Raw genomic sequence first — 57671 nt, 5'->3', positions numbered from 1 at the left:
CTAACTGCTATCGGTTTTGCCTGCCTTTTCGCACTTACGGGAGCGGCCTGCGCACCGACGGCGGATCTGGACGGCACATCCGGGCGCCTGGTGCGGACATCCAACATCACGCTGGTGCAAATCGCTGAAGATCATGTCGGCGGCATTACCGGTGAAACCCAATACGGCCAGAAAGCCATTGAGGCAGCCCTGCCCGGCTTCACCACCGAAGGCATTCAAACCGCCAACGAAAACTCCACCGAGTGGGCACTTGCAGCTTTCAACAGTGACGGCTTTCAGGTGTTGCAGGTGTTCAAGGGTCAGAACGGCAAGGTCCGCACCGTCCACGGTGTGACACACCACCTGCAGGGCCCGAACGGCGAACGGATCGGCATGACCTTTTCGGAAATCGGCTCCTCACGTGCCGACTGCCGCGTCGGCCAAAACCTGTGGCGTGGCATGGCGATCTGCCATTCCGATGGCCATCCGAATGTGGAACTGGTCTACGCGATCCCGGGTTACGACGGCCCGTTCGACCGCCTTCCGGCTGAAAACGACCTGTTCGATGCACAGCTCCAGCGGATCCTCTGGACGCCGAAGAGCTGACGGTTACACGGCCGGCCAGCTTCATTCCGACAGATCACCCCCAATTTCCCCTCATCCTGAGGAAGCGCGAAAGCGCTGTCTCGAACGATGGGCGGCACACACTTGAGCAAGTGGCCCATCCTTCGAGACGGACCTGATGGTCCTCCTCAGGATGAGGTTGGATGGGAACAATTGACTATCGGATCTTTGAAACGAAGAAATCAGAAGACACCTCAGCCCTCACACGTGCGGCTGCGAGCGCACCATGACTTCGCCCACCTTGCGCCACACGTTGCGCTGCTTCAGCGTCTTTTCAGCCACATCCGCAAGATCCATCAGAACCGGCATGCCGCGATCCTTCAAACCCGGCATGGATTTGAGGTCGCCGCCGGTCCACGGCAGGAACGGATTGCGGCGCATGTGCCAGTGGATTTCCGAACGGACTGTCGGTTTGTCGGACGGCGTGCGGCCGTGAAAGGCAAAGGTATCGGCCACGATCAACGTGTTTTCCGGCACCGCCATCTTCTTGGGCTGCGGCAGGCCAAGGGAGGCAAGCTCATCCGCCTTGATCCGGAAAGACCCGCTGGCATGGTGGGACCTCAGGTCCTTGGCTGCGCTCAGGGAGCATTCATACTCCCATTCCAGCCGCTCCTTCGTGAGCTTGTGTGAGCCCGGCACGAAGAAGAAGGGCCCGTCGTCCTCGCCGACGTCCTGCAGGAACAGCCAGGCCTTGGACGTCGCGTGAAACGTATCGGCGTGAGCATCGGACTGCGGATCTTTTTTCTTCACCTTCAACGGTTCTACCAGGACCGTCTGAATGAAGTTGAGTGGCTGTCCGCCCTGCGAGGCGGCATATCGGATCATGTTGATCGCACGCGGATCACGCACCGCCTGAGCCAACGCAGCGTTTTTGCGCAACACCTCCGGCGGCAGCAAGGTCATCCGTGTCACCGCCTGGCCCTGGCGCATCTCCCGCGATTCGAACGGTTGGTTGAACACTTCTTCCTTGAGCTGGCGGAAAGTTTCTTCCGGCAGGAAGTTCTTCACCAGGAAATAGCCGTTCTCATCGAAGAAAGCCTGCTGGTCCCGATCAACCAGATGGGCCAGCTTCGCGCGTCTGCGGGCTGCAAGATCGGCCGCAAGCTGCACTCTTTTCTTGTGCAGGCCCCAGGTATTCAGCCTCTCGCTTCCCAGAAGCGGATTCTTGCGCGGAGACTTGTCGGTTCCGGCGAGACCCAGAACCCAGAACGGGGCTTTCAGATAGGACAAGGGTGTCATGCAGCACCAAAAATGAATTTCATCGAAGTGGCGTGTATCTAACACGTTTTTGCCTGCGGGTTTCAATGTTTCCATCCGTTTCGGCGCTGTTTTGCGCCGTCAGAACGCGTCGCGAATGCGTCTTCACCCTTTGGCGGCAGTGACCTTTGCCGAATCCTGCGCTAACACCTTGAGGCATGATGACAACGGCACGAAATCTCGACCCCGCGAAGCTGGCGGACGGTCTGAAAGCCGGACAGCGCGCTGCGCTTGCCCGCGCCATCACGCTTGTGGAATCGCGCAAGCGCGAGCATCGCCGTCTTGCCCAGCACCTGATCCAGGAACTGCTGCCTCTCACAGGAAAGGCTCTCAGGGTCGGCATCACCGGCGTGCCAGGTGTCGGCAAGTCCACGACCATCGACACGCTGGGGTCCAACCTGACTGCCGCCGGGCACAAGGTCGCCGTTCTGGCAGTCGATCCGTCATCCACCCGTACCGGTGGGTCGATTCTGGGTGACAAGACACGAATGGCGCAGCTTGCGGTGGATCCGAACGCCTTCATCCGCCCTTCGCCTTCCGCCGGCACACTTGGCGGGGTCGCCGCGAAGACGCGCGAGACCATGCTGTTGTGCGAGGCCGCCGGGTATGACGTGATCCTGGTTGAAACCGTCGGTATCGGGCAATCGGAAACCACGGTTGCCGACATGGTCGACTTCTTCCTGGTCCTGATGCTGCCTGGCGCCGGTGACGAGCTTCAGGGCATCAAGAAGGGCGTTCTTGAGATCGCCGACATGATCGCCGTCAACAAGGCCGACGGCGACGGCGCTACCCGTGCCCGTACCGCTGCCTCGGACTATCGCGCAGCGCTGCATATTCTTGCTCCCAAGTCACCCACATGGACACCGCCTGTCATCACGGTATCTGGCCTCGCCAACGAAGGGCTGGACCACCTGTGGGAGCAGATTACGGTGTTTCGCGAGCGCATGCAGGCCAGCGGTGAATGGCATCAAAAACGCAGCGGCCAACAAGTCGCCTGGATGTGGGATATGCTTCAACAGCGCATGATGGAAGCCCTGACATCGAACACGCGTACCGCCGACCGTCTCAAATCCCTGGAGGAGGAAGTGCGCGGCGGCAAGACCGCTGTCTCGCTCGCGGTGGACGAATTAGCGACCTTGATGGGGCTTGGCGAATGAACACTTCAGGACGCAAGACCGTTCTGGTGACCGGTTTTTCGCCGTTCCCGGGGGCACCCGTCAATCCGACGGAGCGCCTCATGAGACGGCTCGCCAAACGCATTGGGGCGCATCAGTCAGGTGTCGACTTCGTCTTCCATGTCCTGCCGACAACCTGGGCAGGGCGTGAGGATGTCACAGACCGGCTCCGCACCACCCTTTCGCCAGACGCCATTGTGCACTTCGGCGTCGACGGGACGCGGAGAACGATCAATATTGAAACAAGGGCCGTCAACAAAGCCGTACGCGTGCGTCCGGATGCGTTGGGCAGAGCACCGGTCAGGCCGGAACTGGCAATCTCTCAAGAGCGCGCGCGGAGCTCAACCCTGCCTGCCAGGGCACTGCGCGATGCTGCGCTTGCCGCAGGTGCGCCCGCACAGCTTTCCACCAACGCCGGAACCTATCTCTGCAATGCCACTTTATGGGATTCCATCGGCTCGGGCATTGCCAGCATCTTCGTTCACGTTCCGGCTTTGCCGAAAGGTCCGCGCGATACGAGACCCGCCTACCCTGTCATCGAGGAAGCCGCGGTCCGTATTCTGCGCGAACTGGCAAGGCGCCTGCGATAGGGGGAAGCTCGGGACACTCTCCTGAAGAACTTTCCCCTCATCCCATCTCCCTCATCCTGAGGAAGGCTGAAAGCCCGTCTCGAAGGATGGACCGCTTGCTCCGGAATGTGTCGTCCATCCTTCGAGACAGCACTTCGTGCTCTCTCAGGATGAGGTGGTATTGGGTTATCTGAAATTCAGTATTTCGCGGCTTAAAAGTCCCCGAGCTTCAATATAGCACTTGCTCCAGCTCCTGCCCCTGCCTCAATGCATACGGCCAAGCAATCTCTCGACCTGGCGGATGCAGTCGGCCGCCATGTCGGCGGACAATCCCGCCCTGCCGAGAACCCGCAAGCCGAAATAGGCTGTCAGTACGCCGCGCGCGGTGCCGCGAGCTTCCGTTCCCTCAAGCCCATCGTCCTGAAGCGCGCGGTAAAAACCGTTTTCCAGACGCCTTGTCATGGCCTGTAGCCTTGCCTCTGCTTCTGCACCCCCCGCCTTGTCGACCAGGGCATTGCACAGAAAGCAGCCAAGCCTGTCGCCATCTTTCTGGGCGAGGTCGGCAATGCGGCCGAACAAGGCAAGTATCCGGTCCCGTCCAGCCCCTTCCGAAGGATCACCGAGAAAAGCGACCGTGTTGCTGACAACCTGATCGTTGTACCTGTCGAGTGCCGCCAGATAGACCGACTGTTTGTCCTGGAACGCCTTGTAGAAAGAACCCTTGGTAATGGCCATGGCATCGAGCAGTTCGGACAGCGAGGCTTCGTCATAGCCAACGTCCCAGAACAGCTCCATGGCTTTTTCCAATGCCTCATCGGCGTCGAATTCCCGAGGTCTTGCCATGCGATCTCCCGTCAAACCACTTCACAAAAAACTCAACCGTGTGTCACGCGCTTGTGTTTTGTACCATTCGGTTCCTAACTCTATTTAGGAACCACCGGCAGGGTTGGTCAAGTGCGACCGATTAGGAACCAATCGGTTCCTATTTCAAGATCGCTTGAACACGCTTTTGCCGGACCAATTCAACCCCTTGGGAGTGTCTCCAGATGTTTGCAAACCTCATTCGCGGCTCAGTTGCCGCCCTGGTCGTCGTCACCGGGCTTGTCTCCAGCGCTTTCGGTGCCGGTTTTGATGTCAACGCCACCATCACCGGCCTGGCCCTGCGCGGTGTCGATCCGGTTTCCTATTTCGTCAATGGCGCCCCGCAGGACGGCGACATTGCCATTACCGAAGTTCACAACGGCGCCACCTACCGTTTCGCCTCTGAAGAAAACCGCAATCTCTTCAAGCAGAACCCGGAAAAATATCTTCCGCAATACGGCGGTTTCTGCGCCTTCGGTGCTGCCATGGGCGTGAAGGTCGATGGTGACCCGGACCTGTGGAAGATCGTCGACAACAAGCTTTACCTGAACCTCGCACCGTCGATCCAGGAACGTTGGAACAAGGACGTACCGGGCTTCATTTCCAAGGCTGACGAAAACTGGGTTGGTCTGGAAAGCGTTGACCCGAGCAGCCTCTAATCGCCTCTGACCGGTCTCTTCTGCCCCTGTAGACCGGTTACCTGACCAGCCAGGCCATCTGCCTGGCCGGTCTCTTTTTTTCCGCCGGTTACAGCGTGCGGTCTCGAAAATGCCAATCCGGCACGGCTCTTGCCATTTCAGCCACAGACACTTGAGGCGCATCCCAATCCGGGACGTCGGAAAGCAATTGGCCGGATCGATGACACGTAATCTTTCAAAACTGAACCGACGCGCGTTTCTTGCCGGGACAGCATTGTGTCTTTCCGGGACAGTCGCCACGGCCCAGATGAAGGTTGCAGACCTGCGCGGTTCTATCGACTCAGAGGATCTTGGTCTTCTACCCAACGCGGCAGATGACCAGACCGCTCAATTCCAGAATGCCGTCAATCGTGCCGTTGAGCGTGGCCGCGCGCTGTTCCTGCCTGCCGGCACCTATCCGGTCGCCAATCTGCGTCTTCCCTCTGGCACATTGATTGTCGGGGTTCCCGGCAGAACACGGCTCGTCTACCAGGGCGGCGGCGGTCAGTTGATCCGTGCCGAGGATGTTGCCAATGTCGGCCTGACCGGGATTACCTTCGATGGCGCCAATCGATCGATCGGCGATTTCACCGAGGGACTGCTGCATTTCATCAACGTCAAGAACGTCACGCTGGACAATTGCGAGATCACCGGTTCTTCCAAGATGGGACTGTTGCTGGACCGCTGTTCAGGCCGGGTCGAAAATTGTCGGATCTCCGGTGCCGCGGAAGCGGGACTGCGTTCGAACGAGGCCAACGGCCTTGCCATCACCGGCAACACGGTAACCGACTGCGCCAACGGCGGCATCTGGGTGCACCGCTGGCGCGAAGGCGAGGACGGAACCATCGTTTCCGGCAACCGGGTGGAACGTATCGGCGCCCGCTACGGCGGCACCGGTCAGTTCGGCAACGGCATCAATGTTTTCCGCGCTCATGGCGTCATGGTGTCCAACAACCGCGTGGCGGATTGCGCCTTCTCCGCAATCCGCTCCAATGCAGGTTCCAACGTCCAGATCATCGGTAATTCCTGCCTGCGCTCCGGAGAAACGGCGATCTATTCCGAGTTCGGTTTCCAGGGAGCAGTCATTGCCAACAATATCGTTGATGGTGGCACGATCGGCATATCCATCGCCAACTTCATGGATGGCGGCCGTATGGCGGTCTGCTCCGGCAACCTGATCCGCAACATCAAGAAGGAAGGCCCCTACCCGCCGGAAGTGGCCGGCTTCGGCATCGGCATCGCCGTTGAAGCGGATACGACATTGACCGGCAATGTGGTGGAGGGCGCACCGAAATTCGGCCTGATGCTCGGCTGGGGCCCCTATATGCGCAACATCGCAGCCTCCCAGAACGTTGTTCGGGACTGCGGCACGGGCATTGCTGTCACCGTGGTTGATGGCGCGGGCGCTGCCGTCATCACCAACAACATCGTTCAAGGTTCGCAACAGGGCGCGATCAACGGCTACCGCTGGCTCGAAAAAGCGACCGGTGAACTGAACAATGTTTCGGAATTCGACAATCTCACCGTTCACGGCAACCAGATAGCCGCCTGACTAACCCGACCGCCCGGCACAAACGCGCTCATCCTCTGAGACATCCTGTAGACCGCTCTCTCCACAACTCAGGTTAAAACCTTACGAGCGGAAACGGAATGGATGCCATGGTCATGCCATGGCATGACGAGAGAGATGCACACGCCGAGGGACAAGATCCAGCCAGCGCAAGACGCTTCTCAAACCAAAAGACTGACCACTTCCCAATCCCCGTCATTGCAGGGCTTGACCCTGCAATCCATGCCGTAACAGTGCCTGAAACAAAGGTCGTTCAAGCAGAAACGGAACGGCGTGGATGCCATGGTCAAGCCATGGCATGACGAGAGAGATGCGCACGCTGAGGGACAAGATCCAGCCAGCGCAAGACGCTTCTCAAACCAAAAGACTGACCACTTCCCAATCCCCGTCATTGCAGGGCTTGACCCTGCAATCCATGCCGTGGCAGCGCCTCAAACAAAGGTCGTTCAAGCGGAAACGGAACGGCGTGGATGCCATGGTCAAGCCATGGCATGACGAGAGAGATGCACACGCCGAGGGACAAGATCCAGCCAGCGCAAGACGCTTCTCAAACCAAAAGACTGACCACTTCCCAATCCCCGTCATTGCAGGGCTTGACCCTGCAATCCATGCCGTAACAGTGCCTCAAACGAGGACCGTTCAAGCAGAAACGGAACGGCGTGGTTTCCATGGCGAGCCATGGCATGATCAAGGAGTTCGAAAACCTGATGCTTCTCGGCAAACTCATCCCGAGAACACACTTTCACGCATTCCCAGGATCGAGACGAACAGGTTTAAGAACTGCAAAGCTCCAGAGAGATCAGTCCAGCGCAAACCGCAGCGACAGGCATGACAGGCCACCATCGACCTTGCGGGCTTCGTGGGTCGGCAGGACGACGGTCGTGAAACCGGCCGCCTCGATGGCTGCCAATGTCTTCGGGTAGCCTTCCGGCACCATCACGACATCATTCACACGGATGACGTTGGCGGCGTAGTCTTCCCCTTCCGGAACGACCACGATTTCGCGGTCACCGAAAAAGCCGCTGTCTGCCATGACCTTGGTCGCCAGGATGACGCCGTCGCCAAGGGTGGAACAGGCTGTCTTGAAATGCAGCACGCCATCCGGCGTTTCGCAGACTTCGGCCTTGTAGCCCCACTCGCCCAGCAATCCGGCAAAGGCATCGGCGCCCTCCCGGTCGGTGCGGGCGGACAGGCCGATCAGGATGACGTCATCCAGCATCAGGACATCGCCGCCGTCGACATGACCGTTCCCCGGCAGGTCGACAACCTTGCCGAACCGGCTTTCCAGCGCCGCACGGATCTCCGCGCCTTCGCCTTCCCGGCTGGCCGTGCCCGGCCGAAGCTGGATGGCGCCTTCAGGCAGGCAGAAGGCAGGATCCTCGACAAAACAACTGTCCGGGTAGGTCTCAAGCTGCGGCAGAACGTCAACCGTCAAGCCGGCTTCTTGCAAGGCAGAGACATAACGCTCATGTTCTGCCCTGAATTTTTCGCCACTCGGGTTGCCCGTGTCCACCGCACGGATGCCGTCGGCCACGCTGTCGGCGGGCGTGCGCGTGATCGCGTGGGTGAAACGGAAAGACAAATCGGGACGATGTGCCATGAGACAACTCCTGTGACAGAACCAAGCGCTCAACCAGCCATCCGCATGGCCAAATTGCAAGACGTCCCGGCCCTGAAAACATGCATCGACAGGGCCTATGCACCGGTAAAATCAACCTTGCCGGACCTGCCGGACGTCTCTTCCGGCCTGAAGGAAGACATCGAGCAAAACCAGGTCTTCGTCGCCGAAACGGATGGCCGCATTGTCGGTTGCGCGATCCTGGGTCTGTACGGTCCAAACGCTCATCTCATGAACATAGCCGTCGATCCGGATATCAGGGGAATGGGCATCGGGCGTCTGTTGATGGAAGCCATCGAGGACCTCGCCAGTGAGAGCGGAGCCACCGAGATACATCTGGCAACCCATGTCGCCATGCCTGAGAACGTTGCTCTTTACGCACACCTTGGTTGGAGTGAAATGGAAAGAAACGGCAACGAGGTGCTGATGAAAAAAGACCTTTGATCCAGTCCATAAGCGCTCGTCACACGCCTCTGCCTCAAGAGCCGAAAAAGCGGCATCTGAAACCAGACGGAAACAGGTGAGAGCCAGGAGTGAAGCCTGAGAGTGCGCCGGCTTGTTAAGGCAGCGCTGCTTTCAACTCGGTCAGGAACTCTTCGCGCGGCTTGATGTGTCCGGCCTGGATACCGACCCGGGTCAGGATCGGCGGGTTCACCAGTCCGTCAAGCAGAGCTGCCTCATCATCATTGAGCTCCAGCATCGCTTCCAGAACGGTTGCCATCATCACTTCGGACGCCCGGGTTGCACCGTCGTCGCATTTCAGCGCGACACCGAAACCAAGCTCGGGAATGGAAGCACAGAAGACACCTTCGGCTCCGGTCTTGACGAACACTCGGCCACGGAAAGCTTCCATCACCCTGGTGCAAAAACGGCCTGTCCCGGCAACCATGTAAGGTTCGTTGATGCACGCATCAAACAGCCGTTCGGCAGCCTCTGCCCGAAGCGGCTCCAGCCCCTCACCAGTTCCAAAGGCGGCAAAGGCGCGCGCGAAGCTGCGCAAAGGTGAAGCGTAGGTCGGGATTGAACAGCCGTCTGTTCCGCAGACATCCTCGGACAGAGTGTCGCCGGTCATCTGTTCCATCACATTGCGAACTTCACGTTGCACAGGGTGTTCCGCGTTTACATAGCCGCGTGTCTCGACACCCATAACCTTGGCCAGGCCAAGGAAACCGGCATGTTTGCCGGAGCAGTTGTTGTGCAGGCCGCAGGGCGATTCATCAGCCAGGATAAGTTTGGCTGCGTCTTCCATGCGCTGGGGCCATTGCGGGCCGCACTCGAGATTGTCTTCGGCAAGGCCTGCCTTCATCAGCATGACCCTTGCCGAATTGGCGTGAACTTCCTCGCCGTTGTGAGACGCACAGGCAAGTGCCAGTTCGGCATCTGAATAGTCGAGCGCTTCCGCCGCTCCCGATTCAACCAGGGGCAATGCCTGAAGTGCCTTGATGGCGGAGCGCGGAAACACTCGGGCTTCCACGTTGCCGATACCGAAAACCAGCTTTCCGGCGCTATCGACGATCGCAATGCTGCCCCGATGCAGGCTTTCGATCACGGTGCCGCGGGTGACGTCGACCAGAGCCGGATTGTCCATGAAGTTTCTCATTTCCAAGGTTTCACACTATCAGGCTAAGCGGATTCGGCCCGGGCCGCAGTCAAAAATACGGAAAGACGGGCGAGCGCTTCGTCGATCACGGCATCCTGCTTGCAGAAGCAGAAGCGAATGTAGCCCTCGGGCGCGTCCGATCCATAAAAGGCAGACACGGGAACTGCCGCAACACCGGCGGCCGTGACCAGGGTTTCACACGCCTCGACGTCGGTCCGTCCAAGCCCCAGCCCTTCGAACCCGCAAGTCAGGAAGTAGGTTGCATTGCAAGGCAGAACGGAAAATCCGAGGGCGGCAAGGCCTGCCGCCATGCGGTCGCGCTTTGCGGCAAGGTCTTGCGACAGGCCATCGTAGTAGCTGTCGTCCTTGCGCAGACCATAGGCAACAGCCTTTTGCAGATGTGGCGGTGTCGTGAAGGTCACCCACTGGTGCGCCTTGGCAATCGGGTCCATCAGCGCGGCAGGCCCGGTGACATAGCCAACCTTCCACCCGGTGAGCGAGAAGGTCTTGCCCGCAGAGCCGATCCGCACCGTGCGCTCGCGCATGCCGTCCAGCGTCATCAGCGGTGTGTGCCGGTGACCGTCAAAGACGAGGTGCTCGTAGACTTCGTCACAGATCGCATAGGCATCATACTGGCGGCAGAGAGAGGCGACCAACTCAAGCTCTTCGTCTGAAAACACCTTGGCCGTCGGGTTCATCGGGTTGTTGATGAGAACTGCCTTGGTCTTGTCGGAGAAGGCTGCCTTGAGAGCTTCAGCATCCAGCGACCAGTTGGGCGGGGTCACCCGGACGCGCACGGGAATGCCGCCGGCCTGCTTCACCAGCGGCAGGTAGCAATCGTAGAGCGGTTCGATCAGCACGACCTCGTCACCCGGGGATACCAGCGCGAAAATGCAATCCGCCAACGCCTCGGTCGCACCGGAAGTCACCATCACTTCCGTTTGCGGATCGACCTCGAGACCGTAGAAACGGCGATTGGCCTCGGCAACAGCCTGGCGAAGGTCCGGTATTCCCAGCATGGGCGGATATTGGTTCGGCCCCTGCAATATCGCATCAGCCGCCGCCTGCCGGATATCCACCGGCCCGTCGACATCTGGAAACCCTTGTCCGAGGTTCACGGCCCCATGCGCCATAGCCAAGCGCGACATGGTCTCGAACACGGTGGTGGCAATGCCGGTGAAGACCGGATTGGTCGGCTTCATGGTTCCTCCCGAGCGTCTTTTCGCCGGTTCTAATCCTACCCGCGTTTGCCGTCGAGCTTTTTCATTTGAACGAGGCCCAGGCGCAGTTCGACCACCACGTGTCATATGAGTGTCGTTGACTCAGTCCATCACCCGCAGTCAGATAGGTTCCGCATCGGAACCTTGGCGGAGGAAACGTGATGCTCGGCGTTATTATTGGAATTGTGGCGATCCTTCTGGGAGCCAGCATCATTCTTCGACGAGCCGGAGTTCCCGCCGGCGGTCACAGGCTGGTTCAAATTTTTTCGAGCCGGTTCATGGGCATCATTCTGGTGCTGATAGGCGGCTTCATGCTCCTGTCCTCTTCCTTCATCTTGGTGGACGCCAACAGTGTTGGTCACCTGAAGAGGATCTATGCGTTTGAGGAGTTGCCTGAGGGCCGCATCCTTGCCCTGGACGGCGAAAAAGGCCCGCAAGCCCAGATCCTCGGGCCCGGCTTTCATTTCATTCCGCTTGTCCGGGTGCTCTACGATTTCGAGGAATGGGACGTCGTCACCATTCCCGAAGGCTATTATGGCCAGTTGACCGCACTCGACGGCGACGCCATGCCCTCCGGCATGTTCATGGCACCGGCAATTGCAGATGCAGATGTCGGCGACATGCTGAAGGCCGACAGCTTCCTGACAAAGGGCGGTTTGCGCGGACCGCAGGAAACGGTGCTGAAACCCGGGCAATACCGTCTGAACCGGTATCTCTTCGACATTCGCCTCGATGAGAATACCAACGCGACGATTATCCCCGCCGGGCATGTGGGTGTGGTCAAGTCCAATGTCAGTCAGCCCGGCATCAATTGCATCGAGGAAGAAGTCTCTGCCTCCTCTGTTTCCCGCGAGGCGCTTACCGTTCCCCTGGTACCCAGGGGCTGCGTCGGCATCTGGAAGGATCCGCTCTTCCCAGGGGCCTATTACCTCAACCGGCAGGCCTATGAAGTGACGCTGGTCGATACCCGCGTCCAGACCTGGGAATACAAGGGCGGCTACGTAAAACGCATCATCGATCTCTCGGTCGATCAACAGGGCAATATCCAGCAGAACGAACGCTCCGTGCAGGAACAGATCCCCAGCGACGCTGCCGACCGGGCGGTCTACGTGAAGGTGGAAGGCTGGGACATTCCCCTGGAACTGCGCGCCCTCGTCCAGGTCGACCCTGACAATGCTCCCGTGGTCGTCGGCTCCGTCGGTGGACTGGAGGAGATTGAAAACCGCATCCTGACACCGGCCATCCGTTCGATCGTGAGGAACGTCGCCGGTGCCTCGATCCGCGTGCAGGACAAGAATGCCGACGGGACGCCGGTGCAGCCCGCGACCTACACCGTGCGCCCGACAAAGGTTCTCGATCTCATCGAAAACCGCGATGCCCTGGAACAGACCATCGAGCAGCAGATCAAGATCGAAGGCAACAAGGCCGGCGTCGACATTCGCGAGATCCGTCTGGGCGAACCGGCCATCCCGCCGGAACTGCTGGTTTCCCGCCTGCGCGTGCAATTGGCCGATCAGCTATCCACCGCCTACGAACGCGAAACGGATGCGCAGCAAAAACGCATCGAAACGGAACAGGCACGTTCCACGGCGGACGAACAGCCCCGCCTCGTGGAGGCCCAGATAGCTGTGCAGGTGGCCAATCAGCGCGAACAGGAACGCGCTGCCCTTGGCCGCGCCGAGCGCCAGTATCTGGAGGAACTTGCCCGAGGCCAGAGAGCGCAGGTCGACGTTCTCGGCCAGGACCGCGTAGCTCTGCTGCAGGCGCTGGAGAAACTGCTGACCTCGCTGGAACGCAAACCGGAGCTGGTCGGCCTCGTCGGCAAGCTTGTTCCCAATACAGTTGTCGGTGGAGACAGCGGCTTTGCCGGTGCGGCCGCCCTTCTCGGTGCTAGCCTGGGACAGGCCCAGCAACCGGCAGCTAACCGGACATCCGGCGGGCAGTAATCCGGATCAGCGGATTGGCCCGCCTAGCTCGGGCCATCCCCGGTATCCTTGTCCTCGTCACTCAGGACGGCGCGCAAAGCCTCCTCCACCCGAGGCACCAGATCCCGGTGCCGCTCGTGAAGGTAATGATAGAAGGCATATTCCTTGCGGCTGGACGGGAGAGAAAAAGCATCCTCAAGACCGAACCTCTCTATCATCTCCTTCGCCCTCAACTCGCGGACGAAAACCAGATCGAGCCGCTTCTGTTTCAGCATGAGAAACAGCTGCTCCGGTTCTTCAGCCGACCAGACCTCTGCAAACCCGCTGGCAGCCATTTCGCCAAAGACAGCCCCGCGCACATGCCCTGCCCGCAGGGATTTAAGATCCTCCAGTGATTTGTCCTTCAGGTCTGCGCGGTTGGTGTAGCCATAGGCCACAACAGAAAGCAGCGGCACATCCACCCTGACGAGGGTGGGATAACGGTCCCCCACAGAGCCGATCCGGATCACTTCGCCATCGGTTTTGCCGGAGGTGGATTCCACCAGTGCCCGGCTTGGCGTGTTTTCGACAATCTCCAGTTCGATCCCAAGGCTCGAATAGGCTTTTTGCAGATATCCGACCGCCACCGGGGTCAAACCGGGAGCCTCAAACCCGGACAGCACAATTCTCTCGCCCGCGGAAGCGGCAGTAGCCAGAAGGAACCCGGCCAGCAGACAGATGAGCCTCTTCGTGCGCATAGTGTTCCTCGCAGCGTCTCGTCGGCCGTGCAGCCCGCGTAAAACCTTCAGCTCAAGCCGGTCTTGTGCAGAACGTGTCCATCTTTCTCCGGCGTCGTCTCACCGACACCGTCGGTTTCCTCACCCACTGGTACCGCCAGCATTCTTTTCAGAACGGCCTCGATCCTGGGCACCAGATCCGCATGTTTTTCATGCAGATAGTGATAGAATGCGACCTCCTGCAAAGACGGTCGCAACGGGAAGACACCCACCAGCTTGCGGTCGCGGATAATGCGCCGCCCCGTGCTCTCCCCGGCTATGACAAGGTCGATCCGGTCTCGCTGGAGCATCTCGAACAATTGTTCGGGCGTATCTGCGGTCCATACCTCTGCAAACCCATCTGCCAGTTCAGCGGCGAACCGTGCGCCCGCCACATGGCCGACCCGCAAATGCCGGAGCTGCTTGAAGGACTTGCCGCGAAGCTGAGGCTTGTTCGCATAGGCGAAGGTTCGAGCCAGGATAATCGGAACATCGACACGCAACAGGCTGCTGTGATCGGCTTCGATGGTCCTGATCCGCACCAGTTCACCGTCGGTCTTGCCGGAAGCTGAATCCAGCAGTGCCCTGCGAGGGCTGGTGATAACCTTCTGGATGCGGATGCCCAACTCCCCATAGGCCTGACTTAGAATACTCTCGGCAACGGGGGTCAGGTTTGGGGCTTCAAAACCGGACAGCTTGAGAACGTCCTGTGCCCGGGCGCTGGACATCAGAAGAAGAACGCTCAGCATGGCGCAAAACATGAGCCGATGCATTCCGCCCTCCTTAAGCTGCCTGCACGACAATTTCGTTCAAAACAAGCCGTTTGACTGCGGTCACGTCCTCCGCAGTCCCGTATCTAGAGCAATAACCCTACGGGACAATTTGCAGACTTTCCAAGCTGATTGCAATGCGGTTGTACAATCTATTATGAATAACCAATAACGTGCGCTTGCATGTCTCTCCTTCTGCCAGTCAGGAAAAGACTTCAAGGATCAGAGGATTTGGCAACGTCAGGAGTGCGTGCCGTAATAGTCCTCTGCAATCTTGTCGATGAAGCCTTCGTCGACAAGCTCCTTGATGACACGGTTCAGTTCATCGAGCTTTGCCGCCCAACCCGATTTCTTGGAAACACCGAGATACAGATCGACCGAGTTTCCCGGATTATACGGCGCCTTTTCAATCTTGTCGGCGAACCCCTGGCGTTTGATCAGGTAATCCACCTGGCAATCCGTACCGATCATGATACCGAAACGCCTCTTCATCAGCATGTCGATCAGGATCTGCTCCTGCGCGACGCCGACCTTGTCCAAAGACCTGTCCTTGTCGAACCTTTCGAAGTAGGCCGAATGCAACACGTAGCCGACCTGGTATGGCGCCAGGTCTTCGTAGCTCCGGATTTTGTCGGCCTGTCCCTTGATGGTGTAGAAGGCGGTCGTGCATCTGAAATAAGGCGTATCGGTATAGGCGATATATTCTGCCCGGTCCGGACGGAAAGCCAGCCCGGTCATGACATCGACGCCGCCCCCTTGCATTTCGGTGAGCGCCCGCCCCCAGGGCAGTTTGGCAATCCGGAGTTCGGCTTCTGTGCGCCTGGCAACTTCGTCCATCAGGTCCAGATCCAGCCCGATGAAGGTATCTCCCTCCGAAATCCGGAAGGGCGGCCAGTCATCGGTGGCCATGATCATCTCGTCCGCGCGTGCGGCGCCTGCTGACACGGCAAGCAAAAAGGAAAAAGCAACGCAACAGATACGAGAAATTGACACAACAACAACCCCAAATAATCAGAGAATTAAAGTTGTTACCCAATTTCATCAAATATTATCGCTCGTATTATTGCAACATCGTAAATTGTATCCAGTAAGAACTAATTCCTCTTCCTTAACGGAAAACTCCTGTCTTACACGCGTTTTACTGGCTCAACAGGCAACCATCGAACCTTTATCAAGGAAGAGCCCCGGTCAACGCATGGCTGCTCCTGCCTGGCCCGCCTTGCTGCGTTGCAAAAAATCGATTAGAAGGTGGCAACTTGATCCAGGTCAAAAGTGGAAATCCGGGCAGGGATTGGCGCTGACCTAAAAAACCACACCAAATATCCGGAGCAGCCCGTGTCAGCACGCGCGGAGGCCGTTGCGCCTGAACAACCGTTGAAAATGGATGCGTCCCGCATCAAAACCGAACTTCTGGCCGGGCTTACAGTTGCCCTGGCGCTCGTTCCCGAAGCCGTGGCCTTTGCCTTTGTTGCCGGCGTAAATCCGCTGGTAGGTCTCTATGCGGCGTTCTTTGTCGGTCTGATTACGGCCTGTATCGGTGGTCGTCCCGGCATGATTTCCGGCGCGACCGGCGCACTGGCCGTGGTGATGGTCTCGCTCGTCAGCCAGCACGGGGTGGAATACCTTTTCGCTACCGTCGTGCTGATGGGCCTGATCCAGATCGTGGTGGGCTTGCTGAAGTGGGGCAAATTCATCCGTATGGTGCCCCATCCGGTCATGCTTGGTTTTGTCAACGGCCTTGCGATCGTGATCTTCCTTGCACAGCTCGGCCAGTTCAAGGTTCCAGATGGCGCTGGCGGACTGACATGGATGGAAGGCTCCCAGCTGTATCTGATGCTCGGCCTGATAGCGCTCACCATGGCTGTTATCTGGTTCCTGCCCAAGATCACATCGTCTTTCCCTGCGCCGCTTGCAGGCATTCTGGTTGTCTCCGCGCTCGTGCTCGGCTTCAACCTCGACACCCGCTCGGTTGGCGATCTCGCCTCGATCGCCGGCGGCCTGCCGGATTTCCACATTCCCATGGTGCCGCTGACGCTCGACACATTGCAGATCATCCTGCCTTATGCCGTGATCCTGGCAGCCATCGGCCTCATTGAATCCCTGCTGACGTTGAACCTCGTGGCTGACCTGACGGGCACCAAGGGCGGCGCGTCCAAGGAATGCCTTGCACAGGGCACGGCAAACGTCGTGACCGGCTTTTTCGGTGGCATGGGTGGCTGCGCCATGATCGGCCAGTCCATGATCAACGTGAAATCCGGTGCACGTACCCGGATTTCCGGCATTGCCGCAGCTCTTTTCCTGCTGTCCTTCATCGTCATCGCCTCGCCCTTGATCGAACGGATCCCGGTCGCGGCCCTGGTCGGCGTAATGTTCATGGTGGTCATCGGCACCTTCGCGTGGACCAGCCTGAAGATCATGCACAAGATCCCGCCGATCGACGCGCTTGTGATGGTCATTGTCACCTGCGTCACCGTTTATTCGGATCTCGCGGTCGCTGTTGTCGTCGGTGTGATCATTTCCGCGCTTGCTTACGCCTGGAATGCAGCCAGCCGGATCCGTGCCCGTATCGGCACCAGCAAGGAAGGCTGGAAGGTCTATCGTCTGACCGGCCCGCTGTTCTTCGGCTCCACCACCGGCTTTGCCGACCTCTTCGATCCATTGAACGATCCCGAGGACGTCGTCGTCGACTTCATCGACAGCCGCGTGGTCGATCATTCCGGCCTGGAAGCAATTGACGCCCTCGCCTCGAAATACCTCGCTGCTGGCAAGCGTCTGCACCTGCGCCACCTGTCGCCGGACTGCAAGAAGCTGCTGGCCAAGGCTGGCGACCTTGTCGAAGTCTCGGTCCTTGAAGATCCGGATTACGAGATTGCCGTGGACTACGGTCACACGTTCGACCGGGCAGAAAAGACCACCTGACGCAAGCTTTTTCAGAGACGATAAGACAAGACCCGCACGGTTTCGCCGTGCGGGTCTTTTTGTATCTGAAACAGGTTTCAAGCTTCCTGTGCTGTTCCCCGATTGCTACGTGCGGCGTAATTTGAAAGAGATATCGGCTTACGACAACACAGTTCACAATCGGGACGTCACGGTGCCAGCACGCAGGAAACTCTTCATCACACCGACCCTTGCCTCCGTCATCGGCAGCTTCGTGCTGGTGACCGCGGCTGCGATCCTCTTCATCCAAGCCGTCACTTCTTCGGAAGTCGTCAGGAGAATGGGCGGTGAATTGGTCGATATCGGCATGGATGCGGCCGAAACGGCGTTTGTTGAACAGCTTCATGCCATCACCGAAACCGCCGAATTCACCCGGCTGACCTATGAGCGCAAGGAACTGCCGGTCGATGATCCCGATCTCATCCTGTCTTACCTTTACGGCGCGCTCGCCCCGATGGAGCAGGTCTCCTTTCTGGTTCTGGTAGACGAAAATGGCGAAGGCGTTGATGTCGACAGGGGCGATGCGGACGGCAAGCTAATGGGCGGCAACGTCAATCTGGCGAAGGATATTCCGATCCTGGCTCCGCTGGCGGAACGCGCGAAAAAGCAGTCTGGTGCTTTCTGGAGCGAGCCGTTCTACATGCCGAACCGCGAGCACACCTATTACGTCTTTGTGCGCCCGCTGCATGAGGGCAAGACCTACCGTGGCAGCCTGATGATCGGCATGTCGCTCGACAGAATGTCCGAAATCACCTGGCACGTTTCGACAGACGACATAACCGTCTTTCTCATGAAGGAGGGATCAGACGAAATCGTCGCCCATCCCGACCTTCACAAATCCTTCGATGACCTGACAGAAGAAATGCCTCTTCTGAATGTCGATCGTTTGCCCGATGCCTTTCTGGCTGGCTTCAAGGACATGCCGAGGGTCAAGAATGAGTCCTTCGACATTTCCGAGAAACTGGCTGTCTATTCCGGCACTGCCCCTGACGGTGCCGAACGGTTCGTGATCCTTGAACAGAAGAACGAAAACCTTTTGGGGCTTCCGGTCAGGATCGGTGTTCACTTTCCTGCCGAGTACCTTTCCCAGCCGCTGAAACAATTGCTGATGGCGCTACTTGTTGGTGGCGGACTGCTCGTGCTGTCCCTGCTTGGCGCGGTTTTGCTGGCGAGACGGATTGCAAGACCGGTGCAACGTGCTTCGGTCGCGGCAAGAGAAGTGGCGGACCTGAACCTTTCGACCGTAGCCCCACTGCCTTCCAGCATCATCCGGGAACTGGACGACCTGTCCAAGGGCTTCAATGCCATGTTAGGCGGCTTGAAAGCCTTCAATCGCTACGTTCCGGGCACACTTGTCAGGAAACTTCTGAGCGAAGGCCGGGCGGATGCCCCGCCGGAAGAAAGGGAGGTTGCGGTGCTGTTTACCGACATCGCCGGCTTCACCTCTGCCTCCGAAGGCATGACGGCAACCGAAACCGCTGCCTTCGTCAATCATCACCTGTCCCTGCTCGGCGCCGAGATCACAAAGGAAGGCGGCACCATCGACAAATACATCGGCGACAGTGTCATGGCATTCTGGGGCGCTCCGGAACGGCTGGAAAATCCGGCAGAACCTGCCGCTCGTGCGGCAATCGGCATGGCCCGTGCCATCCGGGAGGACAACACGGCACGCGTCGCCCGCGGTGAAGCGCCTGTGCGTATTCGCATCGGCCTTCACATGGGACCGCTTGTCGTCGGTGACATCGGCGCACCGGAGCGGGTCAACTACACGGTCATAGGCGACACGGTAAACGCCGCTTCCCGGCTGGAGAGCCTCGGCAAGGAGATCGACGGCGACGCCGATGTTGTGATTCTCGTCTCCAGCGAGATCGCCAAGCGTCTCGACAGCAGCATCGAGCAGGAGGCCATCGGACTGCACAAGGTCAAGGGTAAATCGGCAGCGGTCGAGGTCGTTCGGCTGCGTGGCTAGCTCCGAGCCGATCATCCATTGCAATCCTCACGGTTTCATCCGGTCTCCCGCGCTTTGCCTCGCCACGTTATCAGGGTATGGGTATTGCGTCGAAATTCAGTACGCAGGCCAAGCACTTGCCCTTTAACAGGCGCCTTCACATCACGCCGACGCTCACGACGGTCATCGGTGGTTTTGTCTTCATCACCGCAGCGCTTGTCCTGATCGTTCAGGCGGCCACGTCCGAAAAGGTCGTGCGCAACCTGGGTGGCTCACTGATCAACTCGGGCATGCACTCCCTGGAGCAGGCCTTTTCCGCCCAGATAGAAGCCGTCGAGGAAGCAAGCTCCTTTACCGCGGCAGCGCTTTCCACCGGCAGCATCCTGTTGCGCCGTCCTCAGGAAGTCGCCGACTACATGTTCGGTGCGCTATCGGCCATGGAGCATGTCTCCTTTGTCATCGTCGCCGACAGGAACGGCAATTTCATCCAGGTCGACCGGGGCCGTGCTGACGGAATTCTGGTACCGCAATTCGTGCCGAAGACTGACGAAACGCATGCCCTTGCGGGTTTGATCTCGTCTTCAAGGGACAAGACAGCCCCCTTCTGGTCTGGCCCGGCCTTTTATCCTCAGCGTCAGCACACCTATATCGCTCACGTTCAACCGATCCTGTCCGACGGCCCTGACGGCAGTGATTACGAAGGCCTCGTCCTGATGGCCATGTCCATGGAGCGCTTGTCGGAAGTCACAAGCGACATCTCCACCGGCCTGGTTCAGGTGTTCATGATCAACCCGCAGACCTACGGTCTGATTGCTCATCCTGCGTTGTCGGAGGTCTTCAATCTTCTGTCGCCGACAAGCCCGCTGATTGAACTCGAGAACGTCCCGGACACTTTTTTGCAAACCCTCAAATCGACCGAAACAGTCGATGCATCAGGCTACGGGATACGCCCGGGACACGAAATGCGTGCCGGCTATGACGCCCTTGGCAACAAGCGGTTTGTCGTCCTCCAAAGCCCGGATCTCGGCCCGACAGGGTTGCCGATTTCAATCGGCGCCCATTTTCCGGCGGAGGTTCTTGAGCAGCCGCTTGAGCAATTGAGCGATGCGATACTGATCGGCATCGCCCTTCTCGGACTGTCGCTGATCGGCGCCGGCTTTCTTGCCCACCGCATCGGCCAGCCGATCCGTCGGGCAGCGCTTGGGGCAAGGGCCGTCGCGGATCTTGAACTGGACTCTGCCGAGCACCTGCCAGGCAGCTTCGTGCGCGAATTGGACGACCTGGCCAACGGGTTCAATTCCATGGTCAGCGGCCTGACCGCTTTCAGCCGGTACGTCCCCAAAACACTGGTCAGGAAACTCCTGCGTGAAGGCCGAGCATATGCGCCGCCGGAAGAACGTGAAGTCGCGGTTATGTTCACCGACATTGCCGGCTTCACCTCGGCCTCCGAAGGCATGACGGCAACCGAAACCGCTGCCTTCGTCAATCATCACCTCTCCCTGCTCGGCGCCGAAATCACAAAGGAAGGTGGCACCATCGACAAATACATCGGCGACAGTGTCATGGCATTCTGGGGTGCTCCGGAACGGCTGGAAAATCCGGCAGAACCTGCCGCCCGTGCGGCAATCGGCATGGCCCGTGCCATCCGGGCGGACAACATTGCACGCGTTGCCCGCGGTGAAGCGCCTGTGCGAATTCGCATCGGCCTTCACATGGGCCCGCTCGTGGTCGGCGACATCGGTGCACCGGAGCGGGTCAACTACACGGTCATCGGCGACACGGTGAACGCCGCTTCCCGGCTGGAGAGCCTCGGCAAGGAGATCGACGGCAGCTCCGATGTGGTGATTCTCGTCTCCAGCGAGATCGCCAAGCGACTTGGCAACACCGTTGAGTACCGGTCCATCGGCCAGCATCAGGTAAAAGGCAGAGTTGAGCCCCTGGAGGTGGTGCGGCTGATCGATTGACGCTGGCCACTGGAGGAAGCGGCCAGCGCTACCGAGCACTGGCTGTTCGGTTCAGAGGATCCGGTAGAGTGTCCGGTCACGCCTCAGAACGTGGTGGAACAGTACCGCGCCAATGTGAAGGGCAAACAGTGCCAGCAAAGCCCATGCGCTCCAGGAATGAATGGCCGACAGTGTCCCCGCAATGTCTGGCGACTTGCCGATCGGGCTCCAGACCGGAACCAGTCCGAACCAGCTCAGCGGAAATCCGTGGGCGTTTGTTGCCAGAAACCCGCTGACCGGCATGACGATCAGGAACAGATAGAGAAGCCCGTGAACGACGCTGGCCGCCAGTCGTTCCAGTGCCGGGCCCTCTTCCGCCGGCTTTCGGGCAACAAGCTTGTTGCCGACACGAACCAGCATCAGCCAGAGCACCAGAAAGCCGAAACTTTCGTGCAGCAGGTAGAAATCCAGGGACACATCGCTTTTCACGAACTTGATCACGTAACCCAGTGGCCATGTCGCCAGAACCAAAGCGGCAATCATCCAGTGCAGGATCCTGGTGGTCCCCGCATGACGGCTTTCCGGTCCAAGGGGATGCGCATCGGTTTGCGAAGTCGTTTCCATGGAATTCAGCACTGTCATTGTCCTTTTTATGCCTCAACAGCCCGGGTTCGTTTTGCGCCCGGTTCCTTCACGGTCGGCTGCCCGTCAGGTTCGGGTAGATGGCAACCGTTGTCACCAGCGTTTGAACCCGACACGAGCCCTGTCACCGTCTCTTGTTAGCTCATCCCCTTCCCGGCCTCCTGTGACCAGCGACACTGCCCGAACAGCAGGCGCAAACGGTCTTGACATGAAACCGGGGGAAACAATGCAATGCGGCCCGGGTCCGGCAAGATCAGCGACAACGGATCCAGTATAAATCTGTCAGGCATTCCGGATGGCAAGAGCTTCGCAGGTCAGCGAAGACGGAAGAAGCAGAACCGCTCGACCAGCCGCAAAAGGTCTTTCTGCGAGCGGCAGTTGGCCTTGGCCATTGTATTCTTCAGGTGTTTTCTTGCGGTGTCGAGTGAGATGCCGCGCTCAATGCAATGTTGCGACAGATCCTGCCCGGACGCGATTGCGCCAACCACAAGCTCCTCGGAAGGTGTCAGGCGGAACAATCCGGCAAATTGCCTGATCTCCGATGGGTCCGGCCCATGCTGCATGTGGAGCGGAATACACAGGACAGCCAGCATCGAACCGCCACCACCGATCCCTCCGGGAACGGGCAGGAAGCGGACCCCGATCTGATGATCCGATGTATCGGTGAGCGTAACGGTCTCGCCCGAAGGAACGCTCGAACGGAAGTGAAGGGCATCCAGGGCAAGCGCAAGACGCCGGTTCAAGGCCCTGTCCCGGAAGACAAGACCCCGGCTGCTCATTTTCAGAACCTGTTCTTGCTGCAAGGCTTCGGCCTGATCGTTCGCGAAGACGATCCTGCCCCCTGCGGTCACCAGGATTATCCCTTGCCCGCGTGCCGTCAGGAGATTGCCGAGCGTTTCCGTATTCGCTTTTGCTTCAGCCAGTGTCAGATGGATCCGCAAGGCCTGCCGGGTATGGCCGAGGATCAGCTGCTGAGCCTCGAGCTGATCTTTTTCCCAAGGCTCCTCTTCATAGAGAGAAAAGCCAAGCCAGCTCAAGCGATCGGGCATGGCGAGCTGGGCGCCAGTTACCTCGTAGAGTTCGAAAGGCAGCAGGTTCTCGTGATAGACGGGACTGGCCATCCGCTCTTCGTCGGTCCACAGGAGATCTCCGTGCAGAACTCTTCCGACCGGAGCTTCCAGAATGCGCGGATACCTGACATCAAGCTCTGCGTAAGTGCCCATGTAATCCTTGTGAAAATCAGGATCCATGCGAACCGTGACGAAGAGGTCGTCCCCCGCATTTGTCAGGTTGTTGGAGAAGAAGTGACAACTCTTTGCCTGGAGGGCGTCGGTCACCTCTTCCATCGCCGGCTTCCAGAGCTCCGCCGTAACCGCGGCCTCATAAAGGCCCCGGATGGCAGCGTTCAGTCTTGCCTGATCGACTTTCACCTTGCCCTCGCCGAATGGTTGCACCCTATGACGTATATTCTGCCAAGATCTATTTCAAGAATGTTATGTAGATCACAAAGTTTTCGCGTTCGGCGACTTTCCGAATTCCAACAAACAACAAAAAAGCCGCCGGAGTTATCCGGCGGCTATATTCACCAAAGGTTGCTCTTTTTCGCTATCGCACCAGAATGTTACGGAACTGCCAGGGATCCTTGGTGTCGATATCTTCCTTGTAGAAGCCAGGCCGCCCTTCCAGAGGTGTCCAGTCTGTATAATAGCCTTTGACCGGGCCAAGATACGGCAGCTGAATTTCGAGGCAGCGCTTGTAGTCCATCTCGTCCGTCTCGACGATGCCCGCTTCCGGGTTCTCCAACGCCCAGACCATTCCGGCCAGAACCGCCGAAGTCACCTGCAGACCGGTCGCGTTCTGATACGGCGCAAGGTCCCGGGCCTCCTCGACAGACAGCTGGGAGCCATACCAGTAGGCGTTTTTCTTGTGACCGTAGAGCAGGACGCCAAGTTCATCGATGCCGTCCTGCAGTTCACTTTCGTCGAGAACGTGCAGCGTCTCCTGAACCTTTCCTGCGGAGCCGAACAGTTCATGCAGCGAGAGCACGGCCACGTTCGCCGGATGATAGGCATAGTGGCATGTCGGGCGATAGCTGACCTTCTTGCCGTCGCTCACGGAGAAGTAGTCGGCGATGGAGATTGCTTCATTGTGCGTGACGAGGAAGCCATATTGCGCGCCCGGCGTCGGGCACCAGGTCCGCACACGGGTGTTGGCGCCCGGCTGTTCCAGATAGATCGCCGCCTTGCAGCCTTTCTTGTGCTTCTTGGCGTTCGCAGGCTTCCAGGTTTCATGCGTGCCCCAGCCGAGTTCCGCAGGCTGGAAACCTTCGGAAAGGAAACCTTCCACCGACCAGGTGTTCCAGAACTCGCCGAATGGTTTCGGTTCTTTGGCCCGCTGAGTGTCACGCTCGGCAATATGGATGCCCTTGACACCCACCTTCTTCATCAGCTTGGCCCAGCCCTTCTGGCTGGACGGTTCCTTGAACTTGACGCCGGTATCGGTCGCGATATCCACCAGCGCCTTCTTCACGAACCAGGAGACCATGCCGGGATTGGCGCCGCAGCAGGAAACTGCCGTAGTGCCGCCAGGATGTTTCTTCTTTTCGCGTCGTACGGCCTCTCGCAGCGCATAATTGGTCCGGTCGGCTGCCGTTGCGGTGTCGTCGAAGTAGAACCCCGGCCAGGGTTCGACCACAGTATCGATATAGAGCACGCCAAGCTTGCGGCAGAATTTCATCAGGTCCAGCGATGAAGTGTCGACAGACAGATTAACGACAAAACCCTGCCCCTCGCCCTCCGTGAGCAAAGGCGTGAGTATGTCCTTGTAGTTTTCAGGCGTCAGGGCGACTTTTTCGAACCGGTATCCCCGGTCGGTCACCAGCTTGGCATCGCCATCAACCGGGTCGATGACGGTAAACCGGCTCTTGTCGAATTTGAAATGACGCTCGATCAGCGGCAGCGTTCCCTTGCCGATGGAACCAAGACCGATCATCACAAGCGGGCCGGTGATCGTTCCGTGAACAGCGCCTGCTGATGCAGTGGAACCTGCTTTCGGTTCAGCGGCCTTCGAAGCTGCTGCCTTCGGTGCTGACGCTTTAGGAGCGGCTGTCTTCGCCTTAGAAGCATTCGCTGCTTCCGGTTTCACCGGAGCCGCTTTTTTGGCAGCCGGCTTGGCTGGCGCTTTTGCCGCAGCAGGTTTCGGTGTCCTGCTTGTCGAAGGTTTTGTGGCCGCCACAGACTTTGCGGGCGCTTTCGCGTCAGCTGCCTTGGTGGCGGAGGCGGACGGCTTGTTGGTTGCGGGTTTCACAGCAGCAGGCTTTGCAGAGGCTGTTTTGGCCTGAGATTTTGCAGCAGCCGGTTTCGCAGCCGCCGATTTCGCAGCCGCCGGTTTCGCGGCAGCAGGTTTCGCGGCAGCAGGTTTGGCGGGCGCAGCCTTCGCTGCAGCCGATTTTGCAGACGATGATTTGGCAGGTGTGGATTTGGAGCTTGCCGGCTTTGCCGATGCGGCTCTGGAAGCAGGCGTACGCGATGTGGTCTTGCGCCGTGTTGTTGGCTTTGCGGCAGCTTTTACCGCCGGCTTCTTCGGCGCACCGTCGTTGGTGTCGTCGGTCATATGCGTAACTCCAATCCTATCCGATATGCCGCCCACATCGCTTCCAGAGGGTCCGGCCCGTTGGGAAATCCTTCAAACAGCAAGGCGCACTTATTGCGCCTTTGTTAGGTGTGGCTGGTTTCTGCAGGAATTTCAAGTCTACTCGGTGAAAGCCCGTTCAAGGAAAGACAAATGACCGTCTCAACCCTGTTATTTTTAAACAAACAAGCCTGTGCTTAAAAAACAAGAGACGGCGGCGAAAAACTTCGCCGCCGTCTCCAAGTCTAAAGCTTCAAATTGCTTGCGAAACCGAGAAGACGTCTTCCCGGGCAGCCGGCACTGCCATCGGATCCAGTACACCGCATGCCGAAAGCACACCCTCCAGGCCGTCAATGTGCCCTGGAGTGAACTCCAGTGCGAGGAAACGGTGATAGTCCACCGGTCCCGGCATCCCGACCTTGTCGAGAAGGCCCGCAGCAAAACCGAAGCGGGTATAATACGGCTGATCGCCGACCAGGATCACGGATCCATGGCCAAGCACGGCAGCCTGGTTGAGGGCGTGCCGCATCAGGCGGTCTCCGACCTTCAGTCCCCGGCAAGCCGGATCGACGGCAAGGGGTCCGAGCAACAGGCTTTGCGAGCCGTTGCGGTCCGCCACAGACCAGAGCCTTACCGTGCCAACGAGCTTGCCAGATTCGTCGATTGCAGAAAATGCGAAGACCGGAAGCCGGCCTTCACGCAGACGCTCGGAGGTTTTCCTGAAGCGGTCCTCGCCGAAACAAAGGTCAAGCAGACCCTCGCGGGCGCCGGTGTGATCCGGCGCCTCGTCCACAATATCAATCATGGCACTTGCCTCAGATGACGAAGGACGCCAGCGGCGCGAAGCCGTTGAAGCCGACCGTGGAATAGGTCGTGGTGTAGGCACCACAGGCCTCGATCAGCACCTTGTCGCCAATGGACAGGCTCACCGGCAGTTCGTACGGCGTCTTTTCGTAAAGAACGTCGACGCTGTCGCAGGTCGGGCCGGCCAGCACGCAAGGTGCGGTGGTGTCGCCGTCGCGCGGGGTGCGGATCGGATAACGGATCGCCTCGTCCATGGTTTCGGCCAGGCCGTGGAACTTGCCGATATCGAGATAGACCCAGCGTACTTCGTCGCTTGCGGATTTGCGGGAAATCAGCACGACTTCAGCTTCGATCATGCCGGCATTGCCGACCATGCCGCGGCCCGGCTCGATGATGGTAGACGGCAGACGGTTGCCGAAGTGCTTGCACAGCGCCTGGAAGATCGCTTCGCCGTATGTCGAAACGCCCGGGACGTCCTTCAGGTAACGGGTCGGGAAGCCCCCACCCATGTTGACCATTTTCAGTTCGATGCCGCGGAGCGCCATTTCCTGGAAAACGCCTGCTGCCATGGCGAGAGCGAGATCCCACGCCGTGAGGTTGGCTTGCTGGGAGCCGACATGGAAGGAAACGCCATGGGCGACAAGGCCGAGCCGGTGCCCGTGTTCGAGGACGTCGGGCGCCATTTCGGGGTCGCAGCCGAATTTGCGGGAGAGCGGCCACTCGGCGCCGACACCGTCGCACAGGACGCGACAGAAGATTTTGGAGCCAGGGGCAACGCGGGCGATTTTTTCAACTTCTTCGACGCAGTCGACGGCGAAGAGGCGGACGCCATACTGATAGGCACGCGCAATATCCTTCTCCTTCTTGATCGTGTTGCCGTAGGAAATGCGGTCGGCGGATGCGCCGGTTGCCAGCACCATTTCGATTTCGCCGACGGAGGCGCAATCGAAGGAGGAGCCGAGGCTTTCCAGGAGCGACAGGATTTCAGGTGCCGGGTTGGCTTTCACTGCGTAGTAGACGGAGGTGTCCGGCAGGGACTTGGCAAAAGCTTCAAAGTTGTCGCGCACGATGTCGAGATCGACAACAACGCACGGGCCATCTTCGTCACGTCGGCGGAGGAAATCGCGGATACGGTCGCTCATTGGGGGGCTCCCCTCTTTCTCAATCTCAGCCGCAGGCGCGCTAATCCTTGGCGTGCGCGCTGCGTTCACGTCGCAGGGTGCTGCAATGCGCACCGGGCCTCCCCCGGGATGGAACCGGAGGCCGGGTTGACTGCAGCGACGGTTGGGCTATGCGACTGCCAAGCAGCACAAAGCTTTCCCGCGTCGGGAAATGCCGTTGATTGGATCGGGAGAACCGAACCGCACGTCGGGCAATGATGTAACAAGTGCCTCTTCAGTGACGCCGGAGGTTGGAAACCCCGGCAGAGACCAAAAAAGCCCTCTTACGTCGTTGCTTTAAGCCGTCCGGATCTCAACTGCCCCGCCCCTTGGCGGATTGTCTGGCAGCGGCCCCTTAAGAGATGTCTTGTTGAACATCCCATGGACGACCACGGGCACGTGCGAATTTGGGCAAGGCGTATATGCGCCCGTTCGCCCCCCGATGCAATAGGAAATTTTCAGTTGCAGAAGGTTTTTTTCACGCTGAACCGGACGAGTGGTCTTCAGAGCCGAAAGCCTTGCCTGGCCTTAACTATTTGCTAAAAATTGTGACAGTCCCGGCAGACGTTTCGCGGTGCCTTGCACGGTCCCTTGGATGCCGACCGGCATTGACTTGCCAGCCCTCGAGGGTCAGACAGCAAATCACCACTTACCGGACCAAACGGACCGCTCGTGAAAGGCCAGCGCATGAAGATCGGAAAGCTTGACCACGTAAATCTTCGCACCACGCGGCTCGACGAACTGATCGCCTGGTATGGCGACATTCTCGGGATGGAACCCGGACCGCGTCCCGATTTTTCCTTTCCAGGTGCCTGGCTCTACGCGGGTAACGATGCGGCCATTCATCTGGTCGGCGTTGAGGGGCCGGAAGCAAACGGATCCGAAGCCAAGCTGAAACTGGAACATTTCGCCTTCACCGCTTCCGGACTGGAGGCTTTCGAAGCAAGACTGAACGAGCGCGGCGAACGTTATCGCCGCTCCGTTCAGCCCGGCACGGGGACGGTTGCCATCAACGTCTGGGACCCGGACGGCAACCATATCCATGTCGACTTCACCCCGGAAGACTGAGTACCGGATCGAAACGCCCGGATCGCCCTCAGAAGGCTTCAAAGTGGATCCGCTTCTGCGAAACACCAAGCTGTTCCAGCCCGGACTTCAGATCTGCCAGGAAGGCAGACGGACCGCACAGGAAATATTGCGTCTGCAGTTTGGGTGACAAGTCCAGCAGATCTTGTGCCGTTATCCGGCCGACCGCATCATAATCCTGACCTGAAACGTCCGAAGGCTGTGGGCGGCTATAACGGATCTCGTGCCGAATGTTCGGCCTCCCCGCCGTCAGGCTTTCGACTTCCTGCCGGAAGGGATGATGATCGCCATCCCTGACACTCTGGACGAACCACACGGGCCGGCTCCCATCCTCACCTGCCAGATGATGCAGCATGCTCAGGAGCGGCGTGATACCGATGCCCGCACTTGCCAGCACCACCGGGTCATTCGTCTCCGGCAGCGAAAAATCGCCAGCCGGCCTTCCAGCGTCTATGTATCCGCCAACCTGAAGCACGTCATGCAGGAGACGTGAGACAAGTCCGTTCGGCTCGCGCTTCACGGATATTCGATAGCGGCCTTCGGATGGATCGCCGGAAAGCGAATAGCTTCGCTGGATCTTGCCATGGCCGGCAGGAAGGCTGAGTTCGATCGGCAAATGCTGACCGGCCTTGAACGAAGGCAAAGCTCCCTCGTCGCGAGCCTCGAACACAAACGACGTCACGTCGGAACTTTCCCGGATTTTCTCGGCGAGCCTCAACGACCGGATTGCCGATGCATCTTTCTGCCAGCGCAAATGCAAGACCGACGTCAGCTCAACGATTTCGTCGACCTCGAAGGACACGAGTTGACGTGCACCAGGCACTTTCGCCACTTCTTCCGCATCCCAAACGATCGTTGCCCGGCCGGTCACCTGCAACAGGTTGCCGCTTGCAAAATCCAGGAACAACAGCCCTGTTCGCGCATCCGCCAGAATGTTGCCGAGCGTGTTGTAGAACCTGTTGCCCGCATAGTCCGGGAAGATCAGCCGGCGATCATCCAGAACATGCACGAAGCCGCGTTCACCACCCCGGTGAGACACGTCCATGCCGAAGGCCTCGTCATCGCCCTCTCCCCGGTAGCCGGTTGCGATGAAGAACGTATCGGCAGACCTGATCCACGCCGTTTGCGCCGCGCTCAGACGCGATCCACGAACAGCTTCTCCCGAGGCAGCTTCCGTGCTCCAACGCACATCCCGTGCCCGGATATATTGCGGGCAATTTCCGAACGACTGCCCGACAGCAAACCGGAAACCGTCGGACCCTGCTGACGCGACTGTCCCGTTGACGCGGTTGCGCCGCCGGGTCGCAAGTTCGATCCCGATGAAACCGACATCCGCACCTGCGACAAATGCCTCTTCCAGGGCGTCTCCTGCGACAGGACGCGCTGAAATCGTCAACGACCCGGGATCGGGTGAGCGTACAAATCCGGGCCAGCCCTCCAGCACGGTCGCCCAGGGGCGACCGGCAGCATCGCGCGCCGAGGCGATCATGAATGGCTGGTCCTCGAAGAAGGCCCGATGCTGATCAGGCATGAAGCCGCGGATGGCACCACGCGCCCAGCGCTCCACATCCCTGTCGCCAAGTCGTTCTTGCACCTGGCGTTCGCCGTCATGAAACGGAGAAGGGATGACCGTCCGGTTTGCAGTCTCATCGATCTCAGCCATCGTCAAATCCTTTCAGTACCTTCAGGAACGCTAGACGCAGGCCCTTGCTCGCAAGGACCTGCAGTTCGGGGAAACGTTACGCGGCAAGGCCTGCCTTGGTAGCCGGCATGGCCACAAAGCCCGGCAAATCCTCGATGCGCTTCAAAAGACCGCGGATGCGCGGATAGGGCTCCAGCGAAACGTTGCCTTCCGGCGCATGCGCCGTGTAGCTGTAGATGGCGATGTCGGCGATCGTCGGCCGATCGCCAACGAGCCACTCGCGGCCGTCCAGATGGGCTTCCAGGTTATCGAAAGCCACCTTGGCGACAGACTTCGCACGTTCCGGATCAAGCGGCCGTCCGAAGACCGTGATCAACCGCGCCGCACCCGGGCCGCTGGCAAGTTCACCGGCGGCAAAGGCCAGGAAGCGATGAACTTCCGCTTCCAGATACGGATCTGTCGGCAGCCAGTCCGGCGCATATTTGCGTGCCAGGTAGACGAGGATCGCGTTGGAGTCAGAGAGCACGGTCGAACCATCTTCGATGACCGGAACCAGGCCCACCGGATTGAGTTTCAGGAACGGATCGCGTTTGTGCTCGCCATTGGCCAGGTCGACCTCGACCAGCTCGTAGTTGATGCCGGTGAGGCTGGAAAAGAGTTCCACCCGGTGGCAGTGACCGGAGAGCGGAAAACGGTGGATCTTGATTGCATTGGACATCGCCAGCTTCCTCTTGCCTTGAAGGATCTTCCTGCGGCCGAAGCGTTTTGGTCCGGTCCGCTGCCTGCAATATGCCTCCTGACCTGAATGGAAATAATCTTCGAATTCATTCAATGATTATGTACAAATAGGGGATAAACAGCTGACGGGAGCAGGACCCGCCGAGGACAATAGTGATGGACAAGATCGAAACCATGCGAGCCTTCATTGCCGTCGCACAGGAAGGATCCTTCACAAGCGCGGGGCGACGGCTGGGCCTGTCGACCAAACTTGTCAGCAAATATGTCCAGCATCTGGAAGGCCAGTTGAAGACCCAGCTTTTCAACCGGACCACGCGCAGCGTGTCACTGACTGATGTGGGCGCAGCCTATCTGGAACATTGCCGGCCGATCCTGGAGCAGATCGATGATCTGGATTCGCTTGTGCGTGAACGTCAGGGCGCCCTGGCCGGCCAGATCAGGCTGACGGCACCGACAGGCTTCGGCAGCACGAGGCTGAGCGAGGCGCTTGTCCCTTTCCTGCGCAAGCATCCGGATGTCGAGGTGGATATGCGCCTGACCGATCACCGGCTTGCCCTGGTGGAGGAAGGCCTCGACCTGGCGATCCGCATCGGAGCCTTGCGGGATTCCACACTGATCGCTCGCAAGCTGGCCGGCATGCCGCTGGTTCTTTGTGCCTCACCGGATTATTTGAAGCGGCACGGCAGACCGCAGGACCCAAGAGCCCTTTCAACCCATGTCTGCCTTGTCGACAGCAATCAGACCGAACTCAACACCTGGCGGTTTCATTCCGGGCACGAAGAGCAGGTCATCCGGCTGCATGGTGCCGTCCGCTCCAACTCACCCGGAGCCCTGGCCCGTATGGCAATGGGCGGTCTCGGCCTCACAATCGCGCCGCTCTATGCCATCGAGGACGCCCTGGCAGACGGACGGCTTGAGCACGTGCTGCCGGAATACAAGACCGACACGTTCGGCCTCTATGCACTCTACCCGCCCAACCGGCACCTGACTCGCCGTGTGCGTGCACTGCTCGATCATCTGGCCGCAGTGTTCAGTTCCCGCTGGCCGGACTGATGGCAGGCGGCCTCACCGGAAAGGAGAGCTCGAAGGTTGCGCCACTGGCCCCCGGCAGCAGTCGGATCGCTGCACCATGGGCCTTCAGGAGCGCCTGGACGATGCCAAGCCCCATGCCGGTGCCCCCGCTTTGCCGCCGGGTGGTGAAGAAGAGTTCGAAGACCTGGTCCTGATTGCCTTCGGAAATACCGTCACCATCGTCTTGCACCTGAACCGTCAGGCCTTTCTCGTCGGGCACAGCAACAATCGATACCCTGGACGCGGCGTGGCGACGGGAGTTGTCGATCAGGTTTTCAAAAACAATCCGGGCGTTTTCCGCCGACATCGGCAAATCCGTCTCGCCGGACAGGTCGATTTCGAGTCCTTCGAAACGCCTCCTGAGCGCGGTGACAACCTCGCTCAGCCGGCAACTCCCGCCGATCTCGACGCTGTCGGCCCGGGCGAGATCACGAAGCCGGTTCAAGAGCTTCGAGGCACGTTCGGTATCGTGCAGGATATTGCTCAGGAACTTCTCCCTGTCCGCATCGCTCAGCTCCGCCCCTTCATCCTTCAACAGCTCCGCCGCTCCCTGGATAGAGGTCAGCGGCGTTTTCAATTCGTGGGTCACGTGGTTGGCGAAGGTGGAGATATAGTCGTTCCGATCGAACAGCTTGCGCGACATGTCCAGCATGCTTTCTGAAAGCGCATGGATTTCGCGGTTGCCGTGAATGGCAAGCGGCACCAATGCCTCCCGCTCGCCATTACCGATCGCCAGAGAACGTCGGGTCAGTGCCTTGATCGGTCCGGTGATGGCGCGTGCGAAAATGAACCCGACGACAAAAGTCGCAGCCAGCACAAAGACCACGACCCAGAAGACGGCCTCGCGCTTAACGAACATTTCCTTAAGGATGTTGCTGGGTGTGCGCGAGGCATAGACAACGCCCGCGACCCGGTCGCTCACGATAATCGGCATCGCGACAAAAACGCGAACGCTGGTTCCCCGGCTGATGGAATAGATCGGCTGCGGATTGTCGACGATGCGCTCGCGCAGCGCACTGGCATAATGTCCCGTAAGCGCTCTTTTGATCTCCTCCACATGGGCAAGCGACAGGCCGATATCCTCACGCCCAGCGATGATCACACCATTGAAATCCAGCACCCGGAATCCGGCTAGGGTCTTCTTCTGAGTTTCCTGCAGGATGCGGTCCACAGCTTGTCCGGCACTCAGGTATTCGAGAAGCGGTGGTTCGGCAGCCGGCCGTGGCGCCCCTCTCCCGGGCAAGACATTTGTGCGCGTGAGATCGAGTTCCGGAAGTTGCGGCGTCCAGCTTCCGCCCGGGTTTCGCAGATAGATGCTGCGACTGCCAGGCACCTCAGTAGCCTTCGCAACCTCCGGCCCCAAAGGCAGGTCGGCGCCACCGATCTCCTCAAGGCGCTGCGCCATTGCCGCGGCAATTGCCGCCGACTGCCCGATCAGCTCCGCTTCTGTCGTCTCGATGAGCTGGTTTTCATAGACGCGAAAGAAAGCGACACCTGCGAGAGGCACCAGCAGCATGATGCCAAGAACACCCGCCACCACGAGCGACAGTGGCGGACGCCATTTGTCTCGGAAGGTGCGCGACAGGATCATCCGCCGTTTCCATTCTCGACCCGGCAGGGCCCAAGCCGGAATCCGACGCCGTGCACGGTCTCGATGGCATCGCCGCATCCAGCGGTTCCAAGCTTGGCGCGGATGTTGCGGATGTGGCTGTCGATGGTGCGATCGGAGACGTGGATATTGTCCCGGTAGGCATTCTGGAGGATCTGCTCGCGGGTAAAGACGATCTTCGGCCGGGCCAGCAGGGTAGCCAGGATATCGAACTCGATGGCCGTGAGCGTGACAGGCGTTCCATCGACTGTCACATGGCGCTGCGACCGGTCAAGTTCGACTGCACCGAAACGCAGCGCAGGCAAGTCTTCGACCGTTTCGGCAGCCGAGGGGGCGCCGTAGCGCTTCAGGATCGCGCCGACGCGGGCGATCAGTTCGCGCGGGCTGAAGGGTTTGGTCACATAGTCATCGGCGCCCAGCTCCAGGCCGACGATCCTGTCGATCTCGTCATCGCGTGCCGACAGAAACAGGATGGGTACCTCCGACGTGCGGCGCAGGTGCCGGCAGACGTCCAGCCCGTCCATTTCCGGCAGGCCGATGTCCAGAACGATCAGGGACGGATTGCATAAAAGCGCCTTGTCGAGCGCTTCCTTCCCGTCAGCGGCAACTTCGAACACATAGGACGCTTTTTGAAGCGCGAAACAGATGACGTCCCGGATATGCGGGTCGTCATCGACAACAAGAATGGTTTGACCTGGCAAATGTCTCTTCCCGAAAAATGGCTCCCGCAGTTGCCTGCGGGAGCGTTACCAATAGCGAAGCACGGATCAGGTTTCCAGCCACCAACCATCCCGGCGCAACGTACGGGGCAAGGCAAGATCCAGCTCGCCAGACGCAGCTTCCTCGTCGCGTGACCGGAACCCCCGAACCCTTTCCCGCAACTTGCGGAAGCTATTTGCCAGTTTAAGCCGGAACCGGGCAGCCACAGCCAGGAGGACCAGCATCACTCCCAATATGCCTTCCGGTTCCGGCGCGGAACTGCCGGAAAGGTTCAAGGACGGATAGGCATTGGTCGAAACGCCTGGAACCTGCGGCAAGGGCACGTTTCGGTGAGAGGCGGTTGCCGGTGCGCCGTTCACCACCTTTTCTGAGACGGCGACAAAGGACGTGAACCGGGTCTGAAGCGAATAGGTCAGGCCCAGATCGACGATTTCGTGCTTCAGTTGCGTGTCAGCGCTGCCACCGATCGTATAGGCACGCTCCTTGTCGAATATCTGCTCGCGCGCCCAGATCAGCGGCAGGGCCCGGCTGGAAACCGCACTGCCATCGACAGAAGACTTCAGGTCGATTTCAAGCGGCAGTCTGGCAGCATGTCCGTTGACCAGACCGTTGATGAAAATCGTATGCTTGCCGCCGGCAGCGTATCGCCCCATCACGCGCACCGAGCCGCCTTCGAACAGATCGGGTATCCTGGCCGGGCTCTGTCCCTCGACCTTGAGACCGTTCCAGTCGATGGTGATGTCTGTCAGGAGCGGTGTCTTCAGGTTTGCGGCAAGGCTTTTGGCAGCTTCGCCCGCGTCTTCTCCCAAAGCCACATAGCGGGCATAGCCCCTGCCCTCCGTGGCCATCGCATCCAGCAGAAACCGGTTGACCGAGTTGCCGACGCCGAAGGCATAGATACGCGCCTTGCCGACACGGCTCGCGACACTCGAGATCACGGTCGCCTCGTCGCCGATATAACCGTCGGTCAGAAAGACAACGATGCGTGTGGTGTTTTCCGGTTGTGCCTGATCAAAGGCGGTGTTTACGGCCTGGTTGATTTCCGTCCCGCCACCGGTCGAAAGGCCAGCCACGAACTTCAAGGCCTGCCGCTTGTTTCGCTCCGTTGCCAGAACGGCATTTCCGGCAAATTGGGAAGTGTTATCGGAAAAGCGGAGGATGCGGAAATAGTCATCAGGGCGCAGAGACCTGATCGCTGCCGTCATGAAGGTCTTGCTCGCTTCGATCGGCTGCCCGCTCATGGACCCGGATGTATCCAGCACGAAGACAAGCTCGCGCTGGCCAATCATGTCTTCAGCCGGCAGTTTCGGCGGCTCGATCAGCAGCGAAAAATAGCCCCCGCCATCGGCTTCGTACCGGGACGAGACACCGGCAGCAACATCGCTCTGTGCGGCAAGCTCATAACGCAAAACGAAATCCCGATTGTCGATGGCCCTGCCGGACTTGAAGCGGACTGTCCGCATTTCGCCCTGGCTTGAAACCTCCAGTGCATGGGTATCGCTCGACAGCCGCGAGACAGGCATTGGTGCCTTGAGAGCAAGTTCCAGCGACACCCGCCTCGGATCGATTTCCTTCGGAGCATTCTGCCCGATGACCTCCGGATAGGCCGGAAGCTTGTCAATCTGCCAGCCGGAGACTGTTTCACTGTGCTTGAAGGCAGCAGGTTTCGCAGAGACGGGTTCATCGCTCGCATATTCGGTATCGCCGTATCCGTGACTATCGTCCTCCGGCGCACTCTTGTCCGCGATGTTTTGCGAATGCTTCAGGGCAGCTTGCCCGCCCAGCCCCTCGTAACGCGGCCCCACAACCATCGGCATTACAAGCTCATAGGCGCCGTCGATCTTGGGGACGGTCTGGGCGTATTCCAGTGTCACCTTCACCGGGCGACCGGGCATGAGATGCGCAATATCCTGGGTGAACATGTTGGGCCGGTGCTGCGTCAGAAGGGCAGCGGCCTTGCCTTCCCGCTTCGCCTTCTCGAAGGTTGCCTTGGCATCTTCCTTCTTCTTCATCCGCGCCACGATGGTCTCGCCGTCGAGATCCATCCGCATGGCGTGAATGGCCGCCTTCTGGTTCAGCGGAAACAGGTAGGTCGCGTTAAGTGGCAGCTGGGTCGGGTTCAGGAAGGTCTGCGTCAGTTCCACATGGGCAACATCGCCGTCAACCTCGACCTTGTAATCGGCCTTCAGAAGCGGCAGATGGATCTCCTTGCCACCGGCAGTGGCAACCACGGTGCCGGACAGATCGTCGAGGTCTGGCTCAGCTGAAGCCGGCAGCGCTGAAAGCGTGCCAAGGACGATGGCCAGTGAGGCTGCCAAAGTGGCTTTCAGAGTTGGTTTTAGAGAAATGGCAGACGCCAATGGGGACAGGAACGTCATATGCGTTTCTCCTTTTGGGCAGGGAAAATACCGGAAGTGCGGGTGTTGAGATCGAGCGCAGCCCCTGCGGCGGCCTCAAAGGCGGCGCGTTGCGGCTCGTCTAGTGTCCACGGGGTAATTCGCTGAATGCTGGTCCAGGTGGTGCCGGGCCGTTTCAGCCACAGCCAGATCGCCTCGGCGATGTTGTGGGTCGTCTCGCCGGTGCTGGAGGTAAAGGTGACGGCAACGCGCCAGTCACCTCCGGTTTTCGACCGGGCCCGGTAGAGCGCTGTCGGAACCGGTTCGAAACGGCTGCCGAGAAAGGTCACATCGAAGCCCAGCCCGCGCAGGCAATCGTCCGGGGCGTGCAGATGGCGCAGCGGCGAAGAGGTGTGCACCAGCGTCAGTGCCATCGGCCCGTAGCGCCGCTTCTGGGCGTGGCCACCGTATTGCCGGAAATATTGCTCCTCGATCGGCAACAGCGCTTCATCGACACCGACCTCACCTGCCAGTGTCAAAGGCAGCGGCTGAGGTCGGGACGAAGCCGAGACATCAAGCGCGTGCCTCGGCAGGCTGACGATGAACAAGGCAAGGCTCAGGAACACCAGAGCAGACATCTTCTGCAAGGGCCGCGACATCACCGGCAAGCTGAAGACAGCCCGGGCAGCGCGCCACTCAGCAGGACGTGGCTTGTAGAACGCCAGCACCGGTGCCATCGACAGAAGAAGCGTCAGATAACCGATAATGTCGTGAAGCGGCTGCGCCATGACATCGGCCTCCAGGACACTTTCCGGATAGGCAATGCCGACGGCAAGCAAAGCGATGCGCAGAGAATTGCCGATCAGAGCCAGCCCGAGCGCAATGCCAATCCAGAGCACGGCAGTCAGCAGGTTCGGCCGGTAAAGCGCAGTCAGGATGACCAGAAAGGCCATGGCGAGCATCAGCCCGGATGTGCCCGAGCAAGGCAGGTCCACCAGAACGTCCTTGCCGGCAAGTCCGATCCGGATGCCTGAGCACGAGAGATCCGAAAAGAAGAGGCCGAGACCGCCGCAGGAAAGCTTGGCCGACAGTTCCTGCAGCGGATAGCCGAGCAGCCGTTGCAGAATGCGCTCGACCGGCAGAGTGAACAGAAACAGGACGGACAGCCAGAAGGGGGAAACGGCACGCTGCCTCTCCCCTGTCCGCAATAGGGTCGCCAGCGCGAAGACATCAATTGCCAGCGCCACCCCGCCGATCACGTTGATCGCCAGAACCTGGCTTGCCAGCCGGATCAGCGCCGCCGCCAACAGGAGCAGCACTGCCATTTGCCGGTGCCCGATCGAGTTCTGCCGAACCGGGCTCGTCATCGACCAGAGCACCAGGGCTGCCACCGCGACCAGATAGAGCGCGCCGGTGGATGGGTAGGACGGGTCAGTCCATGTGCCGATCAGCCAGCGCAGCGGCTCGTAGGCAAGAAGCAGCGAGGCCAGGAGGAAGGCCAGTGAGGTCGGGGAAGAGGTTGCCAGGCGGGTCATGGCACCTGTTGTGCCAAGCCCGCTTGCAGGCCATTGTCAGCCTATGTGCAGATTTTGCGCATTTTGCCGGACGACAGGCCGGAAACGCCCGCGCCGGTGGCCTTGCCCCAGGAAACGATGACCGGTCGTTCCAACCCGTCCAGGGGCATAATCCTGCAGGCGATGCCAAATACGGAAGAGACGGTCGCTTCTGTCAGCACTTCAGTTGTCGGACCATTGGCGGCGATCCGTCCCTTTTCGAACAGCACAACGTGATCGGCGTAGCGCATGGCCATGTTGAGATCATGCAGGACAATGACGAAGCTTCGGTCCTCGGAGCGGCTCAGGTGCTTGACGAGGTCCAGCAACTCAAATGCATGGGCAATATCCAGATGGTTGGTCGGCTCGTCCAGAAAGATCCGGGGCGCATCCTGCGCCAGTGTCATGGCAACCCAGGCACGTTGCAGCTGCCCGCCGGAAAGCTGGGCGAGAGCCCGGGTTTTCAGCTCGGTCATTTCGGTGATTTCAAGCGCACGGTCGCAGGCAGCCCTGTCCGCTGCCGATGGCCCGCCGAACCGGCTTCGATGCGCAAACCGCCCCATCAGCACCAGATCCTCAACCGAAAGATCCGACGGTGCATCGGGCGACTGGGACAACATGGCGACCTGGCGCGCAAGATCCTTCTGCGACCAGTCGCCAAGAGCCCTGCCTGCGATTTCCACATTGCCGGCATCTGGCCGGTGCAGACCGCGCATCACTTTCAGGGCCGTCGATTTGCCGCTGCCGTTCGGTCCGCAAAAGGCAATGATCCTGCCGTCGGGCAGGTCGAGACAGACCTCGTTCAGCGCAGGGGCGCCGTCATATGCGGCACTGACACGATCGAGACTGGCCAGAGTGTCAGGCATGGGATTGCCGTCCTTTTACAAGCAGATAGAGAAACAGCGGCGCACCGACGAGCGCAGTCAACGCGCCTGCGGGCAATTCCAGCGGCGGTGCGATGATCCGGGCCAGCGTGTCGGCTGCCAGCACCAGGAAGCTCCCGGTCAGAGCCACGGAAACCAGATATCCGGACCGGAACTGACCGTGGAAGATCCGTGCAACATGCGGCGCGACCAGACCGACAAAACCAATGGCACCGACATGGGCCGTTGCGATGGCCGTCAGGAAAACGGCAACTGCCAGCAGGCAGAACTGGGCCTTGTCCAGCGACAGGCCGGTCACGGCAGCGCTTTGAGGATCAAGTACGAGTTGCCGAAGTGTGAGCCGTTGCCACAGCAACACCGGAATGATTGCGACAAGGCCGAGACCGACCGCCAGAACGTCCTGCCAGTGGGCTGCACCAACCGAGCCCGTCAGCCAGGTCAGTGCCTGACTTGCCCTGTAGACAGGCCCGAGAATAATCAACAGCGTGACCGCGGCCTTTGCGAGTGCCGCCAGGGCAATACCGTACAAGATGATCTTCAGCGGCTTGCTGCCTGCCCGATCGAGCGATGCCAATGCGATCACCAGGGCACCGAAGACGGCCGCCCCGGCGATGGCGGCCATAGGCTGCCAGTGAATGGAGACGGTCAGATTGTTCGCTTGATCGGAAAACAGCCACAAGAACAGCACGACGCCAACCGCCGCGCCGTCGGTAATGCCCAGAACCGAGGGCGACGCCATGGGATTGCGCACGACCCGCTGCAGCAAGGCACCCGCAAGGGCAAGCGCCGCTCCGGCCAGTATGGCAAGGGCAACACGGGGCAAGCGGAGGGTCCAGACGATTACTTCATCCATGCGGCTGCCTTGCCCGGCCAGCGCCGCGACAACACGTTCCGGCGGCATGAAGCTGGACCCGATGCCCGTTGCTGCCAGCGTCAACGCAAAAACGAGCAGCATGACCGGCAGCAGCCTGAAAAGTGGAAATGCGCCTGCCATCACGCTGCCAGCCCTTTCCGCCTGTGAAGCAGATGTACCAGCATCGGCACACCGACAAGCGCAAGAACGGCACTCATCGGCGCTTCACCGGGCGCAACGACAATACGCGCAAGAATATCGGCAAGGACTGCGATCAGGGCACCGGTCAGAACGGAAAGCACGATCAACTGCCGTGTCGACGGCAGGGCGCCGTCGGTCAGACGCCGGGCAAGATGCGGGGCAACCAGCCCCAGAAACAGCACCGGCCCCGCCATCGCCACCGCGCCCGCCGCAAGCAGGGCAGCAAGCCCGAGCGCCCTCAATCGGACTGCGCCAACATTGACACCCACAGACCGGGCACTGGCATCGTCGAGGCGCAGCACATCCAGCGGTGTTGCCAGAAGAAGGCTGCCTGCGACCCCGATGGCAAGCAACGGCAACCCGAGTTGCAACAACCCGATCGGCCTGTCGGAAAAACTGCCCGACAGCCAGAACAGCAGTGTCTCAAGAGCGCTTTCGTCGATCAGCAGCAAGGTCTGCGTGAACGACGCCAGCAGCGCGGCGACGGTAAATCCGGCCAGCAATGTGGTTGCCGGATTGCCTGCACCGCCAGTGGACGCTGAAATCGAAAAAACCAGGGCCGTTGCCGCCAGCGCGCCCATCACTGCTGCCATGCCGATACCGGCAAGACTTGCCACGCCGAAGACCGTCACCCCGAAGGTCACGAACAGCGCACCGCCTGCATTGACCCCGAGCAGTCCCGGTTCAGCCAGCGGATTGCGCGTAACCGATTGCATCAACAGGCCGGAAAGGCCGAGAGAGGCCCCGCAAACCAAGCCGATCGCGGTTCTTGGAAGACGCAACGTCGTCACAATCAGCGCATCTGCGCCCTCCACCCCCAAGAGCGCGGAAAGGACCGTATGAGGCGCATAGAAGGTTAATCCGGCATGCAGGCTGAAAATGACAGCCGCGCACAGCGCCAGACACAATGCAATCGCCGGCCGCCTCATGCGCCCTCTCCCCTCCGATTGACAAATCAACGGCCCGTCCATACACGGGTTTAATACTGGAGGCAAATATTCAACTTTTTGGAGTCGTTCTAATGAAGATCTGGTCACGCCTGCTGTGCGCCCTGCCGCTGTTTGCAATGCTCGCATCAGCCCCTGCGATTGCTCGCGATGTCACCGACAGCATGGGCACCGTCACGGTTCCGGACGCCCCGAAACGGATTGTTGTCCTTACCAATGAAGGCACGGAAGCGATGCTGGCACTGGGAGTGACGCCAGTGGGCGCGGCCAATTCCTGGAATGGCGATCCCTGGTGGGACCATATTTCCGATGCCATGGACGGAGCAGAACCTGTCGGCAAGGAAAGCGCGGTGAACCTGGAACTGATCGCGGCTCTGGAGCCCGACCTGATCCTGGCAAACAAGCAGCGGCACGAGGAAATCTATCCGCAGCTGACTGCAATCGCCCCGACCGTCATGTCCAAGGAGCTTCGTGGTGACTGGAAAATCAACTTCCGCCTCTATGCCGAAGCGCTCGGTAAGGAGCAGGAAGCGGATGCAGCCATCGACGATTACGATGCTTCAGTCGCAGACCTTCGCGAGAAACTTGGTGACCACCTCAACGAGGAAGTTTCCGTGATCCGTTTCGTGCCCGGCCAGATCCGCATCTATCAGCTCGACAGTTTCTCCGGTGTGCTTTTGAAAGACATCGGCTTCCACCGGCCGGCAAACCAGAATGTGGAAGAATTTGCCATCCGCACCGGCAAGGAGAGCATTCCGGATATGGACGGCGACCGGATCTTCTATTTCACCTATGACTCTGGCGATGGCAAAGGCACGTCTCTGGAAGAAGAAGTGCTTGCCGATCCGTTGTGGCAGTCCCTGTCCGCCGTCAAGGCGGGCAAGGTGCATCAGGTCAGCGATGCGATCTGGAACACCGCCGGTGGCATTCTGGCCGCAAAGCTGATGCTTCACGACATTGCCGGCATTTACGGCCTCGACTAGAAAAACGTTCGGCTTCCGCTTGAACGGAAGCCGTTCCCCCACAGGCACCGCCCTGAGATTGCGGATAAGCGGGTTCTCACCGGCACCGACCGGTTGCCTTGCTGTCCGTCATTGAAAACAGAAGGGTAAGCCATGACCACCGACACTTCCTCGCAGCTGCGGCTCGGCCGCATCGCCGCAACACTGGGCGTCAGCGATATTGAACGTTCCCGTACACTCTACCGGGAAATCTTCGGCCTGGAAAAAGTGTTCGAAAACGGCAGTCCGGTTGGCTTCATGATCCTGAAGAAGGACGAGGCCGAATTGCACCTGACACTCCAGAAAGGTTACCGGGCTCCGCCATTCAATCAGGCCCACATCATGGTGTCCGACGCGGACGCCGCCTGCCGGGCCTGCGAGCGCCATGGTTTGCGCATCGTCAAGCGCCTCCAGAACAAGGACTACGGCCTCAGAGCCTTCGTCTTCGCCGATCCGGACGGCAACCGGATCGACGTTGCCGAGGAAATCTGACCTGGCCGACCCGCTATCTGGTCGCCAGCTGGTGGGCGGCGAATTCGCCCATCAGCTTCATGAAGTCTTCCGGCGGCGGAAAGCCTTCATAACGGTGCCTGGCAGGCGTTTCCGCCCAAGGCAACTTGCTGGCAGTCATTGTTTCCATGAAAGGTTCTGTCCAGTGGAGGTCGTCGAGCAGGACCGAGCGGACATTGACGATTTCGTCGTACCCGGGAATACGCGTGAACATCCAGGTCTTGCAGTCCGGGCAGAAGTAATGATCCGCCTCAGGTCCCTGCAATCCCCCTTTGACCGGCGTACCTTCGGTCACCTTGAACGAGGGCGCCGGCATGATCGCAGTCAGGGAATAGGCGCTGGAACTCATTTGCTGGCACCCTCTGCAATGGCAGGCACAGGTGATCAGCGGCGGCGCGGATACCTCGAAGCTCGTGTGACCACAACGGCATGTCCCCTTGAGTGAAAAAGTCTCTTGCGTCATGTCCGGCTCCATCTGGTTCGGCTGGCCGTTTGGCCATTGGCGACGGCAACTTGCAGAGGTTCGCGTCTCCTTTCAAGTGTCTTCTGGCCTGTGGCAATTGCTGACGAGCCTGGCCAGAACATTCACCACAAGGCTGTAATCAGCCTCGGAGATTCCCTGCATCGCCTTTCTCCGCAAGGCGGTTTGGCGTTCCACCGCACTTCTGTGGACGTCCCTGCCCTTGTCGGTAAGCCGCCAGAAATCTTCCTCGGACCGAAGAAGCCGCCGGTCTGCAAGACTGATCAGAACCTTGTGCAGGTCCCTTACCTCCAGCATGGGATCAAAGGTCTCTCTCAGCCGACCAAACGACATTCCTGCTGCACTTTCGGCAAGCGTATTGAGCACCTGCCAGTCGGCTCGCTCAAGCCCCAGGTCAGACTGGATGGCCTCGATCGCCTTGGTAAGACATCTATCGGCAGAGCGGATCCAGTACCCGATCGGGCGCGTGGAACCCTGCGTTTCAAATGGGATCGTCATGACATGCTCCCTCGACTTCGCAAACGCGAAGGGGGCGGCATCTCCGCCGCCACAGTCGGGGGTTCTTGCCGGACAGCGTTTATGCCGCCTGACCGAACAAAGCCTTCACGTGTGAAGGGACCGGGGCTTACCCGGGCGACAGGCCCAACCGGTCAAGCCTTTTTCGACAACCTTCAGGTAACCGGACCGCAGCATTCTTGCAATATTGACGACGTGCCAAGAAGCCGGGATGGAACAAAAAACGTTGGCCGGACTGGTACCCGGTCAAACTTTCTCCAGCAATGGCCGGAGAGAGGGATGAATGTTCGGGCTTTCTTCCCGGATGAACCGCAGCAGGGCCTTCTCGTTTTCATGCAGGATACCGTCGCGGCCAATGCGCTCCACCAGCCAGCTGGCTTCGTCTTCCGTCACCACTTCATTGGCGGCAATCTCCGCAAGCATCTCGTTTCCGCGGGCGGTGAACGGGTCAGGCGTGTCGCCATAGGCGTCACGAATGCCGCCGACACCACCGCTGAACATCTTCTTGAAAAAACCGCCGAGCCCACCTTCAAATCCGCCGGGCTGTTCCAGCCAGTTTTCACGCTCGAGGGCAATCTTGCGGGAGGGTGGCGTGAAACCGGACATCGCCATCATGTAATTGGCGACCGCCTTGGCAAAGAGCTCCGACCAGCCGGGAGCATTTTCCGCCTCTATTGTCGCGTCGTTGAGATCGAACAGTACCTCGGCTTCAGCCTTCGAAATGGCAACGCCGCGACTGCCGGCACCGGCATAGAGCACCCGGCGCAGCAGCTCCACTTCAGCCTCGGCAATGACGCCGGGCTTGAGGTCCAGGCCCGAGCGCGTCGGACCTTTCCCCGAAATCACGCTGTCCGCCACAGCCCGCAGTGCAAACTGTTCGAGACTTTCCGGTGCTTCGCGGGCTTTTTCCAGCACATGCAGCACGGCGTCCAGCTCGGTTTTACCGCAGATATGACCATCCGCCATGATCTGGGTGACCAGCCAGGCAGCCTTGTCCTCGGATACATAGCCCTCGGGTTTTGCCTGGTGCACCAGGATATCGAGGATGGCTTCGGGAAAGAGTTCGTACCAGGTGTCGTGATAGGTGATGTCGGCATTGTTCAGCCGAAAAAGAGCCTCGCCTTCTTCAACGGACACAGCCATATCGCCGTAAACGTAGCGGCGCACGTTGATGACATCATCCTCACTGAGATGTCCCGCTGCTATTCTGGCAGCCACGAATTCATTCAACGTCGGTTTGGCCATGCTGTCCCCCTTGAAAACCGGAACGACTATTGCCGAAATTTCTTGAAGTTACCCTAAAACCGAACCGACAAAAAAAGGGAGCCGCGAGGGACGGCTCCCTTATCCGTTTCCCGTGCGCGGGGTGGGGCCGCCGGGGGTGGGAAACGGCTCCGGCCGGTGTGATCGGCCGGAGTTTTTCAGGTGTTCTGCGCCAGATCAGCCGCGGTGGTGTTTACCCCATCCCTGACCCTGACCACGACCTTCGCCATCACCATGGCCGTGACCTTTCTTCCAGCCGTGGCCCTTGTCCGGACCATGGCCACCTTTCCGGCCACCCTTGAAGTCCGCCTTGGTGATCACGCCGTCGTTGTTGCGGTCGGCGCGCTCCAGCATGCGGTCCTGGTGTTTGCTCTGTTCTTCCGCGGTAATCCCGAGGCTGCCGTCGGCATCGGCACGCTGGAACATGTCGACCACCCGGTTCTCGTTGATCGAAAGCCACAGCGGACCGAAATCCTGAAGCGTGAACGAGCCGTTGCCGTCGGTGTCGGCCAGAGCAAACAATTCACCGCGCCTTGCATCGAATTCCTCGCGGCTCACCTTGCCGTCCGCATCGGTGTCGAACATGCCCAGGAACATGCCTCCCGGGCCGCCGTGACCACCACGACCCATGTGGTGTCCGCCCTGTCTCATTTGCGGACCACCGCGCCAGCCGTGCTCACCACGGCCGCCGCGCTCGGCGCGCTCTCCGCGCTCTTTACGCTCACCCCGCTCTGCTCTTTCGCCGCGCGGGCCACGATCATCGTCGTCATCGTCGGCCATAGGGCCACGCGGACCGCGAACACGTTCAACGGTTCCGTTGCCGTCACGATCCAGCATGTTGAACATGCGGTTGGCGAGAAAATCCGCTTCTTCCTGGGTTACAGTGCCATCGCCGTCACGGTCGAGGAACTGAAACGCCCTGACCATGCGGTCATTGGAACGGGTGAGAAATTCGGCCTTGAATTCCTCCAGACTGATCTCGCCGTTGCCATCTGCATCGGCCGATGTGAACTCCTGCGTCCGGACTTCCTCGATTTCAGCCTTGGTGATGACACCGTCTTCATTGACATCGAAACGTTCGAACAACCGCTCGGCGCGTTCCTTGCCACCGCGCATGCCATGACCCCGGCCGAAGCCGTATCCCGGACCACCGCGCCCATCCATAAGCGCAACACGCTGTCCGTCGGCCTGCTGAATTTGTTGCCCCCCGTCCTGGTTTGCAGTCGCGTTCTGGGCGGAAGCGGACAGGCCGGCCGTCAGCGCGGTACCCGCGACGCTCGCAGCCAGGGCGGCAATTGCAATCTTCTTGAACGGTTTCATTCCAACAACTCCTTGGTTCGTTGATAAGCTGAAGGTAGGCAGCAATTGTCGCAGGAATACCGTCCGAATGGGCCCGAAGTGTCGCCATCTGTCCCGGATGGGCACTGCGACACACTTTGTTACAAGTTCCGGTCGCGCAAGCGCGTTCTGGAGACTATTTTTACCTTAGAAACAGTAGGATCACAGCGCCCGGCCGGTTTGAGACCATTCCCGGCAGGCCAGATTGGAGAGACACTTGAGCGATCCGAGCCCGCATATCCTGGTGGTGGACGATCACCGCGACATCCGCGAAACTCTTGCGCGCTACCTCGTCAAGAACGGACTGCGCGCAACCGTGGCGGAAAATGCTGCACAGGCGCGCAAGACCCTGAAGGCGGCGTCCATCGATCTTGTCGTGCTGGATATCATGATGCCGGGCGAGGACGGACTGTCCCTGTGCCGTCATCTGGTGGAAACCGGCTCCATGCCCGTGATCCTGCTAACCGCGATGGCAGACGACACAGACCGGGTGATCGGTCTGGAAATCGGTGCCGACGATTATGTTACTAAGCCCTTCAACCCCCGCGAACTGCTCGCGCGCATTCGCGCGGTTCTGCGCCGTACATCGCTTGTGCCGAAGGAACGCGATCCGATCGAGCACGACAGGCTTCATTTCGACGGCTGGTCGCTGAATGTCTCGCGTCGAGAGCTTCTGGACCCGGAAGGGACTTCTGTTGCCCTTTCCAGCGGTGAATTCCAGTTGCTGTGCGCCTTCCTCAAACGTCCGAAAATGGTGCTGAACCGCGACCAGCTGATGGATCTGACTACTGGCCGGACACCCGCCGTCTTCGACAGGTCCATCGACAACCAGGTCTCCCGTCTGCGCCGAAAGATCGAGATCGATCCGAAAGACCCCAAACTCATCAAGACCGTCTGGGGCGGCGGCTACATGTTCACCGCGGAAGTGAGAGACACGGCCGAATGACGACACGTCCGACGCCCCGCCCGATCCTGTCCCGTCTCTGGCCGAGCACCCTTGCCTCGCAGCTGATCATTCTGCTGCTCGCAGCCATCGTCGCGGCACAGGCCTTCAGCATCTGGATCTTCCAGGACGAGCGGCGCATCGCGCTCGTGGCGGCGGCCCGTGACAACCTTCTGTCGCGCGCTGTTTCCCTGGCGGAGCTGATGGAAGATACACCTGCAAACCTGCAGGACAGGATCCTTGTGGCCAGCAGCAGCCGGTTCGCAGTGTTCTGGCTTGGCGACAAGCCGCTGGCACCGGCGCCCGGCAACTCGCGTTTCGAAAAACGCCTGCAGGGCTACATGGCCGAAAGGCTGGAACACGGCCAGACTGTGCATCTCAACATTCTTGCCGACGAAAAACGTGGACCGCGTGGCCGCGAGGCAGACGACGATGATCATCCGAAGTGGCGCGACGAGCCGCGACACGAACGCCCTTCGAAACTGCGCAAGATCATGAACAAGCCGGAAGACCTGTCGCTGTCTATCCAGATGAGTGACGGACGCTGGCTGAATGTCGCCACCAGCTATCGCCCGCCAGCCGGCGATTTTCTGCCTCTGGTCGTGCAGCTGTCGATTACCGCCCTGCTGATGGTGCTCATTATCGGTTTTGCCGTCCGCCGCGTGACCCGGCCCTTGAAGGAACTGTCCGTGGCTGCCGAGAAGTTCGGCCGCGGCGAACAACAGAAGCCACTGACACCCAGCGGGCCGAGCGAAGTCCGCTCGCTGACGAACGCCTTCAACGACATGCAGGACCGCCTGACACGGTTTGTCAGGGACCGCACACGGATGCTGGCCGCCATCAGTCACGATCTCAGAACCCCGATCACTTCATTGCGCCTGCGGGCCGAGTTCATCGAGGACGAGGAAAACCGCGACAAGATGATCGAAACCCTGGAAGAAATGGCCGCAATGACGGAAGCCGCGCTGCGTTTCGCCAGGGACGACGCCCAGGCGGAAACAGCGGAAAACGCCGATCTTGGTGCGATCCTGGAGGCACTTGCAGGCGACCAGCAGGACCTTGGCCATAAATGCACCGTTGAAACGGAAGAACGCATCGTGCTTACTTGCCGTCCGGTGGCCTTGAAACGGGCCCTGAGGAACCTGATAGAGAACGGGATCCGCTACGGAGACGGCGTCTCGGTCCACGCGGCCAGATCCGCCGGCGAAGCCATCATCCGCATTACCGACAAGGGTCCTGGCATTCCCGAGGAAAAGTTGAAGGACGTCTTCGAACCCTTTGTCAGGCTTGAAGAATCCCGCAGCGAAGAAACAGGCGGCATCGGTCTGGGTCTGGCGATCACCCGTTCGATCATCCATGCACATGGCGGCCGGATCGAGTTGAAGAACCGTCCGGAAGGCGGTCTTCAGGCCGACGTCAGATTGCCGCTCGGGGCGGGCAAATAGACTGGGTCAAATACCGCGTGGCACAAGCGTTCCAGAGATCAGATGCGACAGCACCGATGGAACGGGCGGGATCCGGCTGACAGGAAACAGCACATTGTCGCGCAAAAAGGGCAGCAACCTGCTGTCACTTTGATAGGCTGGCGTGAACATCGCGCTGAACGCCTGATAGACACCCACATGCCAACGTCTGGCCTTGCCGTAGGCAGGGAGAGCCTGGTCAAGTGGCAGGGTCTCCAATGCCTTTGCCAGGGCGGCAGCGTCCAGCAGAGCCATGTTCGCGCCCTGCCCGAGCTGCGGGCTCGCCCGGTGGGCGGCATCGCCGACAAAGGCAATCCTGTCACCCCAGGGCTGGCGCAAGGTGCCATGGCTGTAGCGCGCCATGGTCATTTGCTCCGGATCCGTGATCTGCTCCAGAAAGGGTCCGGCATCGGGCCAGATCGACAGCGCCGTGTCCTTCCAGGCTGCCAGCCCGCCCTTGAGCCAGTCTTCATAAGCGTCGTGGCGAAGTGACCAGAAGAACGCGGCCTTCCGCCGGTCCTGTCCCGGCATGAGGCCGACAGGCAACACACCAATCATGTGGTCTGCACCGCGATAGCGCTGGGAAAGATGATCCTCGGGCAGACCGCCGGAAACCCAGTCGACAGTTCCCCAGATCGCACCGAACGACAGTGCGCGTGCTTTCAGCGGCGACAGAACCGAATTTGCACCCGACGCATCGATGATCAGGTCGAAGGCCTCGGAAAAGCTGCCATCCGCGAAACGCAGTTTCCCGTCCTGGTGACCGGTGATCCGGCAATCCGTGTGCCAGTAAAGCGCACGGGTCAGCACCTTTTCATAAAGCGCCGAAAACAGAGCGGCCCGGTGGATACCAAGCCCCGGCACTGCGCCATAGTCCACGTCAAGAACCCGTCTGCCGGTTTGCGATGACCTGCCAAGCACACGCTTGATCGGCGTTGCGTGCTTCTGCACCACATCCGCGACACCAGCCAGTTCCAGGACTTCCAGCCCGACAGGCTGGATCATCAAGCCCGAACCGATGGGAACCGGTTTGCGGAATTGTTCAAACAGGGAAATCCGGTGGCCCAGACGCTCCAGAAGAATGGCTGTGGCCAGTCCTCCAATCCCGGCCCCGACAATGGCAATGTTCATCGGGCAATCACTTCATGAATGGATGGATCCTTTTGACCAGAGTCTGCTGGCAAGCACAATATGCTCCGGCACCCCGTGCCGCGGAAGAGCTCAAGACGTCCGCCGAGAGGAGTCGGGGCAACTTTGGCACCGGACGCTCAACGCCGCGCCTGAAGGCCACCGGCGTAAGTGGCCTCATCGACCGGTTCGAGCCACTCCGCCGTCGCACCGTCCTGTTCTTCCTGTATGGCCAGATGGACAAGTGAGGTGTTCGGTCCGGCGCCATGCCAATGTTTGACGCCAGGCGGGATCCAGATGACATCACCTGGCAGTATCGACAGTTTCTCCTGCCCCCACAGATGCACAAAACCTGCCCCTTCCAGTATCTGAAGGGTCTGCCCAAGCGGATGGGTGTGCCAGTGAGTACGTGCCCCCGGTTCGAACGTCACCCGCAATGCGCGCACGCGCGCTGGCGCGGGCGCCTCGATCACCGGGTCCTGCCAGACCGTTCCAGTGAAATAATCCGGATTTGCACGTCGCGATGGCCTGGAACCGGCCTCGAATACGGTCAGGACACTCATGGACACCTCCTCGCAAGTCTCTGCCACCATGCGCACGGATCGGGCCGCCCAGTTTCCTGCCGGCCGAATGCCCTCTTACTTGGCGGCAGATACTGGAGCCGAAACGTCTTGACGCTTCACCGCACGTGGCCAGTTGATCAGAACAACACCGAAAATGGCAAGGCAAATTCCGGCAAAGGTCTCCAGATCCAGCGTCTCCGACAGGAACACGACACCGAGAAAGACACCTACGCCTGAGCGCAGATAGGCCTGACTGGCCGTTCCCATTGCCCCAAGGGTCGACAGCAGACGGAAATAGATCAGAAATGCCAGCGCGGTGCACGCGAGCGAGAGCGTCAGCGCGGCAACGATGCCGGTCGTATCCGGCGTCAACTGCCAGGGCCGGTCGACGATGAGGCTTGCCGGGACCAGCACAACCGATGCGCAGATGAGCGTTCCCGCAGCCGGCACTATGGGCGGCAGACCCGCAAAGACACGGCCGCGCAGGGCCGCAATGCCATAGAGCGCAGCCCCGAACAGGACGACAAGCTGCGGCACAAGGTTCCTGCCGATATCCTCAAGCGCACCGACACCGACGATCAGCACGATACCGGCAAAGCCGAACAAGGCGCCGGTGAGTTGCCGGGCACCTGGCCTTTCGCCATGGTTCAGCAGCAGGAACGAAAAGGCGAAGACCCAGAGCGGCGAGGTTGAATTCAGAACGCTGGAGACGGCCGTCCCGGCATATTGCTGGCCCCAGGCCAGCATCAGCCAGGGTCCTGTGCTGTTGACCAGGGACTGGATGAAGAACTGCTTCCAGTTTTGCCTGTCCAGCGGCATTCGAATGCCCCTTGCTGCCATGATGACCAGCAACGCCAGCGCAGCAAGAGACACACGGATGGCAATCAGCGTCGCAGGAGGAAACGATGGCAGCGCCAGGCTGATCCACATGTAGGATGAGCCCCACAGCAGAGCGAGCACGCCCAAAAGCGCCAGTTCGATGGATCTGTTTTGCATGGCTGCCGGCTTAACCGTTCACGTCGCGGCTGTCGGCGGGAGCCTCGTCGCGCTCGTCCATGCCATAGTCGCGCAGCACCTGCGCCACCCGCAACCGGTAATCCTTGAAATAGCTGTTCCGTCCGGCACGCTGCGCCTTGCGATGCTGCGTGAGCTGCCGCCATTCATTCAGCGCGGCTTCGTCGCGAAAGAAGGAGACCGACAGTAATTTCTCCGGATTGGTGAGGCTCTGGAATCGCTCGACGGACAGGAACCCGTCGATCTGTTCGACCAGGGGCTTCATCTCGGCAGCCATGTCGAGATAAGCCTGTTTCTTGTCCGCATGCGGGATCACTTCGAAGATGACGGCAATCATTTGAGTTTCTCTCCCATGCCATGCGGTGCGGAGGCCAGTTTCAGAAACGTGCGGTCTTCCCGCAAGATGAATTTTTCCTTCATGGCAAAAGCATAGTTCTCCTGCCCCAACGGGTCCGCGGCAAGCCGCGCCCGGTAGGCTTCATATGCCGCAAGGTTCTCGATGGAATAAACACCGTACGCCAGCGTCGTCGAGCCTTCGTGGGGTGCAAAATAGCCGATCAGATCCGCACCGCAACGCGGGATCGCCTGCCCCCAGTTTCGCGCGTATTGCTCAAAGGCGGCTTTCTTCGTCGGGTCGATGTGATAGCGGATGAAACAGGTAATCACCAAGGTCTCCTTCAAGGCTGTGTCGATTGCGCTTGTGTGCCACGGTCCATGTCTGCAATGCTTCGACACAGATCGAACCATGGAGGAGATCCCATGAAGGATGGACCGGACATTGCCCGCATCGGCGCCTTGATGGGTGACCCGGCCCGCGCCAACATTCTGAGCGCGCTGTTAAGCGGCAAGGCCCTGACGGCGACGGAACTGGCAACCGAAGCCGGCATCACCGGCCAGACCGCCAGTTCGCACCTGAAGAAACTGATGGAAGGCGGCTTGCTGACCCAGGCCAAGCAGGGCCGGCATCGCTATTTCACGCTCGCGGGCCCGGAAGTTGGAGCCGTGCTGGAAGCCGTGATGGGCCTTGCCGCCCGCAAGGGTCACCTGCGCACACGCACCGGCCCCAGAGACCCACAGATGCGGGCCGCCCGTGTGTGTTATGACCATTTGGCTGGCGATATGGCGGTGCGTATTTTCGACAGCCTGCAGAAGCGCGGGTTCCTTGCCGTCTCGACGGACAAGGGCGGCCTCGCCCTGACCGCAGATGGTGAAGGTTTCGTCTCAGGCATCGGCATTGACCTGGATGCCCTCACAGCAAGCCGCCGCCCGATGTGCCGTGCCTGTCTGGACTGGAGCGAAAGGCGCAATCATCTGGCGGGAGGTCTGGGGGCCGCTCTTCTGACGCGCTTCACCGAAAGCGACTGGCTGCGCCGCGAACCGGCGGGACGCATCGTTCATATTTCGCCGAAAGGTGAAGCGGAACTGAAGAAACTGTTTCCGGTACCCTGAGCAACACCCCCGCCCCTTTCTGCTCATCCACAGATAACAAAAAACCCGGCCGAAGCCGGGCTTTGTAAGGAAGTGGGCAGACGCCAGGGGCAAACGTGGCGCCCAGTGATCTTGTTCTTGTTTCTTGGGGCCAATTTCGGGGTGGGCCCAGCTCAAAGAGACCGGATGGTCTCCTGAACCTTCGGAAGGGCTTCACGCCAGGAGCGATAAAGCCGCGCCGGCAACCACGCAAGGCGGTCCCGATTGTAATCCTGGCGATGCTGAACCAGCAAAATTCTAGCGATTTGCACAGTCATGTTTTTTTCTCCTTTGGTGTGCGCAGAACCTTTATCGGCGCTCACCTGATAGAGCATATGTTAGCGCACTGCGTGCACATTACAAGAGTGCACAGTGTGCATATTCTCAAAAATTTGTGTTATTTTCCTTACGTCATTTAATTCATTGGAGAAAATAAATGGCCTCCCGCGTGCGACACGCGGGAGGCCATCTGTTTCCAGTCGGTTTTGGTGGAGCGGACCCTACTCGGCAGCGACCATCCGGGCCGGATCGTAGTTGAGAATCGGAGCCAGCCAGCGTTCCGCGTAGGCCAGATCCCAACCTTTGCGTGCGGCGTAATCCTCCACCTGGTCCTTCTCGATCTTGCCGACACCGAAATAATGGCTGTCGGCATGACCGAAATAGAGCCCGGAAACGGAAGACCCCGGCAACATGGCCCTGCTCTCTGTCAGCTGAATGCCTGTCAGGCGTTCCGCATCGAGCAGCCGGAACAGGGTATCCTTTTCCGTATGGTCCGGCTGGGCCGGGTAGCCCGGTGCCGGACGAATGCCCTGATATTTTTCCGAGATGATATCGTCGACGGACAGGTCTTCGGCGGCGGCGTAGCCCCAAATGTCCTTGCGTACGATCTGGTGCAGCTTCTCGGCAAAGGCTTCCGCCAGCCGGTCTGCCAGGGCCTGGGAGAGGATCTTGTTGTAGTCGTCCGACTCCCTGGCGTAACGCGCCGCCAGCTCGTCCTCGCCATGACCGGAGGTAACGGCAAATCCGCCGATCCAGTCGGCAATGCCGCTGGCCTCGGGCGCAACGAAATCGCTGAGGGCGATATTGGCGCGGCCACCTGCAGTCCGGCTCATCTGCTGGCGCAGCGTGTGGAAGGTCGCCAGCGTTTCGCTCCGGCTTTCGTCGGTGAAGACACGCACATCGTCACCAACCGCATTGGCCGGCCACAGGCTTGCAACACCGCGTGCCGTCAGCAGCTTCTTTTCAACGATTTCATCGAGCATCCGCCGGGCATCGTCGAAAAGCGCCTTGGCCGCCGGGCCGTAGCGATTGTCGGTCAGTACCGCCGGATAACGGCCCTTGATCTCCCAGGTGGAGAAGAACGGCGTCCAGTCGATGAACGGCACCAGTTCCTCCAGCGGGAAATCGTCATAGACAGTCGTGCCTGGCTTCTTCGGCGCAACCGGCTGTTTGCCCTTAAAGTCGGCCTTGAAGGCATTGTCCCGCGCGGCTTTCAGCGACGTGCGCTGCTGAGAACCCCTGCCGGCTGCATGCTTTTCGGCAATATCGGCATATTCGGCACGCACATCGGCATAGTAAGGCGCGCGGCCACCTTCGCTCATCAGCTTGGAGGCAACACCGACAGCCCGGCCCGCATCGGTGACATAGATTGCCTGGCCGCGGGCATAGTTCGGGTGGATCTTCACCGCTGTATGGATCTTGGACGTGGTCGCCCCGCCGATCAGCAGCGGCACATCAAGCCCTTCACGTTCCAGCTCGGCGGCAACGTGGCACATTTCGTCCAGCGACGGTGTGATCAGGCCGGACAGCCCGATCATGTCGACCTTTTCCTGACGCGCGGTATCGAGGATCTTCGCTGCCGGCACCATGACGCCGAGATCGATCACCTCGAAGTTGTTGCACTGGAGCACGACGCCGACAATGTTCTTGCCGATGTCATGCACATCGCCCTTGACCGTCGCCATCAGGATCTTGCCGGCGGAAGAATGACCCGTTTGGCCAAGCTCTTCCTTTTCCTTTTCCATGAACGGCATCAGATAGGCGACCGCCTTCTTCATGACGCGGGCAGACTTGACCACCTGCGGCAGGAACATCTGCCCGGATCCGAAGAGATCGCCGACGACGTTCATACCGTCCATCAGCGGGCCTTCGATCACGTGCAGCGGCCGGTCGAAGGCCTGGCGGGCTTCTTCGGTGTCTTCTTCCACGTAATCGGCAATGCCGTGAACGAGCGCGTGTTCCAGGCGCTTGGCAACACCCCAGGTACGCCAGGTGAGATCGGCTTCCTTTTTCTTGCCGCCCTCGCCTTTCCAGCGCTCGGCCGCTTCCAGCAACCGGTCGGTGCTGTCCTGCCGCCGATTGAGGACAACGTCCTCGCAAAGCTCGCGCAATTCGCGATCGAGATCATTATAGACCGCAAGCTGACCGGCATTCACGATGCCCATATCCATGCCGCGCTTGATGGCATGATAGAGGAACACCGAATGCATCGCCTCGCGCACGGCTTCGTTGCCGCGGAACGAGAACGACAGATTCGATACGCCGCCTGACACATGGGCGTGCGGCAGGTTCTCGCGGATCCAGCCGGTCGCCTCGATGAAGTCGACGCCATAGTTGTTGTGTTCCTCGATGCCTGTCGCGACGGCAAAGATGTTCGGGTCGAAAATGATGTCTTCCGGCGGGAAGCCGACCTTTTCGGTCAGGATCTTGTAGGACCGTGCGCAGATCTCTGTCTTGCGCTCGAAGGTGTCGGCCTGTCCGCTTTCATCAAACGCCATCACCACAACGGCAGCACCGTAACGGCGCACCAGCGTCGCGTGCTTGATGAACTCCTCTTCGCCTTCCTTCATCGAGATGGAGTTCACGACCCCCTTGCCCTGGATGCATTTGAGGCCCGCTTCGATGACCGTCCACTTGGAACTGTCGATCATCACCGGAACCTTGGCGATGTCCGGCTCGGCGGCCACCAGGTTCAGGAAGGTGACCATGGCTTCCTCGGAATCGAGCAGGCCTTCGTCCATGTTGATGTCGATGATCTGCGCGCCGTTTTCGACCTGCTGACGGGCAACTTCGAGCGCGGTTGGGTAGTCCCCTTCCTTGATCAGCTTGCGGAACCTGGCCGAGCCGGTCACGTTGGTCCGTTCGCCCACGTTGACGAAGTTGGTCTCCTTCGTCACCACGAACGGCTCCAGGCCCGACAGACGCATGTGAATGTCGATGTCCGGGATCTCGCGCGGTTTCTTGTCCGCAACGGCGTCCGCAATCGCCTTGATATGCGCAGGCGTGGTACCACAGCAGCCGCCAACAACGTTGACGAGACCCGCCGAGGCAAATTCCTCGATCAGGCCGGCCATATGTTCCGGGCTCTCGTCATATTCACCGAATTCGTTCGGCAGGCCGGCATTCGGATAGGCGCACACAAGCGTGTCGGCGACGCGGCCGAGCTCGTCCACATGCGCACGCATTTCCTTGGCGCCAAGTGCACAGTTGAGACCGATGGTCAGCGGGCTGGTGTGACGGACGGAGTTCCAGAAGGCTTCCGGTGTCTGTCCGGAAAGTGTCCGGCCCGAAAGATCGGTGATCGTACCGGAAATCATCACCGGCAGGATCTTGCCGGTTTCTTCGAAGACCTCGTCAATGGCAAACAGCGCCGCCTTGGCGTTCAGCGTGTCGAAGATGGTCTCCACCAGGATGATATCGGCCCCACCCGCAATGAGACCGCGGGTAGCTTCGGCATAGGCAATGCGCAGATCATCAAAGGAAACAGCACGGTAGCCCGGATTGTTCACATCCGGCGAGATCGACGCGGTCCGGTTGGTCGGACCGAGCGCCCCGGCGACGAAACGCGGCCGGGACGGATCCTGTGCCGTGACCTTGTCGCAGGCTTCACGCGCGAGTTTCGCGCTTTCGAAGTTCAGCTCATAGGCCAGCTCTTCCATGCCGTAGTCGGCCTGAGCGATCGTCGTGGAGGAAAAGGTGTTGGTCTCGACGATGTCGGCACCGGCTTCCAGATAATCGACATGGATCTTCCGGATCGCGTCCGGCTGGGTCAGGCTCAGCAGATCGTTATTGCCCTTGATGTCGCTCGGCCAGTCCTTGAAGCGGTCACCGCGGTAGGCCGCTTCATCCAGTTTCAGAAGCTGGATTTCCGTGCCCATGGCACCGTCAAGGACGAGAATACGGGTCTTGGCGAGGTCACGGAGGCGCTCGAAGGCGTCTGACTTGATCACGGGGTTTCCTTCCGGAAATTTCTGTTGGTTTGGCCGGCGGAAGCCGGCGTGATTTAACTGTGCAACCGGACAGCGTGTCAGCTGTCCCGGTCGGTATCGTTGTAAGAGGCGTCCCAGAACTTGGTGCGGCTGTGAACGTCGTCTTCGGTCGGGTGCCAGTCTTCGCCGCGTGCCTCATAAACGGCCAGGAGCCCGAGAATTTCGAGGGCCGAATGCCCGCGGAACTCGTGGTCCTTGTCGGTGGCGACGATCAGACGATTGTTGTCCGCGCCCATGTCGACGACATGAAGCTCGAAGCCCTTCTCGCGCAACACCGCATAGGCGGTCGATTCAATGGCATCGGCAGTGCTTAACTTGATCATCTCGCTCCGCTTCCCGCTTGGTTTCCGGCCGTTCCTGTCCTGAATGACAGCAGCGTGTCCCGGCTGCGCCGATACCCCCAACCCCTGTC

At 59.7% G+C, this 57671-nt stretch carries 52 protein-coding genes (1 of these 52 running past the window's edge); 18 read left to right on the top strand and 34 right to left on the bottom strand.

Features of this window, described 5'->3' with window-relative positions:
* A protein-coding gene (locus HEP89_RS18825) for a DUF1131 family protein (protein ID WP_023000961.1) crosses the window boundary here: on the top strand, positions 1-585 show its 3' portion. The gene continues 6 nt to the left of window position 1, outside the view; the window shows 585 of its 591 coding nt (coding positions 7-591); the start codon falls outside the window, past its left edge; it ends in the stop codon at positions 583-585.
* A gap of 219 nt (positions 586-804) precedes the next feature.
* On the opposite strand, the gene HEP89_RS18820 is transcribed toward HEP89_RS18825, so the two are convergent.
* Positions 805-1842: a phytanoyl-CoA dioxygenase family protein gene (locus HEP89_RS18820; RefSeq protein ID WP_168692774.1), complete on the bottom strand. Its 1038-nt coding sequence runs from the start codon at positions 1840-1842 to the stop codon at positions 805-807.
* A 176-nt stretch (positions 1843-2018) separates the two neighbouring features.
* Between HEP89_RS18820 and meaB the strand changes: the two genes are divergently transcribed.
* Complete coding sequence (gene meaB / locus HEP89_RS18815; protein WP_023000959.1) at positions 2019-3017, top strand: methylmalonyl Co-A mutase-associated GTPase MeaB; 999 nt, start codon at positions 2019-2021, stop codon at positions 3015-3017.
* Positions 3014-3625 (top strand): peptidase C15, encoded by a 612-nt coding sequence (locus HEP89_RS18810; protein WP_062488429.1) that lies wholly within the window; start codon positions 3014-3016, stop codon positions 3623-3625. Before meaB ends, HEP89_RS18810 begins: the two co-directional genes overlap by 4 nt.
* A gap of 243 nt (positions 3626-3868) precedes the next feature.
* Here HEP89_RS18810 and HEP89_RS18805 read toward each other — a convergent pair whose 3' ends face one another.
* Positions 3869-4447: a TetR/AcrR family transcriptional regulator gene (locus HEP89_RS18805; RefSeq protein ID WP_062488428.1), complete on the bottom strand. Its 579-nt coding sequence runs from the start codon at positions 4445-4447 to the stop codon at positions 3869-3871.
* Between the two features lie 203 nt (positions 4448-4650).
* Between HEP89_RS18805 and HEP89_RS18800 the strand changes: the two genes are divergently transcribed.
* Together HEP89_RS18800 and HEP89_RS18795 are read left to right on the top strand one after the other, a co-directional pair.
* Positions 4651-5124: a YHS domain-containing (seleno)protein gene (locus HEP89_RS18800; protein WP_168692773.1), complete on the top strand. Its 474-nt coding sequence runs from the start codon at positions 4651-4653 to the stop codon at positions 5122-5124.
* A gap of 199 nt (positions 5125-5323) precedes the next feature.
* Positions 5324-6694, top strand: coding sequence for a TIGR03808 family TAT-translocated repetitive protein (locus HEP89_RS18795; RefSeq protein WP_031269278.1), 1371 nt, complete (start codon positions 5324-5326; stop codon positions 6692-6694).
* A gap of 817 nt (positions 6695-7511) precedes the next feature.
* Here the strand turns inward: HEP89_RS18795 and HEP89_RS18790 are convergent.
* On the bottom strand, positions 7512-8312 hold the full coding sequence (locus HEP89_RS18790) for an arginine deiminase-related protein (protein WP_023000954.1): 801 nt from the start codon (positions 8310-8312) through the stop codon (positions 7512-7514).
* Positions 8313-8357: 45 nt separating this feature from the next.
* On the opposite strand from HEP89_RS18790, the gene HEP89_RS18785 reads away from it, so the two are divergent.
* Positions 8358-8774 (top strand): GNAT family N-acetyltransferase, encoded by a 417-nt coding sequence (locus HEP89_RS18785; RefSeq protein WP_209014770.1) that lies wholly within the window; start codon positions 8358-8360, stop codon positions 8772-8774.
* 115 nt (positions 8775-8889) lie between these two features.
* Here HEP89_RS18785 and HEP89_RS18780 read toward each other — a convergent pair whose 3' ends face one another.
* Both HEP89_RS18780 and HEP89_RS18775 read right to left on the bottom strand, forming a co-directional pair.
* Positions 8890-9918 (bottom strand): asparaginase, encoded by a 1029-nt coding sequence (locus HEP89_RS18780; RefSeq protein WP_062488426.1) that lies wholly within the window; start codon positions 9916-9918, stop codon positions 8890-8892.
* Positions 9919-9953: 35 nt separating this feature from the next.
* Positions 9954-11132: an aminotransferase gene (locus HEP89_RS18775; RefSeq protein WP_168692772.1), complete on the bottom strand. Its 1179-nt coding sequence runs from the start codon at positions 11130-11132 to the stop codon at positions 9954-9956.
* A 179-nt stretch (positions 11133-11311) separates the two neighbouring features.
* On the opposite strand from HEP89_RS18775, the gene HEP89_RS18770 reads away from it, so the two are divergent.
* Entirely contained in the window at positions 11312-13096 is a 1785-nt protein-coding gene (locus tag HEP89_RS18770; RefSeq protein ID WP_023000950.1) for an SPFH domain-containing protein, read from the top strand.
* A gap of 23 nt (positions 13097-13119) precedes the next feature.
* Here HEP89_RS18770 and HEP89_RS18765 read toward each other — a convergent pair whose 3' ends face one another.
* The 3 genes from HEP89_RS18765 to HEP89_RS18755 form a co-directional block, all read right to left on the bottom strand.
* Positions 13120-13812: a transporter substrate-binding domain-containing protein gene (locus HEP89_RS18765; RefSeq protein ID WP_168692771.1), complete on the bottom strand. Its 693-nt coding sequence runs from the start codon at positions 13810-13812 to the stop codon at positions 13120-13122.
* A 47-nt stretch (positions 13813-13859) separates the two neighbouring features.
* Positions 13860-14603 carry a hypothetical protein gene (locus HEP89_RS18760; protein ID WP_062488422.1) on the bottom strand — a complete coding sequence of 248 codons (744 nt, stop codon included), beginning with the start codon at positions 14601-14603 and terminating at the stop codon, positions 13860-13862.
* Between the two features lie 237 nt (positions 14604-14840).
* Positions 14841-15509, bottom strand: coding sequence for an ABC transporter substrate-binding protein (locus HEP89_RS18755; RefSeq protein WP_209014769.1), 669 nt, complete (start codon positions 15507-15509; stop codon positions 14841-14843).
* On the opposite strand from HEP89_RS18755, the gene HEP89_RS18750 reads away from it, so the two are divergent.
* From HEP89_RS18750 to HEP89_RS18735, 4 genes are all read left to right on the top strand, one after another.
* A complete protein-coding gene (locus HEP89_RS18750) occupies positions 15502-15906 on the top strand; it encodes a hypothetical protein (RefSeq protein WP_168692769.1) in 405 nt (134 codons plus the stop codon). The genes HEP89_RS18755 and HEP89_RS18750 overlap by 8 nt on opposite strands.
* A 74-nt stretch (positions 15907-15980) precedes the next feature.
* On the top strand, positions 15981-17519 hold the full coding sequence (locus HEP89_RS18745) for a SulP family inorganic anion transporter (RefSeq protein ID WP_077293569.1): 1539 nt from the start codon (positions 15981-15983) through the stop codon (positions 17517-17519).
* A gap of 172 nt (positions 17520-17691) precedes the next feature.
* Positions 17692-19506 carry an adenylate/guanylate cyclase domain-containing protein gene (locus HEP89_RS18740; protein ID WP_168692768.1) on the top strand — a complete coding sequence of 605 codons (1815 nt, stop codon included), beginning with the start codon at positions 17692-17694 and terminating at the stop codon, positions 19504-19506.
* A 116-nt stretch (positions 19507-19622) separates the two neighbouring features.
* Positions 19623-21449, top strand: coding sequence for an adenylate/guanylate cyclase domain-containing protein (locus tag HEP89_RS18735; protein WP_209014768.1), 1827 nt, complete (start codon positions 19623-19625; stop codon positions 21447-21449).
* Positions 21450-21500: 51 nt separating this feature from the next.
* Here HEP89_RS18735 and HEP89_RS18730 read toward each other — a convergent pair whose 3' ends face one another.
* The 5 genes from HEP89_RS18730 to HEP89_RS18710 all read right to left on the bottom strand — a co-directional run bounded on the left by HEP89_RS18730 (position 21501) and on the right by HEP89_RS18710 (position 27646).
* Complete coding sequence (locus tag HEP89_RS18730) at positions 21501-22052, bottom strand: cytochrome b (protein WP_168692824.1); 552 nt, start codon at positions 22050-22052, stop codon at positions 21501-21503.
* Between the two features lie 332 nt (positions 22053-22384).
* Positions 22385-23500 (bottom strand): hypothetical protein, encoded by a 1116-nt coding sequence (locus HEP89_RS18725; protein ID WP_168692766.1) that lies wholly within the window; start codon positions 23498-23500, stop codon positions 22385-22387.
* Positions 23501-23675: 175 nt separating this feature from the next.
* Positions 23676-25061 (bottom strand): homospermidine synthase, encoded by a 1386-nt coding sequence (locus HEP89_RS18720; RefSeq protein ID WP_023000941.1) that lies wholly within the window; start codon positions 25059-25061, stop codon positions 23676-23678.
* Between the two features lie 892 nt (positions 25062-25953).
* Complete coding sequence (locus tag HEP89_RS18715) at positions 25954-26505, bottom strand: N-acetyltransferase (protein WP_168692765.1); 552 nt, start codon at positions 26503-26505, stop codon at positions 25954-25956.
* 10 nt (positions 26506-26515) lie between these two features.
* On the bottom strand, positions 26516-27646 hold the full coding sequence (locus tag HEP89_RS18710) for a type III PLP-dependent enzyme (protein ID WP_152506242.1): 1131 nt from the start codon (positions 27644-27646) through the stop codon (positions 26516-26518).
* A gap of 705 nt (positions 27647-28351) precedes the next feature.
* Here HEP89_RS18710 and HEP89_RS18705 point away from each other — a divergent pair.
* A complete protein-coding gene (locus HEP89_RS18705; protein ID WP_168692764.1) occupies positions 28352-28732 on the top strand; it encodes a VOC family protein in 381 nt (126 codons plus the stop codon).
* 28 nt (positions 28733-28760) lie between these two features.
* Here HEP89_RS18705 and HEP89_RS18700 read toward each other — a convergent pair whose 3' ends face one another.
* Both HEP89_RS18700 and HEP89_RS18695 read right to left on the bottom strand, forming a co-directional pair.
* Positions 28761-30413, bottom strand: coding sequence for a pyridoxamine 5'-phosphate oxidase family protein (locus tag HEP89_RS18700; protein WP_168692763.1), 1653 nt, complete (start codon positions 30411-30413; stop codon positions 28761-28763).
* Positions 30414-30489: 76 nt separating this feature from the next.
* Positions 30490-31110: a glutathione S-transferase gene (locus HEP89_RS18695; RefSeq protein WP_023000935.1), complete on the bottom strand. Its 621-nt coding sequence runs from the start codon at positions 31108-31110 to the stop codon at positions 30490-30492.
* Between the two features lie 176 nt (positions 31111-31286).
* Here HEP89_RS18695 and HEP89_RS18690 point away from each other — a divergent pair, with 176 nt between their 5' ends.
* Complete coding sequence (locus HEP89_RS18690) at positions 31287-32183, top strand: LysR family transcriptional regulator (protein WP_168692762.1); 897 nt, start codon at positions 31287-31289, stop codon at positions 32181-32183.
* Here HEP89_RS18690 and HEP89_RS18685 read toward each other — a convergent pair.
* The 7 genes from HEP89_RS18685 to HEP89_RS18655 form a co-directional block, all read right to left on the bottom strand.
* The gene (locus tag HEP89_RS18685; RefSeq protein WP_168692761.1) at positions 32161-33792 is read right to left on the bottom strand and encodes a histidine kinase dimerization/phospho-acceptor domain-containing protein; all 1632 of its coding nucleotides are present in this window, start codon (positions 33790-33792) and stop codon (positions 32161-32163) included. The genes HEP89_RS18690 and HEP89_RS18685 overlap by 23 nt on opposite strands.
* On the bottom strand, positions 33789-34511 hold the full coding sequence (locus HEP89_RS18680) for a response regulator transcription factor (protein ID WP_168692760.1): 723 nt from the start codon (positions 34509-34511) through the stop codon (positions 33789-33791). The genes HEP89_RS18685 and HEP89_RS18680 overlap by 4 nt, the downstream gene beginning before the upstream one ends.
* A 66-nt stretch (positions 34512-34577) precedes the next feature.
* Positions 34578-36908 (bottom strand): VIT and VWA domain-containing protein, encoded by a 2331-nt coding sequence (locus HEP89_RS18675; protein WP_168692759.1) that lies wholly within the window; start codon positions 36906-36908, stop codon positions 34578-34580.
* Positions 36905-38401, bottom strand: a complete 1497-nt coding sequence (gene xrtT / locus HEP89_RS18670; RefSeq protein ID WP_168692758.1) for an exosortase T — start codon at positions 38399-38401, stop codon at positions 36905-36907. Before xrtT ends, HEP89_RS18675 begins: the two co-directional genes overlap by 4 nt.
* A 41-nt stretch (positions 38402-38442) precedes the next feature.
* Positions 38443-39285: an ABC transporter ATP-binding protein gene (locus HEP89_RS18665; protein ID WP_168692757.1), complete on the bottom strand. Its 843-nt coding sequence runs from the start codon at positions 39283-39285 to the stop codon at positions 38443-38445.
* A complete protein-coding gene (locus tag HEP89_RS18660; protein WP_209014767.1) occupies positions 39278-40297 on the bottom strand; it encodes an iron ABC transporter permease in 1020 nt (339 codons plus the stop codon). Before HEP89_RS18660 ends, HEP89_RS18665 begins: the two co-directional genes overlap by 8 nt.
* Entirely contained in the window at positions 40297-41286 is a 990-nt protein-coding gene (locus HEP89_RS18655; RefSeq protein ID WP_168692755.1) for an iron ABC transporter permease, read from the bottom strand. The genes HEP89_RS18660 and HEP89_RS18655 overlap by 1 nt, the downstream gene beginning before the upstream one ends.
* 92 nt (positions 41287-41378) lie before the next feature.
* Here HEP89_RS18655 and HEP89_RS18650 point away from each other — a divergent pair, with 92 nt between their 5' ends.
* Positions 41379-42287 carry an iron-siderophore ABC transporter substrate-binding protein gene (locus HEP89_RS18650; RefSeq protein WP_168692754.1) on the top strand — a complete coding sequence of 303 codons (909 nt, stop codon included), beginning with the start codon at positions 41379-41381 and terminating at the stop codon, positions 42285-42287.
* 132 nt (positions 42288-42419) lie between these two features.
* Positions 42420-42797 carry a VOC family protein gene (locus HEP89_RS18645; RefSeq protein WP_023000925.1) on the top strand — a complete coding sequence of 126 codons (378 nt, stop codon included), beginning with the start codon at positions 42420-42422 and terminating at the stop codon, positions 42795-42797.
* A 13-nt stretch (positions 42798-42810) separates the two neighbouring features.
* On the opposite strand, the gene HEP89_RS18640 is transcribed toward HEP89_RS18645, so the two are convergent.
* The 4 genes from HEP89_RS18640 to HEP89_RS18625 all read right to left on the bottom strand — a co-directional run bounded on the left by HEP89_RS18640 (position 42811) and on the right by HEP89_RS18625 (position 46395).
* On the bottom strand, positions 42811-43278 hold the full coding sequence (locus HEP89_RS18640) for a GFA family protein (protein ID WP_168692753.1): 468 nt from the start codon (positions 43276-43278) through the stop codon (positions 42811-42813).
* Positions 43279-43350: 72 nt separating this feature from the next.
* Positions 43351-43794, bottom strand: a complete 444-nt coding sequence (locus HEP89_RS18635) for a MarR family winged helix-turn-helix transcriptional regulator (protein WP_168692752.1) — start codon at positions 43792-43794, stop codon at positions 43351-43353.
* A gap of 264 nt (positions 43795-44058) precedes the next feature.
* Positions 44059-45057, bottom strand: a complete 999-nt coding sequence (locus HEP89_RS18630) for a hypothetical protein (RefSeq protein WP_168692751.1) — start codon at positions 45055-45057, stop codon at positions 44059-44061.
* A gap of 195 nt (positions 45058-45252) precedes the next feature.
* Positions 45253-46395 (bottom strand): calcium-binding protein, encoded by a 1143-nt coding sequence (locus HEP89_RS18625; protein WP_168692750.1) that lies wholly within the window; start codon positions 46393-46395, stop codon positions 45253-45255.
* 235 nt (positions 46396-46630) lie between these two features.
* Here HEP89_RS18625 and HEP89_RS18620 point away from each other — a divergent pair, with 235 nt between their 5' ends.
* Positions 46631-47359 carry a response regulator gene (locus HEP89_RS18620; protein ID WP_023000920.1) on the top strand — a complete coding sequence of 243 codons (729 nt, stop codon included), beginning with the start codon at positions 46631-46633 and terminating at the stop codon, positions 47357-47359.
* Positions 47356-48801, top strand: coding sequence for an ATP-binding protein (locus HEP89_RS18615; protein ID WP_168692749.1), 1446 nt, complete (start codon positions 47356-47358; stop codon positions 48799-48801). Before HEP89_RS18620 ends, HEP89_RS18615 begins: the two co-directional genes overlap by 4 nt.
* A gap of 6 nt (positions 48802-48807) precedes the next feature.
* Here HEP89_RS18615 and HEP89_RS18610 read toward each other — a convergent pair whose 3' ends face one another.
* The 5 genes from HEP89_RS18610 to HEP89_RS18590 form a co-directional block, all read right to left on the bottom strand.
* Positions 48808-49950, bottom strand: a complete 1143-nt coding sequence (locus tag HEP89_RS18610) for an NAD(P)/FAD-dependent oxidoreductase (RefSeq protein WP_168692748.1) — start codon at positions 49948-49950, stop codon at positions 48808-48810.
* A 137-nt stretch (positions 49951-50087) separates the two neighbouring features.
* On the bottom strand, positions 50088-50510 hold the full coding sequence (locus tag HEP89_RS18605) for a cupin domain-containing protein (RefSeq protein WP_023000917.1): 423 nt from the start codon (positions 50508-50510) through the stop codon (positions 50088-50090).
* Between the two features lie 75 nt (positions 50511-50585).
* On the bottom strand, positions 50586-51506 hold the full coding sequence (locus HEP89_RS18600; RefSeq protein ID WP_168692747.1) for an EamA family transporter: 921 nt from the start codon (positions 51504-51506) through the stop codon (positions 50586-50588).
* Positions 51507-51516: 10 nt separating this feature from the next.
* The gene (locus HEP89_RS18595; RefSeq protein WP_023000915.1) at positions 51517-51861 is read right to left on the bottom strand and encodes an antibiotic biosynthesis monooxygenase; all 345 of its coding nucleotides are present in this window, start codon (positions 51859-51861) and stop codon (positions 51517-51519) included.
* Positions 51858-52190, bottom strand: a complete 333-nt coding sequence (locus HEP89_RS18590; RefSeq protein ID WP_055656646.1) for an NIPSNAP family protein — start codon at positions 52188-52190, stop codon at positions 51858-51860. The genes HEP89_RS18595 and HEP89_RS18590 overlap by 4 nt, the downstream gene beginning before the upstream one ends.
* A 93-nt stretch (positions 52191-52283) precedes the next feature.
* Between HEP89_RS18590 and HEP89_RS18585 the strand changes: the two genes are divergently transcribed.
* Complete coding sequence (locus HEP89_RS18585; protein ID WP_077292565.1) at positions 52284-52973, top strand: winged helix-turn-helix domain-containing protein; 690 nt, start codon at positions 52284-52286, stop codon at positions 52971-52973.
* Positions 52974-53125: 152 nt separating this feature from the next.
* Here HEP89_RS18585 and HEP89_RS18580 read toward each other — a convergent pair whose 3' ends face one another.
* From HEP89_RS18580 to HEP89_RS18570, 3 genes are all read right to left on the bottom strand, one after another.
* Positions 53126-53269, bottom strand: coding sequence for a hypothetical protein (locus tag HEP89_RS18580; protein ID WP_156912470.1), 144 nt, complete (start codon positions 53267-53269; stop codon positions 53126-53128).
* A gap of 222 nt (positions 53270-53491) precedes the next feature.
* A complete protein-coding gene (gene metH, locus HEP89_RS18575) occupies positions 53492-57220 on the bottom strand; it encodes a methionine synthase (RefSeq protein WP_075283256.1) in 3729 nt (1242 codons plus the stop codon).
* 77 nt (positions 57221-57297) lie between these two features.
* A partial coding sequence (locus tag HEP89_RS18570; protein ID WP_207106376.1) for a hypothetical protein occupies positions 57298-57671 on the bottom strand: 374 nt, incomplete at its 5' end.

The sequence above is a fragment of the Labrenzia sp. 5N genome (genome assembly GCF_012395805.1).
GTDB lineage: Bacteria > Pseudomonadota > Alphaproteobacteria > Rhizobiales > Stappiaceae > Roseibium > Roseibium algicola.
Note: the sequence above shows the minus strand (reverse complement) of the source record. Positions and strands in the feature narration are given on the sequence as shown.

Coding starts and splice junctions, on each gene's coding strand:
- HEP89_RS18820 (WP_168692774.1), bottom strand. CDS start 1,842: ATGACACCCTTGTCCTATCTGAAAGCCCCGTTCTGGGTTCTGGGTCTC.
- meaB (WP_023000959.1), top strand. CDS start 2,019: ATGATGACAACGGCACGAAATCTCGACCCCGCGAAGCTGGCGGACGGT.
- HEP89_RS18810 (WP_062488429.1), top strand. CDS start 3,014: ATGAACACTTCAGGACGCAAGACCGTTCTGGTGACCGGTTTTTCGCCG.
- HEP89_RS18805 (WP_062488428.1), bottom strand. CDS start 4,447: ATGGCAAGACCTCGGGAATTCGACGCCGATGAGGCATTGGAAAAAGCC.
- HEP89_RS18800 (WP_168692773.1), top strand. CDS start 4,651: ATGTTTGCAAACCTCATTCGCGGCTCAGTTGCCGCCCTGGTCGTCGTC.
- HEP89_RS18795 (WP_031269278.1), top strand. CDS start 5,324: ATGACACGTAATCTTTCAAAACTGAACCGACGCGCGTTTCTTGCCGGG.
- HEP89_RS18790 (WP_023000954.1), bottom strand. CDS start 8,312: ATGGCACATCGTCCCGATTTGTCTTTCCGTTTCACCCACGCGATCACG.
- HEP89_RS18785 (WP_209014770.1), top strand. CDS start 8,358: ATGGCCAAATTGCAAGACGTCCCGGCCCTGAAAACATGCATCGACAGG.
- HEP89_RS18780 (WP_062488426.1), bottom strand. CDS start 9,918: ATGGACAATCCGGCTCTGGTCGACGTCACCCGCGGCACCGTGATCGAA.
- HEP89_RS18775 (WP_168692772.1), bottom strand. CDS start 11,132: ATGAAGCCGACCAATCCGGTCTTCACCGGCATTGCCACCACCGTGTTC.
- HEP89_RS18770 (WP_023000950.1), top strand. CDS start 11,312: ATGCTCGGCGTTATTATTGGAATTGTGGCGATCCTTCTGGGAGCCAGC.
- HEP89_RS18765 (WP_168692771.1), bottom strand. CDS start 13,812: ATGCGCACGAAGAGGCTCATCTGTCTGCTGGCCGGGTTCCTTCTGGCT.
- HEP89_RS18760 (WP_062488422.1), bottom strand. CDS start 14,603: ATGCATCGGCTCATGTTTTGCGCCATGCTGAGCGTTCTTCTTCTGATG.
- HEP89_RS18755 (WP_209014769.1), bottom strand. CDS start 15,509: ATGGCCACCGATGACTGGCCGCCCTTCCGGATTTCGGAGGGAGATACC.
- HEP89_RS18745 (WP_077293569.1), top strand. CDS start 15,981: ATGGATGCGTCCCGCATCAAAACCGAACTTCTGGCCGGGCTTACAGTT.
- HEP89_RS18730 (WP_168692824.1), bottom strand. CDS start 22,052: ATGGAAACGACTTCGCAAACCGATGCGCATCCCCTTGGACCGGAAAGC.
- HEP89_RS18720 (WP_023000941.1), bottom strand. CDS start 25,061: ATGATCGGTCTTGGTTCCATCGGCAAGGGAACGCTGCCGCTGATCGAG.
- HEP89_RS18715 (WP_168692765.1), bottom strand. CDS start 26,505: ATGATTGATATTGTGGACGAGGCGCCGGATCACACCGGCGCCCGCGAG.
- HEP89_RS18710 (WP_152506242.1), bottom strand. CDS start 27,646: ATGAGCGACCGTATCCGCGATTTCCTCCGCCGACGTGACGAAGATGGC.
- HEP89_RS18705 (WP_168692764.1), top strand. CDS start 28,352: ATGAAGATCGGAAAGCTTGACCACGTAAATCTTCGCACCACGCGGCTC.
- HEP89_RS18700 (WP_168692763.1), bottom strand. CDS start 30,413: ATGGCTGAGATCGATGAGACTGCAAACCGGACGGTCATCCCTTCTCCG.
- HEP89_RS18695 (WP_023000935.1), bottom strand. CDS start 31,110: ATGTCCAATGCAATCAAGATCCACCGTTTTCCGCTCTCCGGTCACTGC.
- HEP89_RS18690 (WP_168692762.1), top strand. CDS start 31,287: ATGGACAAGATCGAAACCATGCGAGCCTTCATTGCCGTCGCACAGGAA.
- HEP89_RS18685 (WP_168692761.1), bottom strand. CDS start 33,792: ATGATCCTGTCGCGCACCTTCCGAGACAAATGGCGTCCGCCACTGTCG.
- HEP89_RS18675 (WP_168692759.1), bottom strand. CDS start 36,908: ATGACGTTCCTGTCCCCATTGGCGTCTGCCATTTCTCTAAAACCAACT.
- xrtT (WP_168692758.1), bottom strand. CDS start 38,401: ATGACCCGCCTGGCAACCTCTTCCCCGACCTCACTGGCCTTCCTCCTG.
- HEP89_RS18665 (WP_168692757.1), bottom strand. CDS start 39,285: ATGCCTGACACTCTGGCCAGTCTCGATCGTGTCAGTGCCGCATATGAC.
- HEP89_RS18660 (WP_209014767.1), bottom strand. CDS start 40,297: ATGGCAGGCGCATTTCCACTTTTCAGGCTGCTGCCGGTCATGCTGCTC.
- HEP89_RS18655 (WP_168692755.1), bottom strand. CDS start 41,286: ATGAGGCGGCCGGCGATTGCATTGTGTCTGGCGCTGTGCGCGGCTGTC.
- HEP89_RS18650 (WP_168692754.1), top strand. CDS start 41,379: ATGAAGATCTGGTCACGCCTGCTGTGCGCCCTGCCGCTGTTTGCAATG.
- HEP89_RS18645 (WP_023000925.1), top strand. CDS start 42,420: ATGACCACCGACACTTCCTCGCAGCTGCGGCTCGGCCGCATCGCCGCA.
- HEP89_RS18640 (WP_168692753.1), bottom strand. CDS start 43,278: ATGACGCAAGAGACTTTTTCACTCAAGGGGACATGCCGTTGTGGTCAC.
- HEP89_RS18635 (WP_168692752.1), bottom strand. CDS start 43,794: ATGACGATCCCATTTGAAACGCAGGGTTCCACGCGCCCGATCGGGTAC.
- HEP89_RS18630 (WP_168692751.1), bottom strand. CDS start 45,057: ATGGCCAAACCGACGTTGAATGAATTCGTGGCTGCCAGAATAGCAGCG.
- HEP89_RS18625 (WP_168692750.1), bottom strand. CDS start 46,395: ATGAAACCGTTCAAGAAGATTGCAATTGCCGCCCTGGCTGCGAGCGTC.
- HEP89_RS18615 (WP_168692749.1), top strand. CDS start 47,356: ATGACGACACGTCCGACGCCCCGCCCGATCCTGTCCCGTCTCTGGCCG.
- HEP89_RS18610 (WP_168692748.1), bottom strand. CDS start 49,950: ATGAACATTGCCATTGTCGGGGCCGGGATTGGAGGACTGGCCACAGCC.
- HEP89_RS18605 (WP_023000917.1), bottom strand. CDS start 50,510: ATGAGTGTCCTGACCGTATTCGAGGCCGGTTCCAGGCCATCGCGACGT.
- HEP89_RS18600 (WP_168692747.1), bottom strand. CDS start 51,506: ATGCAAAACAGATCCATCGAACTGGCGCTTTTGGGCGTGCTCGCTCTG.
- HEP89_RS18595 (WP_023000915.1), bottom strand. CDS start 51,861: ATGATTGCCGTCATCTTCGAAGTGATCCCGCATGCGGACAAGAAACAG.
- HEP89_RS18585 (WP_077292565.1), top strand. CDS start 52,284: ATGAAGGATGGACCGGACATTGCCCGCATCGGCGCCTTGATGGGTGAC.
- HEP89_RS18580 (WP_156912470.1), bottom strand. CDS start 53,269: ATGACTGTGCAAATCGCTAGAATTTTGCTGGTTCAGCATCGCCAGGAT.